Source organism: Nocardioides pyridinolyticus, assembly GCF_054653575.1.
In genome coordinates this window covers 1-56,657 of record NZ_BAAIFY010000022.1, presented here as the reverse complement: position 1 = coordinate 56,657, position 56,657 = coordinate 1, and the positions used below count along the sequence as shown (strand labels likewise).

Genomic DNA, 56,657 nt, shown 5'->3' with positions numbered 1-56,657 from the left:
CCTTCTTCCTGCTGAGCGCCGTGATGATCGGCGCGGTCCTGGCCCGGCTGGGCGCCGACGGCTCCGAGGTCGAGGGCACCGTCGTCGGGTTCGCCGCGCCGACCGTCTATGTGATCGCGCTGTGGACCGTGTTCAACCTGGTCCTGCTGCTGAGCCCGTTCTCGTGGATCACCCGCAGCAGCGACGCGGCGGCCTCCGGCGGCCTCGACCAGTTCTCCGCGGTCGAGCTGATGGAGGCGACCGGCAAGCTGGTCCTCTACGGCGCGCCGCTGGCGATCGTCGTCCTGCCCGCGCTGATCTTCGCCGGGCTCGCGCGGGGCAACCCGTTCGCGCTCTGGCTCGGCGTGCTCCTCGGCGCCTCGATCCTCATGCCGGCGCTCGCGGTCGCGCTGCGGCTTACCGACTCCCCCATGCTCATGCGCAACGCGTTGCCGATCCTGCTGCTCTCGGTCGTCGGGGCGATCTGGCTGGCCCGGTCCGCGGAGGAGGGCGGCACGCTGGTCGCCGCCCTGGTGATCGTCGGGCTGGTGCTGAGCATCCCGTGGACGCTCACCGCGATGAAGACCTACCGCTACCAGAACCTCGAGGCGCCGTTCGCCGCCGCGCTCACCACCGGCGAGTCGCAGGAGGGTGCCGAGACGGTCAACGGGGAGACCGTCGGCATCGTCTCGGAGCAGGCGATGGCCGAGTTCGTCCGCAACAACGTGTCGCGGGACAACTCCATCCTGACCGACAACGCCCAGACGTACGCCGTCATGATGCTGACCGGCAGGCCGGAGCTCTTCTTCGACCGCGTCGACGACAGCGACGGCCCCTGGAAGGAGGCGGCGCGCGACCCGGCCCAGCGCGTGGACTACCTGCTGATGTCGACCTCCGACAACGGCGACCTGCTCACCAAGCTCTACCCGGACGCCGCCGCCGGCAACGACGCGCAGCTCCAGGTCGTCTACCGGACCCCTCGCTACGTGCTCGTCGACGTCCCGGCCGGCTTCAACCCGGGCGCGCAGGCCGAGGACCAGGTCGAGGTGGTCTCATGACCGACGAGACCAGGCCGCACATCGCCCCGCCGCCGTCGGTCGACGACGTGCTCTCGGCGCTGACCGACCAGTCCCGGATCGGGCAGGTCGACTTCACGGCTGCGCTCGGGCCCGACGCACCGTCGTCGGCCGCCGCTGCGGACGCCGGCGCCCACCGGCCCGCGCCGCCGGCGCCGATCGAGCGCCCGCTGCGCCGGGTGACGCCTCCCCCGCCCCCGGTGCCGCCGACGCCCCCGGTGCCGCCGACGCCGGTCGACGAGGTCGAGGTCGGGGACGAGCCCGAGCCCGTCGAGCCCCACGCCGAGGAGGAGCCCGAGGTCGTCGAGCCGGCGCCGGAGCCGGCACCCGAGCCGGCACCCGAGCCGGCGCCGAGGATGGTCAAGGCGAAGAGGATCCCCCCGGCTGCGCCGGAGCCCGTCGTGGTGGTCGTGCCCGAGCCCGCGCCGGTCGTCGAGCTGCCCCCGGCCGCCGAGGAGCTCGTCGTCGACGTGGCGCGCGCCGTCGAGGACGTCGCCGTCGACGTGATCGCCCGGATGCGCGCCGCCGAACAGGCGACGCTGCGCCACCTCGACGCCATGCAGACCGAGGCGACCCGCCGCTACGAGCTGGTCACCGCCCAGGCCGAGCTCGACGCCGAGCTCATCCGGCTCCAGTCGCGCCGCGAGGCGCACGCCATCGTCAGCGCCGCCCGGCTGCGGGCCGGCGAGATCGAGGACATCTCCGACGACCCCGACGACGAGGGGCACCGCCTGTCGGTGTTCACCGACGCGATCTCCCGCGTCGCGGACGCCACCGACAGCGCCCTGCACCGCGGCCGCCCGGACGGGATGTGAGCACCATGACCACGTTGAACGGGACCGCCATGCCCAGCCGCCGCATCCGGTACGCCACCGCCCTGCTCGCCTGCGCCACCGTGCTGCTCGCCGGGTGCAGCAGCGACGGCCACGACGGCGAGACCGGGAAGTCCGAGGTCATCGTGACCGTCGACCCCGCCGAGGCCGCGGCGCTCAAGGTCCCCGAGCGCCGGTTCTTCAGCGACGACTCGCCGTGGAACCAGCGGATCGACTCCGTCGACCCCGACCCGAACTCGGACACGATGATCGACCTCGCCCAGGAGCGCATCGGCGTCCTCGAGGGCCCGAACGGCACCACCACGCGGACCCGCGACCTGGTCGACGACGGTCTCTACGTCAACACCACCCGCTGGACCGTCCCGGTCGTGGCCGGCGGTCGCCCGACCCAGCTGGTCTGCCGCCAGCTCGTGTGCGGCGACGGCGCGAACACGACCACGCTCAACATCCCGGACGACGTCGACCCGGACCCCCGCTACGACGGCTGGTACACCGTGTTCGACACCTCGGCGTCGGTCGCCTACGACCTGTGGCGCGCGCGCCGCGAGGACGAGAACACGATCTCCTACAACTACATGCGCAAGTGGGACCTCAACGGCCCGGGCTTCAGCCCGCCGTGGACCGAGGGCGCCCGGGGCTCCGGCCTGCCGCTGTTCGCCGGCCTGATCCGCCCCGGCGAGCTGGAGTCCGGCGAGATCAACCACGCGCTGGCGATCAGCCTGCCCGGCCCGGCGGCGAACATCTTCGTCCAGCCGGCGTCGTCCACCGACGGCAACGGCCGCGCCCGCTCGATCCCCGAGGGCGCCCGGATCCGACTCAAGCGCGACGTGGTGCTGCCGCAGCCGGTGGACCCCATCACCGGCAAGAAGATCAAGCTGACCGCGCAGCAGCAGCGGCTCGCGGACGCGATCGTGGCCTGCCTGCGCACCTACGGCGCGATCGTCGTCGACCGCGCCGCGGTCCCCACGCTCTACGCCCAGCGCGACGTCACCGACGGGCTGATCCGGGGCAACGAGCTGCAGGGCCTGACCCTCCAGGACTTCGAGGTGCTGCCGATCGGCAAGACCTACCACTACCCCCCGGAGGAGGACGAGGTCGAGTCGCTCGAGTCGTCTCCGTCCGTCTCGCCGAGCAGCTCTCCGTCGAGCTCGCCTGACCTGGGGGATCAGTGATGTACCGCCGACGAACCCTGCGCACCATGAGCGCGCTCGCCGTCGCCGGCATGGGCCTGTCGCTGCTCGCGGCGTGCTCGGACCCGTCGCAGGAGGCCACCGACCGGGTCAGCCAGGGCGAGGCCGCGGACTTCCGCGCGGAGCAGAAGCGCCAGGCCGACATCGACAAGGCGTACGCCGCCCTTCCGCAGCGCCCGTCCGGCATCGTCGACCTCGACGGCTCCACCAGCGGGTCCCTCACCCCGGCCGAGGTCGCGCTCTACGAGGCGACCCCGAACGCCGCCGAGGTCCGCTACGCCGACAACGGCGAGGACCAGGCGTTCCAGGAGCTGTGCGCCGGCCGGATCGACCTGGTCGACTCGGCCCGCCCGATCAGCCGCGCCGAGTGGGAGGCATGCCAGGCCGTGGGCCTGGACGTGGTCCGGTTCCAGGTCGCGTCCGAGGGCCTCGTGGTCGCGATCAAGTCCGAGACCGACGTCGGTGCCGACTGCCTGGACCTCGACCAGGTGCGCGACATCTACCGCGCCGGCTCGCCGCTCACGAACTGGAGCCAGGAGCCGCTGGGCTTCGACGACGTCCCGCTCAAGGTGGGCGGCCCGAGCACGGAGAACACCGGGTTCGGGTTCTTCGGGCGCTCCATCCTCGGTGCGCCCGAGCCGTCGCGGGTCGACCTGCGCTCGGACTACTACCTCGCCGAGACCGACGAGGCGGCCCGGCTGTTCGTCGTCGGCGAGCCGTGGATGCAGGTCCGCGCGGCCCAGTACGACGACGCCGCCCGGATCCGCGCCCAGGCCGACCAGGAGCTCCAGAACGCCCGCCAGGAGATGCTGGCCGCCCGCGACGAGCTCCAGATCGCGCTCGCCGAGCGAGCGAAGGGGATCCGCGACGGGCGGCCCCCGGCCGACAAGGCCAAGGACCAGGCGCGCGTCGACAAGGCGTTCGAGCGCCGCTCCAAGGCGCGGAACCGGCTCAACGCCGCGCTTGCCCGCTACAAGACCGTCGACGGGCGCTACTCCGGCATCGCCCGGGCGCGCACGATCTACAACGGCTACCGCGGGCACGTCGCCTACTTCCGGTTCAGCTACTACGAGCTGTTCGAGGACCAGCTGCGGCCCTTCGAGATCACCCGGCCCGACGGCCGGACCAACTGCATCTTCCCGAGCCAGCGGACCATCACCAGCGGCGAGTACCCGCTCTCGCGGCAGCTGCTGATCACCACGACCACCCGGTCGCTGGCTCGCAACGAGGTGCGCGCCTTCCTGAAGCACTACCTGGAGTCCGCGCAGACCCTCGCGGAGGAGCAGCGCCTCGTCGCGCTGCCCGACGAGACCGTGCGGATCGAGCAGGGCTGGCTCGAGGGCCAGGCGCCGCAGCTGTTCGCACCGGACGACGACGCCACCGAGCCGGCCACCCCGGTGCAGAGCGAGAAGCCTGCTCGATGAGCCTCCGGCGCCCACGACGCCTCGTCGCCCTGGCCCTGCCGCTGCTGCTCGTGCCGGCCGCGGTGGGCGTGGCACCGACGTACGCCGGCGCCCAGCGGGCGAAGACGGAGGTGCAGCAGTCCGACCGCCGGGTCGTGAAGTGGCAGGGCTTCCAGAAGCGGCCGAGGTACGTGAAGGCCACCGACGTGCCCGGTATCGGGCACGTCGAGCTGGTCTGCCGGCCGAACGCCACGATGGTCCGGGTCCGCGCCAACGACCGCCGGGCCGAGACCCAGATGTGGCTGGCGAAGTTCGAGACCAAGGACGGCACCGACCGGGTCGCGGTGAAGAACGTCCGGGTCTTCACCTACGCCACCGCCGCGGACAACGGCTCCGGCGGCACCGGACAGCAGGCGCACGAGGGGCTCAACCAGAGGACCCCGATCGAGGACTTCGCGAAGGGCTGGGCCTACGGCGTCATCAGCCAGCGGCCCGGCCGGCACCACGACGGCGGCGGCCCCTTGGCGCTGCCGGCGACGTCGTTCCGGCTCACCTGGTACTGGGAGCGGTTCGCCTACCCCGGGAGCCAGTTCTGCAAGATGGCGCTCGCCCTGCGGACCGACACCACCCAGCAGTTCGGGCTGAGCTGGCACGGGGACACCGAGGCCGCGAGCCGCAGCAGGACCACCGCCGTGCTCCCGGGCGTCGGCGAGGCCATCCTGACGTGCGAGACCGGCCGGTACGGCGAGCAGTCGATCGCGCTGCGCCCCGAGAGCCCCGACGCCTACATGGACTACGAGGTGGTCCGCGGCGAGGGCCAGGTCGCCGACCGCGTGGACAAGTACACCAACCTGCCCTACGACCCCGTCACCGGGCTGCTCGGGCCGGTCGACCTGCCCACCAACGGCATGATGCGCATCTGGTGGTCGGTCAACGGCGCCAAGTCGGCGTGGGCGCTCTCGTCGTACATGGTCACCAACAACGAGAAGAAGCCCGAGCTCAACCTCTGTGAGGTCGCGGCGACCCGGATGCCGTGAGCGCCTCGGTCACCACGCCGAGGACGGGCACCGCGCCGGACTCGACGTCGGCGACCGGGACCCAGGCCACGGCGTCGGTCGTGCCGTCCTCCTCGGCCAGGACCGGCTCCGCGCCCTCGGGCAGCGTCACGTCGAAGACCAGCGCGACCGAGTGGAAGTCCTCGTAGCGTCCGTTCGGGGCGGTGCCGCTGAAGTGCTCGTCGTGCACCGCGACCAGCTCGCCGACCGCGCCCTCGACGCCGCACTCCTCGCGGACCTCGCGCAGCAGCGCGGCCCGCGGCGGCTCGCCGTGGTCGACGCCGCCACCCGGCAGCGTCCAGGAGCCGGTGTGGAAGCCGCGCCGGGAGATCCGGACCAGCAGCACGCTGGCACCCTCCGGGTCCTCGCGGCGCACGAGCGCGTAGGCGCCCAGCCGCTGGTGGCGGAACGGCTTGTGGTCGGCCAGCGCCTCCAGCACCATCGGCGCCACGGGCACGCTCCCGTCGAGCACGGCCGCGACCGGGTGCCAGGCGGCCGCCATCGTCGAGCCGCCCACCTCCACGACGCGCGGCTCCGGAGCGTCGAGCGGCACCCACCCGTCGTACACGATCCGCAGGGCGTGGGCGTCCACCCGCCGGCCGTCGCGCCAGACGCCGGGCAGGTGCGCCGAGTACACCCGGGCGGTCTCCCCCACGACGGCGTCGAGCCCGGTCTCCTCGTGCACCTCGCGGACCACGGCGTCGCGTGGGTCCTCGCCGTGGTCGAGGCCGCCGCCGGGCAGGGTCCACAGCTCGCCGGGCGTGATCCGCTCCGCGAGGCGGGTGAGCAGGATCGCGCCGTCGCGCAGGATGACGGCGTACGCCGCCACCCGCTGCCGCTTCGGCAGGCCCGCCATCAGGAGAAGGGCGGTCGATGGTCGCGGGCGATCGAGCGTCGGCCGGCCCAGCGCCACACCCGAGCGGCACGGTCGCGGTCCTCGTCGGTCACCAGGTTGCCCATCCAGCGCAGCGCCAGCGTCATCAGCCAGTCCGAGCGCATGCCCGCGGGCCCGAGCGTCGGCAACAGGCGCGGGATCGTCACGAGCCCGGCCAGCCGGCGCGCGATCGAGAACGACTCGCCGTAGTGCTCGCGCAGCAGCGCGGGCCACGCCGAGGCGAGGTCGGCGCCGTCGACCAGCATCTCGGCGACCAGCCGGCCGGTCTCGAGGCCGTAGTCGATGCCCTCGCCGTTAAGCGGGTTCACGCACGCGGCGGCGTCGCCGATCAGCGCCCAGTTCGGGCCGGCGACGTTCGACACCGCGCCGCCCATCGGCAGCAGCGCCGAGGTCGGCATCCGAAGGTCGCCGCTGAGCTGGAAGTCCTCGCGGCGCTGCTCGGCGTAGAACGACATCAGCGGCTTGATCGCGACGTCGGCGGGTCGCTTGGCGGTCGCGAGCGTGCCGACGCCGAGGTTCACCTCGCCGGTCCCGAGAGGGAAGATCCAGCCGTAGCCCGACAGCACCGCGCCGTCCTGCCCGCGCAGCTCCAGGTGCGAGCTGATCCACGGGTCGTCGGCCATCCCCGAGGCGACGTACGACCGTCCGGCGACGCCGTAGACCGTGTCGCGGTGCCACTCCCGGCCGAGCACCTTGCCGAGCGGCGAGCGGACGCCGTCCGCCACGACCACCCGCTGACAGGCGATCTCGACCGGCCCGTCGGCCGTCCGGAAGGCCACCGCGGCGACCCGGTCGCCCTCGCGGCGGACGTCGAAGGCGCGGGCGCCGTCCACCGCGACCGCCCCCGCCTTGATGGCGGTGGTGCGCAGGTGGTCGTCGAGCTCGGTGCGCGCGACCGCCGAGCCCCAGTCCGGGAGGTTGCCGCCGGGCCAGGGCAGCAGGAGCGTCTGGCCGAACCCGTGGGCCCGCAGGCCCTGGTTGACCGTGTGCGCCCGCAGCCAGTCCTCGAGACCCAGCCGCTGGAGCTCACCGATGGCGCGCGGCGTCAGCCCGTCACCACAGGTCTTGTCGCGCGGGAAGGTCGCCGCGTCGGCGATCACCACGTCCAGCCCGGCGCGCGCCGCCCAGGCCGCGGCGGCCGACCCCGCGGGGCCGGCGCCGACGACCAGCACGTCGGTCTGCGCGGGGATGCTGCTCACGGGTTCATTCTCGCAGGCAGCCGCCCACGTCCCGAAGTGGGCCGAGTCGGCGCAGTCTCAGCTGAGACTGCGCCGACTCGGCGGAGGTGGTGCGTGGGCGCGGACGAGGTACCGCCCGGGGTGGTGCCGGTGACGCTGTAGGTTCCCGCGTCCAGCGCGGTCCCAAGGGTGAAGGTGATCTGCGTTCCACCCGCGTTGACGGTGAGACCGGTCGTGACGGGCGCCGGAGCACCGGTCCCGGTGATCGTGACCGTGGTCGCTCCGGTCAGGTTCGAGCCCGCGACACCGTCGGGGTTGCGGGCGCCGGGGTACCGACCGTGAAGTTGAAGGCGGTGGAGCCGGTCGCCGAGATCGCGAAGACCCGGATCGAGTAGTCGCCGGCCGGCAGCGCCGGCAGGGTCACCTTCGCGGAGGTCGCGCTGGTCACCGAGATCTTCGAGCCGTTCAAGACCTTGCCGGCGGCGTTCTTGACCACGAACTTCTTCAGGCCCGTCAGGCCGGTACCGGTCAGGGTGACCCCACCGGTGGTCGGGGTCGGGGCCGCGACGCGGTCCACCTCGACGGTGGCGCTCGCCTCCTACTTGGTGGTGACCACCAGCTCGCCGTCGGTGACGGCCGCACCCTTCGGGATCGTGACGGTCAGCTTGTCGGAGACGCCCTTGGCGGGCTTCTTGAACGACGCCTTCGCACCGGCGAAGGTCACGCTCGCGACCAGGTCGAGGTTGGTGCCCGTCAGCTCGACGGCCGAGGCCTGCTCGACGTACGAGGTGCCGGAGACGGCGGTGACCGTGACCGGCTTGCCCGCGTAGGTCACGTTGCCGACGTAGGTGGTGGCCGCGCCGTCCGCGACGACGACGTCCTGGATGCCGACCAGGCCGGCAGGGAACGCGACGGTCAGCTTGGTCGCGGTGACGCCGTCCTTGTTCGTCTTCGCGGCGCTCCTGGCCCGACCAGGGGCCCGCCCAGGAGCGGCGAAGGCCCCACCACCCACGCGGGGCGATGGGGCCTTCGACGAGCGTCAGCTCAGTTCTGGTACGACCCGAAGTCGAAGTCGTCCAGGGCGACAGCCTGACCCGAGCCGTTGCCGAACTCGTAGTCGTAGGAGTCGTAACCGGTCACGGAGTACGCCGCGGCGCGGGCCTCCTCGGTGGGCTCGACCCGGATGTTGCGGTACCGCTCGAGGCCGGTACCCGCCGGGATCAGCTTGCCGATGATCACGTTCTCCTTCAGACCGCGCAGCGAGTCCGAGCGGCCGTGGATCGCCGCGTCGGTGAGGACGCGGGTGGTCTCCTGGAAGGAGGCCGCCGAGAGCCACGACTCGGTCGCCAGCGAGGCCTTGGTGATGCCCATGAGGACCGGGCGACCCGAGGCCGGCTTGCCGCCCTCGGAGACCACGCGCCGGTTCTCCTCCTCGAACCGCACCCGGTCGACCAGGTCGGACGGGAGCAGGTTGGTGTCACCGGACTCGATCACCGTGATCCGGCGCAGCATCTGCCGCACGATGATCTCGATGTGCTTGTCGTGGATCGACACACCCTGCGAGCGGTACACGGCCTGGACCTCGTCCACCAGGTGCTCCTGGGCCCGGCGGACACCGAGGATCCGCAGGACGTCCTGCGGGTCCGGCGTACCGAGCGTGAGCATCTGGCCGACCTCGATGTGGTCGCCGTCGGCGACCAGCAGGCGCGAGCGCTTCGAGACCGGGTACTCCTGGACCTCGGAGCCGTCGTCCGGCGTGAGCAGGATCTTGCGAGCCTTGTCGGTCTCGTCGATCTCCACGCGGCCGGAGGCCTCGGCGATCGGCGAGCGCCCCTTCGGGGACCGCGCCTCGAAGAGCTCGACCACACGCGGCAGACCCTGCGTGATGTCGTCGGCCGACGCCACACCACCGGTGTGGAAGGTACGCATCGTCAGCTGCGTGCCGGGCTCACCGATCGACTGGGCCGCGATGATGCCGACGGCCTCGCCGATGTCGACGAGCTTGCCGGTGGCCAGCGAGCGGCCGTAGCACTTCGCGCAGGTGCCGGTGCGGGCGTCGCAGGTCAGCACTGAGCGGACCTTGACCTCCTCGATGCCGGCCGCGACGAGCTCGCCGATCTTGACGTCGCCCAGGTCCTCACCGGCGGCGGCGAGGACCTCGCCGGTCTCCGGGTGGGTGACCTCGGTGGCCGCCGAGCGGGCGTACGCCGCGGTCTCGGCGTTCTCCGCCTTCACCACGGAGCCGTCCTCACGACGCTCGCCGATCCGCTTGGGCAGACCACGCTCGGTGCCGCAGTCGTCCTCACGGATGATGACGTCCTGCGAGACGTCCACCAGACGACGGGTCAGGTAGCCCGAGTCGGCGGTACGCAGCGCGGTGTCGGCCAGACCCTTGCGGGCACCGTGGGTCGCGATGAAGTACTCGAGAACGGTCAGGCCCTCGCGGAAGTTCGACTTGATCGGCCGCGGGATGATCTCGCCCTTCGGGTTCGCCACGAGACCACGCATGGCGGCGACCTGCCGGATCTGGTTCATGTTTCCGGAGGCACCCGACTCGACCATCATGTAGATCGGGTTGGCGCGGTCGAACGTCGTCTCCATCGCCTTCCCGACCTCGTTGGCCGCCTGGGTCCAGATCTCGATGAGCTCCTGGCGGCGCTCCTCGTCGGTGACCAGACCACGCTCGAACTGCTTCTGGACCTTGGCCGCCTGGGACTCGTAGCCCGAGAGGATCTCGCCCTTCTGGCCCGGGGTGGTGACGTCGTCGATGGAGACGGTGACGCCCGACCGGGTGGCCCAGTGGAAGCCGGTGTCCTTGAGCGCGTCCAGGGACGCCGCGACCTCGACCTTGGTGTAGCGCTCGGCGAGGTCGTTGACGATCGCGCCGAGGGCCTTCTTGCCGACCTCGTAGTTCACGTACGGGTAGTCGGCCGGCAGGGTCTCGTTGAACAGCGCGCGACCCAGGGTGGTCTCGAGGGTCATCGTCTGCGGGCCCTCGAGCTCGCCGGCGAGCTCGAGCGGCGGGACGACGTCCTCGAACCGGATCTTGACCGGCGTCTGGAGCGAGATCTCCTCGTGGTCGAACGCCATGATCGCCTCGCCGACCGACGCGAAGGCACGGCCCTCGCCCGGCTGGTCCGGACGGTCGGTCGTCAGGAAGAACAGACCGATGATCATGTCCTGGGTCGGCATGGTCACCGGGCGACCGTCCGACGGCTTCAGGATGTTGTTCGTCGACAGCATGAGGATCCGGGCCTCGGCCTGGGCCTCCGCCGACAGCGGCAGGTGCACGGCCATCTGGTCGCCGTCGAAGTCGGCGTTGAACGCCGAGCAGACGAGCGGGTGGATCTGGATGGCCTTGCCCTCGATCAGCTGGGGCTCGAACGCCTGGATGCCGAGACGGTGCAGCGTGGGCGCACGGTTCAGCAGCACCGGGTGCTCGGTGATCACCTCTTCGAGGACGTCCCACACGACCGGGCGGGCGCGCTCGACCATCCGCTTGGCGGACTTGATGTTCTGCGCGTGCGACAGGTCGACGAGGCGCTTCATCACGAACGGCTTGAACAGCTCCAGCGCCATCTGCTTGGGCAGACCGCACTGGTGCAGCTTCAGCTGCGGACCCGACACGATGACCGAACGGCCCGAGTAGTCCACGCGCTTGCCGAGCAGGTTCTGGCGGAAGCGACCCTGCTTGCCCTTGAGCATGTCGGACAGCGACTTCAGCGGCCGGTTGCCCGGGCCGGTGACGGGACGACCGCGGCGGCCGTTGTCGAACAGCGAGTCGACGGCCTCCTGGAGCATCCGCTTCTCGTTGTTGACGATGATCTCGGGCGCACCGAGGTCCAGCAGCCGCTTGAGGCGGTTGTTCCGGTTGATGACGCGGCGGTACAGGTCGTTGAGGTCGGAGGTCGCGAAGCGGCCACCGTCGAGCTGCACCATCGGACGCAGGTCAGGCGGGATGACCGGGACGGCGTCGAGCACCATGCCCTGCGGCTTGTTGCCGGTCTTGCGGAAGGCGTCGACGACCTTGAGCCGCTTGAGGGCCCGGACCTTGCGCTGGCCCTTGCCGTTGGCGATGGTGTCGCGCAGGTTCTCGACCTCGGCCTCGATGTCGAAGGACTGGAGGCGCTTCTGGATCGCCGTGGCGCCCATGTGGCCCTCGAAGTACTTGCCGAACCAGTTCTTCATCTCGCGGTAGAGCATCTCGTCGCCCATGAGGTCCTGGACCTTGAGGGACTTGAAGGTGTTCCACACCTCGTCGAGACGGTCGATCTCGCGCTGCGAGCGGTCGCGGAGCTGCTTCATCTCGCGCTCGGCGCCGTCCTTGACCTTGCGGCGCTGGTCGGCCTTGGCACCCTCCGCCTCCAGGGCGGCGAGGTCCTCCTCGAGCTTCTTGGAGCGGTCCTCGATGGCACCGTCGCGGCGCTTCTCGAGGCGCTCGCGCTCGAGCTGCACCTTGCCCTCGAGCGAGGACAGGTCGCGGTGACGGGCGTCCTCGTCGACGGCGGTGATCATGTACGCCGCGAAGTAGATGACCTTCTCGAGGTCCTTCGGCGCCAGGTCGAGCAGGTAGCCCAGGCGGCTCGGCACACCCTTGAAGTACCAGATGTGCGTGACCGGGGCGGCCAGCTCGATGTGGCCCATGCGCTCACGGCGCACCTTGGACCGGGTCACCTCGACGCCGCAGCGCTCACAGATGATGCCCTTGAAGCGCACGCGCTTGTACTTGCCGCAGTAGCACTCCCAGTCCCGGGTGGGACCGAAGATCTTCTCGCAGAAGAGGCCGTCACGCTCGGGCTTGAGCGTGCGGTAGTTGATGGTCTCCGGCTTCTTGACCTCGCCGTGGCTCCACGTGCGGATGTCGTCCGCGGTGGCCAGGCCGATCCGAAGCTGGTCGAAGAAGTTCACGTCGAGCACGGTGGCTGCAACCCTTCGGTAGTTCTAGAAAAGTGAAGTAGGGGGCGGAGGCGGGGCCGGCCGGAGCCGGCCCCGCGGCTCACACCTCTTCGACCGAGCTGGGCTCGCGACGGGACAGGTCGATGCCGAGCTCCTCGGCGGCGCGGAAGACGTCCTCCTCCGCGTCCCGGAGCTCGATCTGCGAGCCGTCCTGGCTGAGCACCTCGACGTTCAGGCAGAGCGACTGCATCTCCTTGACGAGCACCTTGAACGACTCGGGGATGCCCGAGTCGGGGATGTTCTCGCCCTTCACGATGGCCTCGTAGACCTTGACGCGACCGGGCACGTCGTCGGACTTGATCGTGAGCAGCTCCTGGAGGGCGTAGGCGGCGCCGTACGCCTCCATCGCCCAGACCTCCATCTCGCCGAACCGCTGGCCACCGAACTGGGCCTTACCGCCCAGCGGCTGCTGCGTGATCATGGAGTACGGGCCGGTGCTGCGCGCGTGGATCTTGTCGTCCACGAGGTGGTGCAGCTTCAGGATGTACATGTAGCCCACGGAGACCGGCGCCGGGAACGGCTCGCCGGAGCGGCCGTCGAACAGGTTCGCCTTGCCGTTCTCACCGATCAGGCGGACACCGTCACGGGTCGGGTACGTCGAGCCGAGCAGGCCGGTGATCTCGTCCTCGCGGGCGCCGTCGAACACCGGGGTCGCGACCTTGGTGTTCGGCTCGGCCTTGTCCGCGTGGATCTTGATCAGGCGCTGCTTCCAGTCCGCGCTGTCGGGGTCCTCGGACAGGCTGAGGTCCCAGCCCTGCTTGGCCAGCCAGCCCAGGTGGAGCTCGAGGATCTGGCCGATGTTCATCCGTCGCGGGACACCCAGAGGGTTGAGGATCACGTCGACCGGGCTGCCGTCCTCCATGAACGGCATGTCCTCGACCGGCAGGATCTTCGCGATGACGCCCTTGTTGCCGTGGCGGCCGGCGAGCTTGTCACCGACGGAGATCTTGCGCTTCTGCGCCACGTAGACGCGGACCAGCTGGTTCACGCCCGGGGGCAGCTCGTCGCCGTCCTCGCGGTCGAAGACCCGGACGCCGATGACCGTGCCGGACTCACCGTGCGGCACCTTCATCGAGGTGTCGCGGACCTCGCGCGCCTTCTCACCGAAGATCGCGCGGAGCAGCCGCTCCTCGGGGGTCAGCTCGGTCTCGCCCTTCGGGGTCACCTTGCCGACGAGGACGTCACCGGTGGTCACCTCGGCGCCGATGCGGATGATGCCGCGCTCGTCGAGGTCGGCGAGCATCTCCTCGGAGACGTTCGGGATGTCCCGGGTGATCTCCTCCGGACCCAGCTTGGTGTCGCGGGCGTCGACCTCGTGCTCCTCGATGTGGATCGAGGTGAGGATGTCCTCCTGCACCAGGCGCTGGCTGAGGATGATCGCGTCCTCGTAGTTGTGGCCCTGCCACGGCATGAACGCCACGAGCAGGTTGGTGCCCAGCGCCATCTCGGCGTCGTCGGTGCACGGACCGTCGGCGATCGGCGAGCCGACCTCGACCCGGTCGCCCTCGGCGACCAGCGGGCGCTGGTTGATGCAGGTGCCCTGGTTCGAGCGGCGGAACTTCGCCAGCTTGTAGGTCGAGTAGGTGCCGTCGTCGTTCATCGTCTCGATGACGTCGGCGGAGACCTCCTTGACGACACCGGCGGCGCTGGCGGTGACGACGTCACCGGCGTCGACGGCGGCGCGGTACTCGATGCCGGTGCCGACCAGCGGCGCGTCGCTCTTGATGAGCGGCACGGCCTGGCGCTGCATGTTGGCACCCATGAGCGCGCGGTTGGCGTCGTCGTGCTCGAGGAACGGGATCAGGGCCGTCGCGACCGACACCATCTGGCGCGGCGAGACGTCCATGTAGTCCACCTCGTCGGCCAGGACCTCGGAGACCTCTCCGTCGCGCTGACGGACCAGCACCCGCTCCTCGACGAAGCGCATCTTGTCGTCGAGCGGGGCGTTGGCCTGCGCGATGACGAAGCGGTCCTCGTCGTCGGCGGTCAGGTAGTCGACCTTCTCGGTGACCCGGCCCTTCTCGACCCGGCGGTACGGCGTCTCGACGAAGCCGAACGGGTTGATCCGGCCGAACGACGCGAGCGAGCCGATCAGACCGATGTTCGGGCCTTCCGGCGTCTCGATCGGGCACATGCGGCCGTAGTGCGACGGGTGGACGTCGCGGACCTCCATGCCGGCGCGGTCGCGGGACAGACCACCGGGGCCGAGCGCCGAGAGGCGACGCTTGTGCGTCAGGCCGGCGATCGGGTTGGTCTGGTCCATGAACTGCGACAGCTGCGAGGTGCCGAAGAACTCCTTCAGCGCCGCGACGACCGGGCGGATGTTGATGAGGGACTGCGGCGTGATGGCCTCGACGTCCTGGGTCGTCATCCGCTCGCGGACCACGCGCTCCATGCGGGCCAGGCCGGTGCGGAGCTGGTTCTGGATCAGCTCGCCGACGGTCCGCATGCGGCGGTTGCCGAAGTGGTCGATGTCGTCCGCGGTGATGTCGAGGGTGCCCTGCGGCGCCTCGACCTGCTCGCGGCCGTCGTGCAGGGCGACGATGTACTTGATCGCCGCGACGACGTCGTCGATGGTCAGCGTCTGCTGGTCGAAGGCCTCGACCAGGCCGAGCTTCTTGTTGATCTTGTAGCGGCCGACCTTCGCGAGGTCGTAGCGCTTGGGGTTGAAGTAGTAGTTGTTCAGCAGCGTCTGCGCGGCCTCACGCGTCGGCGGCTCGCCCGGACGGAGCTTGCGGTAGATGTCGAGCAGCGCGTCGTCCTGGTTCTGGGTGTGGTCCTTCTCCAGGGTGAGCATCATCGACTCGTACTCGCCGAACTCCTCGCGGATCTGCTCGTTGGTCCAGCCGAGGGCCTTGAGCAGCACCGTGACGTTCTGCTTGCGCTTGCGGTCGAGGCGGACGCCGACCAGGTCACGCTTGTCGATCTCGAACTCGAGCCAGGCGCCCCGGCTCGGGATCAGCTTCGCGGTGTAGATGTCCTTGTCGGAGGTCTTGTCCGCGGTGCGCTCGAAGTAGACGCCCGGGGACCGGACCAGCTGGGACACCACGACCCGCTCGGTGCCGTTGATGATGAAGGTGCCCTTGTCGGTCATGAGCGGGAAGTCGCCCATGAACACGGTCTGGCCCTTGATCTCACCGGTGTCGTTGTTGGTGAACTCCGCGGAGACGTAGAGCGGAGCGGAGTAGGTGAAGTCCTTCTCCTTGCACTCGTCCACGGTGTACTTGGGGTCGTAGAAGACCGGGTTCTCGAACGACAGCGACATCGTCTCGGAGAAGTCCTCGATCGGGGAGATCTCCTCGAAGATCTCCTGGAGACCGGACTTGGAGGAGACGTCCTCGCCCTCGGCGCGGCGGCGCTCGACGGCGGCCTGCCACTTCTCGTTGCCGATCAGCCAGTCGAAGCTGTCGGTCTGGAGGGAGAGGAGCTGGGGGAGCTCGAGGGGCTCGGTGATCTTTGCGAAAGAAATGCGGCGGGAGTTACCGGAGGTGCTGCGCGCGGCCAAGAGGTGTCCTTCGACGGTTCGCTCTTCGAATCGCGTCCGGCCCACCACAAAGTCGGCCACCGGGCAGGCCGACGAGCATTTGAGGGCAGACGCAACGATGAAGCGTACCCCAAAGCGCAGGGCAAGACAAACGCCCACGTGGTTCGCTGCCGACGATCATGAACGCCGAACCCGCCGAGGTCAAGCAGCGCGGCCGGATCGGTGGAGGACCGACGTGATCAGGTGTCCATCCCGGCCACCAGCCAGTCCCCGTCGACCCGCTGCATCGTGATCGTCACCCAGTTCTTGAAGACCTGGGGCTCCTGGGACTGCTTGTTGGTCCGCGACTGGTTGACCAGCACGAACACCTCGACCCGGTCCTCGCCGGCCCGGGTGATGCTCGAGGACACCAGCTCGGCCTGGACGACCGTCCCGGTCGAGGGGGCGTTCTGCTCGATGATGCCGTCGAAGAGCTTGTCGTACTCCTTGCGGTAGTCGCCGGTGAGGTACTGCTGGGCGGCCGCCTTGGACTCGTCGAGGCGGTTGGCGTCGTAGGACAGGATCGGCACGACGGCCCGCTCGGCCGCCGACTGCGCCGCGGCGGTCGCGTCCTCGACCGCGGCGTCCGACGGCTCGGAGACGAAGCGCCACCCGGCGACCACGGCCACGACCAGGACGGCCGCGGCCAGCGCGAGGAGCAGCCAGCCCGGCACGCCCCGGCGCTCCGGGGCCGGCGCGTCCGGGACCGGTGCGTGCGTCTCGACGCGCGTCTCGGGGTAGCGGGCCGGCTCGGGCTGGGGCGCCAGCTGCGCGTCGTACGCCGCCCGGCGGGCGGGGTCGAGCAGCACCTCGGCGGCCTGGTTGAGCGTCGCGAAGCGCCGGTCGGTGGGGTCGAGGTCGGCGATCGCCGTGCGCCAGGCCGCGCGGATCTCCCCGGCGGACGCGTCGGGCGCGACGCCGAGCAGGTCGTACCAGCTCGGGCTGGCCGGCGGGGTGCTCACGAGCCCTCCCCCGTCACCGGTGCGTAGTCGTCGACGAGCCACTCGCCGTCGGTCTTCACCAGGTCGACCTCCCAGCGCAGCACGTCCTCGCCGGCGGCGATCCGCTTCGACTCGTCGTTCGGGTGCTTGGGGTCGGGGTAGCTGCCGGTCAGCCCCGCCGCCACCAGCACGACCGCGGAGTCCTCGTCGAGGTGCTGCACGCCGACGCCGAAGACCTCGGCCGAGCGGGAGTAGCCGGCCTGGGCGACGGTCTGCTCGGCGATCGGCAGGCCGGAGGACTCGAAGTCCGTGGCGAACTTGGGGGTGATCACCTCGTCGACCTGCTCCTGGTAGGCGGTGAGGTGCTTCTGCTCGTCGAGGTCGTCCGGGCCGTAGGTGTTCAGCCGCAGCACGAACTGCCGCGTCTGGGACATCACGGCGTCGCGCTCCTGCTGGAGGTCGGCCGCCTCGTCGGAGCGGGTGCTGAGCACCCAGACCAGGCCGCACGAGGACGCGATGAGCAGCACGACCAGGACGACGAGCAGCACCAGGCGGAACGTGGTGGAACGCGGCGTGTCGTCAGTCCCTGCGGTGGTCACCGCGCCAGGGGCTGGAGGAACAGCCACTTCCACGACTCCTCTCCGAAGGCAAGAGGTGCCAAGGTACCGGGTTGGTCCAGCGCCGGGTCCACCCGTGCGCCCCAGCGCAGCTCGCCGGAGTCCGGGTCGTACGCCGCCACCGGGGCCCGGTAGGCCGCGCCGGTCCTGGGGAGGTTCTGCGGACCACGGGCGTTGCTCTGCGCGATCGGCTCCCGGCAGCCGGCGTCGGTGTTCATCGGCCGGTTCGAGCCGTCCGACGGCGGCCGGGTGTCGGTGCCCTCGTAGCCGTGGTGGCAGACCGGGTTGTCGGTCATGATCAGGCCGAAGTGCGCGTCGTAGAGGCCGGTGTCCGGCGACTTGGAGACGACGGTGAAGCCGCCCTCGACGACGTAGGGGTAGATGACCAGGATCTGCTCGATGCCGGGCAGGTGGTCGACGATGACCTCGCCGGAGGTGACGGCGTTGTTGATCAACGCGCCGAGGTCGACCCCGTTGTCCTCCAGGAAGGTGCGCAGCTGGGTCGCGGTCCCCGACCCCTCGTCGATCACCTCACGCAGCGCCTTGTCCGACCCGGCCAGCGAACCGCTGAACAGACTCAGGTCGCGGGCGAAGGTGCGGATCGCGCTCGCCTTGGCGACCTGACCCCGGAGCACGATGTTGCTGTCGCGGATGAGCGCGGTCGTGACGTCGAAGTTGGCGTCGGCCGTCTCCAGGAACGAGTTGCCGGTGTCGATGATCCGCTGGAGGTCCTCGCCGGTGCCGCCGAACGCCTGGCCGAGCTCGTCGACGGTGGTGCTCAGGGCCTCCTGATCGACCGAGGAGACCGTATTGGAGATGTCGGTGAGCAGCTTCTGGGTCGGGATCGGCGTCCGGGTGTCGTCCATCGCGATCTCCGAGCCGTCGGAGAGGTACGGCCCGTCGTCGGTCTTCGGCTGGAGCTCGACGTACTGCTCGCCGACGGCCGACCGGTTGCCGACCACGGCGAGGGTGTCGGCCGGGATGGCGTCGTACCCCTTCTCGACGTCGAGGTAGACGTCGACGCCCTCGTCGGTCAGCTCGAGCTTCTCGACCTGGCCGACCTGCACGCCGCGGTAGGACACCTCGCCGCCGGCGAAGATGCCACCGGAGTCGGCGAAGTGCGCGACCACGGTGTAGCTGTCGTCGACGATGAGCCGGTCGAGCCGGGCGTAGCGGGCCCCGACGTAGCTGACGCCGAGCAGCGTGATCGCGACGAACACGAGCAGCTGGATCTTGGTGCGGCGGGTGATCATCGGGTCGACACCATCCCGGGGACGAGGAGCTGGACGAGCGCGGGGTCGAAGGCGCGGCTCAGCTGACCCATGGTCGGGCCGCGGGGCGACGACGAGATCGTCGAGCCGACGCCGGCGCGGTTGAGGCCGAACACGTCGCCGAGGCCGCCGATCCCACCCTCGGTGGGCAGCGGGTGGTGCGGAAGGCCCGGCACCTGGTTCAGCGCCTTGCAGACCTCGGTGTCCTCGTGCTTCTTGCGCAGGCACGCCTCGCGGAGCTTGGCGATCCCCTCCGGTGTCGCGAGCAGCTTCTGGCAGGGCTTGCTGGCGAGGTCGCCGCTGCGCAGGCAGCGGGTGAGCCGGTTGACGATCACCGTCGGGTCGAGGTTACTGGGGAGCAGCGTGGGCGGCTCCGACGGGATACCCGTCGGCGGGCCGGTCACACCGCCGGAGACGTCGATGTCGTCGAGCTGGATCGACAGGTTGGTGTAGTCGCCCATGTGCAGGTTGCGAGCGACCTGGGGGTCGCGGCCGACGACCTCGTCCACGAACGGGTAGGTCAAGAAGACGTGGAAGGACTTCACGAACGCGTCGCCCGCGTTGCCGAGCTCGGTCAGCACCGGATTGAGCTGCTTCAGCGTGTCGATGGTGCCCTGCTTCGAGGCCTCGATGACCCGGACGCCGACGTCGCCGAGCTCGCTGAGCTTCTCGAGCATCGTGACCAGGTCGTCGCGCTGCTGGTCGAGCGACTCGAGCGCGCTCGGCAGCTCGTCGAGCGCGGAGTCGATCGAGTCCTGCTGCTGGCGCACCGAGACCGCGAGGTCGTTGACCGACTCGATCGCGTCGACGATGTCCTGCTTGTTCTCGTCGAGCTGGCGCATGAAGATGCGGATCTGCTCGAGCACCGAGCGGGCGGTGCCCTCACGGCCCTCGAGCGCCTTGTTCAGCTCGGAGGAGATCGTCTTGAGCTGGGCCACGCCACCGCCGTTCAGCAGCAGGCTCATCGCGCCGAGGACCTCCTCGACCTCGGGGTTGCGGCCGGTGCTCTCGAGCTCGATCACGTCGCCGTCGGCGAGCGGCTCGCTCGAGGCGCCCGACTCCGGCGCCTGGAGCGACACGAACTTCTCGCCGAGGAGGCTGGTCTGCCGGATCTCCGCGATCGTGTTCGCCGGCAGGCCGCTGTCATCGGGGATCTGCATCGTGACGACGGCGTGCTCGCCCTCGAGGTCGACGTCGGTGATCTGTCCGACGCTGACGTCGTTGATCTTGACCGTCGACTTCGGGACCAGGTCCAGGACGTCGACGAACTCGGCCTTGACCGTGATCGGGTCGTCGACGGACGTGCCGCCGGGCAGCGGCAGCTGGTAGACGTCGAAGTCGCAGCCGGTCAGCAGCACCGAGCCCGCCACCGTGGCGACGAGGGCGCTGAGCAGCCGCTTCGTCCGGGTCATCGGCCCTCCCCCACGAGGCCGCCGAGCGTGCGGTCGTAGACGTCGCCGCGGGCACCGACGCCGTTGGTGCCGGTGCGGCCGAGCGCGCCCTGGACCAGGTCGCAGAGGGCCCCGGTGTCGTCGGCCGGCTCGAGGAAGCTGCACAGCAGCAGCTCCGGGTCGGACTCGATCTGGTGGATGACGTTGCCCATGTTGGAGTTGGTGTCGAGCGTGCCGGCCTGCGGGTTGTAGGTCAGCGCCAGGTTGTTCAGCGCCAGCGGTGCGGCGTCGAGGATCTCGTCGAGCTCCGCCCGGCGCTTGACCAGCACCTCGGAGACCCGCTTGAGGCCGGTGATGTTGCGGCCGAGCACGTCGCGGTTCTCCTTCACGAACGTCGAGACCTGGCCGAGCGCGGTGGCGAGGTGCTCCAGCGACGCGGACAGCTCCTGGCGCTCACCGGCGAGCATCGTGGACACCTCGGCGAGGGAGTCGTTGAAGCGGCGTACGGTCTGGTCGTTCCGCGCGAGCGTGCTGATGAAGCCCTCGAGCTCCTCGGCGGAGCCGAACAGCTCCTCCTTGTTGTTGTCGAGGGTCTCGCTCAGCCGGCTGAAGTCCTCGATCGTCTGGTGGAAGCGGGCGCCCTGGCCGCCGAAGTTCTCGGCGGTCACCTCGAGGAGGTCGCTCAGCGCGCCGTTCTTGTTCGCCCCGGTCGGGCCGAGCGCGACGGTGAGGTCGTCGAGGCTGGAGTAGATCTGGTCCAGCTCCAGCGGTACGGCGGTCCGGTCGGTGTCCAGGGTCGCGTCGTCGACCAGCACGTCGCCGCCGGTGTAGACGGGGGTGAGCTGGACGAACCGGTCGCCGACGATCGACGGCGCGATGATCGCGGCCTTGGCGTCGGCGGGGATCTTCACGTCGGCGTCGTAGGACATCGTGACGACGACGTCGGTGCCGGACGGCGTGACGGTGTCGACCTGGCCGATCGACACGCCCAGCACCCGCACGTCGCTGCCCTCGTACACCGAGACGGTGCGCGGGAAGTGCGCGGTGAGCGTCTTGCGCTCGTCGCCGCCGAACATCACGACCGCCGCCGCGACCAGCAGCGTCACGATGATCGCGGGGACGATGGCGCGCTTGAGGAGGTTCATCCGATGCCACCGCCGTTCTGGGCGTCGGGGACCGGCGGCATGTTCTGGATGTAGGTGTCGAACCACGGGCCGTTGCCGAGCGTGCTCGCGAAGACCCGGTAGAACGGCGCCATCAGCCGCAGGCTGTTGTCGAGGTTGTCCTGGTTCTTGTTGAGGACGTCGAGGACGTTGTCGAGGTGCTCGAGCGCCGGCTTGAGGTCGGCCCGGCTCTGGCGGACCAGCAGGGTGAGCTCCTTGGACAGCTGGGAGGTGGACGTCAGCAGGTTGTGCACGGCGTCGCGGCGGGCGACCAGCGCCCGGAACAGCACGTCGGAGTCCCGCATCAGCGCGACGATGTCGTCGTCGCGCTCGCCGAGCACGCCGGAGACGCGCTCGAGGTTCTTGAGCAGCGTGTTGATCTGCTCGTCGCGGGCGGCGAGGTTCGACGACAGGTCCGAGACACCGGCGAGCGCCGACCGGAACTCGTCCGGGGTGTTGCGGCTCAGGTCCGCCAGCGTCGTCAGGGACTCGGCGAGACGGTCGGTGTCGATCCGCTCGGCCGTCTCGGCGAAGCCGGAGAACGCCTCCACCACGTCGTACGGCGAGCTGGTCCGCTCGACCGGGATCTCCGACCCCTCCTCGAGCTGGCCCTCGCCGGCGGGCTCGAGCGAGAGGTACATCGCGCCGAGCAGCGTCTTGACCTTGATGGCCGCGCGGGTGTCGTCGCCGAAGCCGGAGTCGGTGTCGATCCGGAAGGTGACCTTCACGTGGTCGCCCTCGAGCTCGACCGTCTCGACCTTGCCGACGCGGACGCCGGCGATGCGGACCTCGTCGTTGGGCTTGAGACCACCGGACTCGGAGAAGGCGGCGTAGTAGGTGTCGCCGCCACCGATCACCGGGAGGTCCTGGGCGCGGAAGGCGGCCAGGATCAGCAGCGCGATCACTGCGAGGCTGGCCGCCCCGACGACCACGGGGTTGCGTTCGCGGAAGGGGGTCATCCGAGATCACACCTCGCCGTGCCCGTGGTGTAGGCGACCGGGACCGACTGGCCACCGGGCAGCTTGATCCGTCCCTCGAAGTGGCACAGGTAGAAGTTGAACCACGAGCCGTACGTCGCCGTGCGGCCGATCTTGTTGAGCTTGATCGGCAGCACCTGGAGCGCGCGGTCGAGCTCGGCCTTGCCCTCGTCGAGGGAGCCGGCGACCCGGCGCAGCTGCTTGACGTCGGACACGAACGGCGCCCGGATGCCGGAGACGAGGTCGGCGGTCTGCACCGACAGCGCCGAGATCTGGTCGAGCGAGCCGAGGATCGCGTCGCGGTCCTTCTTCAGCCCTCCGACGAAGGTGCGGAAGGTCGTGATGAGCCGGCTGAGCTGCTCGTCACGGTCGCCGATGTGGTCGAGGACCTGGTTGAGGTTGTCGACCAGGTCGCCGATCACCTGGTCGCGCGCGGCCAGCGTGGTCGTGACCGACGCGGTGTGGCCGAGCAGGCTCTCGAGCGTGCCGCCCTCGCCCTGGAAGACCTGGACGATCTCGTAGGAGAGCTGGTTGACGTCCGTCGGCGAGAGGGCCTGGAAGAGCGGCTTGAAGCCGTTGAAGAGCACGGTCAGGTCGAGGGCCGGGGTCGTCTGGCCGACCGGGATCGTCGAGCCCGCCTCCAGCGGGTCGGTGTCGCCGATGCCCTCGGAGAGGGCGATGTAGCGCTGGCCGACCAGGTTGCGGTAGCGGATCGCCGCGCGGGTCGCCTCGCTGAGCGTGGTGTCCTCCTCGACGGTGAAGGTGACCAGCGCCCGGTTGCGGTCGACGATCTCGATGCCCTTGACGGTGCCGACCTTGACGCCGGCGACCCGGATGTCGTCGCCCTTCACGACGCCGGTGGCGTCGACGAACTCGGCCTTGTACTCGTGCTGGGGTGCGAACGACACGTTGCCGATCATGATGACGAGCAGCGCGGTCGCCAGCGTGGTGACGACCATGAAGACCACCAGCTTGGTGAGGTCGACGGCAGTGCGGGGGTCCAGAACCTTCATCGCAGCGACACCTCCGCCCCGCGGGCCATCGGGCCGACCAGCAGCAGGCCCAGGTCGGGTACGTCGGAGGAGCTCACGCCGAGCGCCGGGCCGAGCAGCGACCGCAGCAGGTCGCTCTCGGCGGCGGTACCGACCGTGGTCCGGAAGTACTGGTTCGGCGCGACGCGCGAGGTGCCCTTGCCGGTCGGCTCGTCCACACCGTCGTCGAAGTCGGGCTGGTGGCGCACCGGGTTCGACTGCGACCACGGCGGGTTCGGCAGGTGGAGGCAGCTGGCCGGGCCGCGGTCCTCGCCGAAGTGCGGCCGGTCCTGCGGGCCGTAGGGGCGGGGCTGGTTGGGCAGCGTCTCGAGCACGATGTGCAGCATGAAGCCGCGGAACGCCTCGGCCTGGAGGGCGCCGGCGTTCACGATGCCCTTGGTCAGGCACTCGTACTCGGGGGCGTACTTGGCGAAGACGCCGAACTGCTCGTCGCCGATCTCGCTGAGGCGGATCATGTTGTCACCGTTCGCATCGAGGAAGCCGCGGGCGGTGTCGGAGAACGAGGAGACGTCCTGGAACAGGGCGTTGAGCCTGTCCTCCCGCTCCTCGAGCGTCCCGGTCGTCGTGACGGTGTCGTCGAGGATCTGCGCGATCTGCGGCATCACCTCGGCGTAGGTGTCGGACACCTGCGCGGTCAGGCGGAGGTCGTCGATCAGCTGCGGGAGCTGCGGGTTGAACCGCTTGAGGTAGCTGTCGACGGTCTCGAGGTTGCCGCCGAGCTGGTCGCCGCGGCCCTCGAGCGCGGTGGCCATCGCGTTGAGCGTCATGTTCAGGTCGGCGGGCTGGACCGTGCGCAGCAGCGGGTAGAGGTCGGAGAGGACCTTCTCGACCTCGATCGCGACCTTGGTGCGCTCGATGGTCTGCCCGACCTGGATCGGCTCGGGCGCCGGGTCCTCGGGGATCTCCAGCGCGACGTACTTCTCGCCGAAGAGGGTCTTGGGGACGATCGAGCCGGTGACGTTCGCCGGGATCGTCTCGGTCTCGTCGGGGTAGATGCCGAGCGTCAACTCCGCGCCGTCGGCGTTCGTGTCGAAGTCGAGGACCTCGCCGACGATGACGCCGCGGACCTTCACGTCGGCGCGGGCCGGCAGCTGGAGGCCGATCTTGGACGTCTGGAGCTTCACCTCGTCGTACTCGGAGAACTTCTTGGTGAAGATCGCGTAGGTGAACCAGATCCCGGCGAGCAGCATCAGGATGAAGGCCACACCGAGGACCTTGTGGGTGGATTTCAGGCGCACGCGTCGATCACCCCGCCAGCCTGACAGTGGTCGACGCGCCCCAGATCGCCATCGAGAGGAACAGGTCGATCACGTTGATCGCGACGATGCTCGTGCGCACGGCCTTGCCCACGGCGACGCCCACGCCGGCCGGGCCGCCGGACGCGGTGTAGCCGTAGTAGCAGTGGATGAGGATCACGGTGACGGCGAAGACCAGCACCTTGCCGAAGGACCACAGCACGTCGCCGGGTGGCAGGAACGTGTTGAAGTAGTGGTCGTAGGTGCCCGTGCTCTGCCCGAAGAACTGGGTGACCGTGAGTCTCGTGGCGAAGTACGACGCCAGCAGGCCGACGACGTAGAGCGGGATGATCGCGATCAGGCCGCCGATGATGCGGGTGGTCACGAGGAACGGCAGCGACGGGATCGCCATCACCTCGAGCGCGTCGATCTCCTCGGAGATCCGCATCGCGCCGAGCTGGGCGGTGAAGCCGCACCCGACGGTCGCGGCGAGCGCGATGCCGGCGACCAGCGGCGCGATCTCACGGGTGTTGAAGTACGCCGAGACGAAGCCGGAGAACGCCGCGGTGCCGAGCTGGTTCAGCGCGGCGTACCCCTGGAGGCCGACCTCGGTGCCGGTGAAGAAGCACATCGCGGTGATGACGCCGACGGTGCCGCCGATGACCGCGAGCGCGCCCGAGCCGAGGGTCACCTCGGCGAGGATGCGGAGGATCTCCTTCTTGTAGCGCCGCAGCGTGCGCGGGGTCCATGCGAGCGCCTTGATGAAGAACGCGAGCTCTTCGCCGAGACTGTCGAGGGTCTTGAGGGGCCGGTCGTAGACGGCACGGAGGCTGGCCATGGGCGTCAACCTGTCTTCGGCGGCACGAGCTGGAAGTAGATCGCGCTCATGACGAAGTTGGCGACGAACAGGAGCATGAAGGTGATGACGACGGACTCGTTGACCGCGTCGCCGACGCCCTTCGGACCGCCGGCGGCGTTCATGCCCTTGTAGCAGGCGACGATCGAGGCGATCAGGCCGAACACCAGCGCCTTGAGCATGCCCTGCCAGATGTCGGGCAGCTGGGCGAGGGCGGTGAAGCTGGCGATGTAGGCGCCTGGTGTGCCGTCTTGGAGGACGACGTTGAAGACGTAGCCGCCGGCCACGCCGACGACGCTCACCAGGCCGTTGAGGAAGAGCGCGACGAGCATGCAGGCCAGCACGCGCGGGACGACGAGGCGCTGGATCGGGTCGATGCCCAGCACCATCATCGCGTCGAGCTCCTCGCGGATCTTGCGGGCGCCGAGGTCCGCGGCGATCGCGGATCCGGCCGCGCCGGCGATGAGCAGCGAGGTGGCGATCGGGCCCGCCTCCCGGACCACCGCGAGGACGGCGGCGGAGCCGGTGAAGGACTGGGCGCCGAACTGCTTGATCAGGCCGCCGACCTGGAGGGCGATCACCGCGCCGAACGGGATCGCGACGAGCGCGGTGGGGATGATCGTCACCGAGGCGATGAACCACGCCTGCTGCAGGAACTCCCGGAGCTGGAAGGGTCGCCGGAAGACGCCGCGCATCACGTCGAGGGCGAACGCGAAGAGGTTCCCCGCGGTCCCGACGGGCGCGAGCATCCGGCTCGCGGTCACGTTGGACATGGCTGGACCTCAGACCCCCGTCGCCATCGACATGTTCTGGTCGAACGAGCCGGGGGGCGGAGTGACGCCGTTCTGGCGGCACCAGTCACCCGGCGGGCGCTGGCTGCGGCGAGGGATGCCGTTGGAGGGCTCGAGCTGGAGCGGGATCGGCGGGAGCGGAGGGAGCTCCTGGTCGCGCTCGGCCTCGAGCTCGTCGGCGTCCTTCTCCTCGGACATGCCGATGGGGCCGACGCGTTGGGCGTTGAGGAACTGGCGGACGACCGGCTCCTCGGAGGAGAGCAGCATCTCGCGCGGGCCGAACATGGCCAGGTGCCGGTGGTAGAGCAGGCCGATGTTGTCCGGGACGGTCCGGGCGGTGTTGATGTCGTGGGTGACGATGAGGAAGGTGGCGTCGATCTGGGCGTTCAGGTCGACGATCAGCTGGTTGAGGAACGCGGTGCGCACCGGGTCCAGCCCGGAGTCCGGCTCGTCGAAGAGCACGATCTCGGGATCGAGCACGAGCGCGCGCGCTAGGCCGGCGCGCTTGCGCATGCCGCCGGAGATCTCGCCGGGCAGCTTGTCCTCGGCGCCGATGAGACCGACGAGGTCCATCTTCTCCATGACGATGTCGCGGATCTCGGACTCGGACTTCCTGGTGTGCTCGCGCAGCGGGAAGGCGACGTTGTCGTAGAGGTTCATCGAGCCGAACATCGCGCCGTCCTGGAACAGCACGCCGAAGAGCTTGCGGATCTCGTAGAGGTCCTTCTCCGAGCAGGTGGCGATGTCGGTGCCCTCGATGACGATCGAGCCCTGGTCGGGCTTCAGGAGGCCGATCAGGGTCTTGAGGAACACGGACTTGCCGGTACCGGACGGGCCGAGCATCACGCAGATCTCGCCGGCCGGGACGGTCAGGGTCACGTCACCCCAGATCAACTGCTTCCCGAACGACTTGCTGAGGTGCTCGACCTCGATCTCGACACCCATCGATCCCCTGTCCCCTCCGTCGTCCTGCGTGCACCCGGCTCGGCACTGGACACAGCTGTCACGCTCCCTGCCCACTGACCGGTAACAACGCGACCGTCACCGCGAAGTTACGCGCGAGTTTCCTTCCCCGCTCCCTGCCTGCGTACACCTCCGCGGGGAGCGGTCTGGACCGTCGTCCGGCAATGCCACGAGGGGCGGCCCACCCGACCGGGTGGACCGCCCCTCGTGAGGGTTCAGCTGGGTTCAGCTGGCAGACGTCACTTGAGGGTGACGGTGGCGCCGGCGCCCTCGAGGGCCTCCTTCGCCTTCTCGGCCACGTCCTTCGCGACGTGCTCGAGGATCGCCTTGGGGGCGGACTCGACCAGCTCCTTGGCCTCCTTCAGGCCGAGGGAGGTGAGTGCGCGCACCTCCTTGATGACGTTGATCTTCTTGTCGCCGGCCGACTCCAGGATGACGTCGAACTCGTCCTGGTCGGCACCGCCGGCGGCGTCGCCGCCGGCCGCCGCGCCGCCCGCGGCCGGAGCCGCGGCAACGGCAACCGGAGCGGCGGCGGTGACGCCGAAGGTGTCCTCGAACTGCTTCACGAACTCGCTGAGCTCGATCAGCGTCATCTCCTTGAACGCGTCGAGGAGCTCGTCGGTGCTGAGCTTCGCCATGGTGGCGCTTCCTTCCATTCGGTTGGTCCGGCAGCTGCTGCGTCCGGACCGGGTTTCAGGTGGTGGTTCGCCGAGGCTCAGGCCTCGGCGGTCTCCTCGTCAGAGGCGGCCTCGGCGGCGGGCTCCTCAGCGGGAGCCTCCTCCTCGGCGGGAGCCTCGTCAGCGGCGACCGGCTCGGCCGAAGCCGCACCAGCACCACCTGCGAGGATCGAGGGGTCCTGCTCGGCCTTCGCCTGGAGCGCACCCGCGAGGCGGGCGGCCTGGGCGATCGGCGCGTTGAGCAGGTAGACGGCCTGGCTGAGCGACGCGAGCATCGCGCCGGCCAGCTTGCCCAGGAGCACCTCGCGCGACTCGAGGTCGGCCAGCTTGGCCACCTCCGACGCGTCGAGGGGCTTGCCGTCCAGGACGCCGCCCTTGATGACGAGGGCGGGGTTCGCCTTGGCAAAGTCACGCAGACCCTTCGCGGCCTCGACGACGTCGCCGTTGATGAAGGCGATGGCGGTCGGGCCGTTCAGGAGGTCGTCGAAGCCCGAGATGCCCGCCTCGGTGGCGGCGATCTTGGCCAGCGTGTTCTTGACCACGGCGTAGTTGGCGTTCTCGCCGAGGGAGCGCCGCAGGTCCTGCAGCTGCTTCACGGTGAGACCGCGGTACTCGGTCAGCACGGCGCCAGCGCTGTCGTTGAAGGACTCAACGATCTCCGCGACGGCCGCCTGCTTGTCTGCCCGCGCCATGGGTCTCCTTCCGGTGGTGACCACCGGATCGAGGGCCCGGAGAAAGACGAACGCCCCGAGCGCAGGCCCAGGGCGTATGGATCCGAAGGATCCGCTCTGTCACCTGCGCGGGCCGTCCGTGTCTCCACGGAGCCTTCGGTCCGACTGCTGGCGCAGCCGGACAACCGGCGGTCTCTGGTTTCGTCGGGAACAGTACGCGCCCGTCCGGACCACTGCCAAATCGCCGAGCTGATCCGTCCGAGCCTGCGAGGAGGGATCGATGCTGCGTGGAGGTTGAAAAGGCTCGCGCAGAGCCGAGCGCCAGCGAGGGACTGCGCAAGCCGTCTCGAAACCAAGGCTCCGAAATGGCGAGTCGGCGCAGTCTCAGCTGAGACTGCGCCGACTCGGCGTCGAACAGGGGTCAGGCCGGGGCGTTCTCGTCCTCGACCGCGACGTTGCGCGTGCGGTTCGGGTCGACCTGGATGCCGGGGCCCATCGTGGTGGAGACGGTGACCTTCTTGATGTAGCGGCCCTTCGAGCTGGCCGGCTTCAGACGGAGCACCTCCTCCAGCGCCGCGGCGTAGTTCTCGGCGAGCTGGACCTCGGAGAACGAGGCCTTGCCGATGATGAAGTGCAGGTTGGCGTGCCGGTCGACGCGGAACTCGATCTTGCCGCCCTTGATGTCGGACACGGCCTTGGCCACGTCCGGCGTCACGGTGCCGGTCTTCGGGTTCGGCATGAGACCACGGGGGCCGAGCACGCGGCCGAGGCGACCGACCTTGCCCATCATGTCGGGGGTCGCGACGACGGCGTCGAAGTCGAGCCAGCCACCGGAGACCTTCTCGATGAGCTCGTCGCCACCGACGACGTCGGCGCCGGCCTCGCGGGCGGCCTCGGCCTTGTCCGCGTTCGCGAACACGAGGACGCGGGCGGTCTTGCCGGTGCCGTGCGGCAGGTTCACCGTGCCGCGGACCATCTGGTCCGCCTTGCGCGGGTCCACGCCGAGGCGCATGACGACGTCGACGGTCTCGTCGAACTTCTTCTTGCTGGTGGTCTTCGCGATCTTGATCGCGGCCAGCGGGGCGTGGAGCTCGTCCTTGTCGAACGTCTCCGCCGCCGCGCGGTAGGTCTTGCTGCGCTGCATGAGCTTCTCGTTTCTCTTGGAAAAGATGTGGTTAGCGGGCCAGCGCGGCCCTCCCACGGCTTCAGTCGGTCGTGACGCCCATCGAGCGGGCGGTGCCCTCGACGATCTTCATCGCGGCGTCGATGTCGTTGGCGTTGAGGTCCGGCAGCTTGGTCTGGGCGATCTCGCGCACCTGGTCCTTGGTCAGCTTGCCGACCTTCTCCTTGTGCGGGACGCCGGAGCCCTTCTGCAGGCCCGCGGCCTTCTTGATCAGCTCAGCGGCCGGCGGGGTCTTCGTGATGAAGGTGAAGGACCGGTCCTCGTAGATCGTGATCTCGACCGGGATGACGTTGCCGCGCATGGACTCGGTCTGGGCGTTGTACGCCTTGCAGAACTCCATGATGTTCACGCCGTGCGGACCGAGGGCGGTACCGACCGGCGGAGCCGGCGTCGCGGCACCGGCCTGGAGCTGCACCTTGACCAGTGCGGCGATCTTCTTCTTCGGAGGCATGCTGCTTCTCTTTCTGTCTCGTGGTCATGACGAGGAGTACGTCGTACGCCTCTGCCACCTGCTGCGCCCGGTGTCACGCGGGCAACCGGACAATTGTGCTCCGCGCGCGGCGGAGCGCGAAATCGTCAGACCTTCTGGATCTGGCTGAAGCTCAGCTCGACCGGGGTCTCGCGGCCGAAGATCTCGACCAGCGCCTTGACCCGCTGGGACTCCGCGTTGATCTCGGTGATCGTGGCGTGGAGCGTGGCGAACGGGCCGTCGACCACCATGACGGAGTCGGAGACGTCGAAGTCGGCGACCTCGACCGGCTTCTTCGCGGCACCGCCACCGGACGCGGCCGGGGTGCCGGCGGCGACCGCCTCGGCCTCGGCGCGGGCGACGACGGCCGGAGCGAGCATGCTCTCGACCTCGGACATCGACAGCGGCACCGGCTGGTGGCTGTGGCCGACGAAGCCGGTGACCGACGGGGTGTGCCGCACGGCGGCCCACGACTCGTCGGTGAGGTCCATGCGGACCAGGACGTAGCCGGGGAGGACGGTCCGGCGCACCATCTTGCGCTGGCCGTTCTTGATCTCCGCGACCTCCTCGGTGGGGACCACGATCTCGTGGATGTAGTCCTCCATGTTGAGGGAGATGATGCGGTTCTCCAGGTTCGACTTCACCCGGTTCTCCATGCCGGAGTAGGTGTGCACGACGAACCAGTCACCCGGCTTGGCCCACAGCTCGCGGCGGAACGCCTCGAGCGGGTCGTTGTCGTCGGCCTCGGACTCGGCGGACTCGTCCGGGTCGTCGGAGTCCTCCGAGTCGTCCGAGTCCACCGAGCCCTCGGAGTCCTCGAAGACCGGGTCCTCGTCGCCCTCGGCCTCGGAGAGCTCGCGGCTGGTGCCCACGGCCTCGTGGTCGTCGAGGCCCATGGCCTCGTCGCTGTCCTCGTCGGTGACCTCGGCGTCCAGGCGGGGGTCGTCCTCCACCTCGGGACCGTCGTTCGGCTCGCCGTACTGGTCCTCGAGGGACGTCTCGACCTCGGGGGTCGTCTCGTCGGTCTCGACCGAGTCGTACTCCTGCTCAGACACGTACTGCTCCATCGATGTTCGGGTGCTGCTGGGTGGACCGGGGGCCTCGATCAGGTGCTGGACCCGCCGGTGAAGATCGCGAACACGAGCTTGCCGAAGCCCAGGTCGAGCAGCGACACGATCGTCATCAGGACGACGACGAACACCATGACCACGATGAAGTAGGTGACCAACTGCTCCTGGGTCGGGTAGACGACCTTGCGGAGCTCTGCCACCACCTGCCGGTAGAACGTGGGGAGGCTCGTGCGCTTGTGGGTGTCCCCGCCGCGCGGTCCGCGGACTGCCTTGCTGTCCGGCACGTCCTCACCTCTCCTCGTCTACTGGTTCCTTGCAGGGCACGAGGGACTTGAACCCCCAACCTTCGGTTTTGGAGACCGATGCTCTGCCAGTTGAGCTAGTGCCCTTCGCCAGTGGCTCCGGGACAGCCTGCCTGTGGGCATGGCTGAGCCTGTGGGAATCCACTGATCCTGAAGTCTACGGGGTGAGGTGATCCCGAGTCCAAACCGCCTGTCGGGGCCCCCGCGCGACCGCCCTACGATGGTGCCATGACCTCCCCCGAGACCTCTCCCCGCTCCCGTCGCGTCTCCCGCCGGATCGGCGCGATCGCCGAGTCCGCGACGCTGAAGGTGGATGCGAAGGCGAAGGCGCTCAGGGCCGAGGGCCGTCCCGTGATCGGCTTCGGCGCGGGCGAGCCGGACTTCCCGACGCCGAGCTACATCGTCGACGCCGCCGTCGACGCGGCGCGCGACCCGAAGAACCACCGGTACACCCCGGCCGGCGGCCTGCCCGAGCTGAAGAACGCGATCGCGGAGAAGACCCGCCGCGACAGCGGCCTGGAGATCGAGCCCGGTCAGGTGCTGGTCACCAACGGCGGCAAGCAGGCCATCTACGCGGCGTTCGCCACCATGCTCGACCCGGGCGACGAGGTGATCGTGCCGGCGCCGTACTGGACGACCTACCCGGAGGCGATCCAGCTCGCCGGAGGTACGCCGGTCGAGGTGCTCGCCGACGAGACCCAGGACTACAAGGTGACCGTCGAGCAGCTCGAGGCGGCGCGCACGGAACGCACCAAGGTGCTGCTGTTCGTGTCCCCGTCGAACCCGACCGGCGCCGTCTACACCGCCGACGAGATCCGGGCGATCGGCGCGTGGGTGGAGCAGCACGAGCTGTGGGTGCTCACCGACGAGATCTACGAGCACCTGGTCTACGACGGCATCGAGACCGGCTCGCTGCCGGTGCTGTGCCCCGACGTCGCCGACCACACCGTGGTCGTCAACGGCGTGGCGAAGACCTACGCGATGACCGGCTGGCGGGTGGGCTGGATGATCGGCCCGGCCGACCTGGTCAAGGCCGCCACCAACCTCCAGTCACACGCCACCTCGAACGTCGCCAACGTCTCGCAGCGCGCCGCGCTCGCCGCCCTCGAGGGCGACCTGTCCGCGGTCGAGGAGATGAAGACCGCCTTCGACCGGCGTCGCCGGACGATCGTCGCGATGCTCAACGAGATCGACGGCGTCGAGTGCCCGACCCCGGGCGGCGCGTTCTACGCCTACCCGTCGGTCAGGGGCCTGCTCGGCAAGGAGTACGACGGCCGCACGATCACCACGTCCGCGGAGCTGAGCGAGTACATCCTCGACCAGGCCGAGGTCGCGGTCGTGCCCGGCGAGGCGTTCGGCTCGCCCGGCTACCTCCGGCTGTCCTATGCGCTCGGGGACGACGACCTCGCCGAGGGCATCACCCGGCTGCAGAAGCTCTTCGCCTGACTTGAGGGATCTCCACGCCCTCCCCAAGGCGCATCTGCACCTGCACTTCACGGGGTCGATGCGGCACTCGACGCTGCTCGAGCTCGCGGCCCGCGACGGGATCGCGCTGCCCGACCAGCTCGCCCTGGACTGGCCGCCGAAGCTGTCGGCGGCCGACGAGAAGGGCTGGTTCCGGTTCCAGCGGCTCTACGACGTCGCGCGGTCGGTGCTGCGCACCGAGGGCGACGTGCGGCGGCTGGTCCGCGAGGCCGCGGAGGACGACCTCCGCGACGGCGGCCGCTGGCTGGAGATCCAGGTCGACCCGAGCGGCTACGGCGCGCGCTTCGGCGGCATCACCGCGTTCACCGACCTGGTGCTCGACGCGGTCCGGGAGGCCTCCCGGGAGACCGGGTTGGGCATGGCGGTCGTGATCGCCGCCAACCGCACCCGGCACCCGATGGACGCCCGCACGCTGGCCCGCCTGGCCGGACAGTACGCCGGCCGCGGCGTCGTGGGCTTCGGGCTCTCCAACGACGAGCGGCGCGGGCGCACCGGCGAGTTCGCGCCGGCGTTCCGGATCGCCGAGCGGGCGGGCCTGCTGCTGGCGCCGCACGGCGGCGAGCTCCGGGGGCCCGAGCACATCCGGGTCTGCCTCGACGAGCTGCACGCGCAGCGCCTCGGCCACGGCGTCCGCGCGGCCGAGGACCCGGCGCTCCTCGACCGGATCGCCGAGGCGGGCGTGGTCCTCGAGGTGTGCCCGACCTCCAACGTGGCGCTCGGCGTCTACTCCGACCTGACGTCGGTGCCGCTGCCGACACTGCTGGCCGCCGGGGCCACCGTCGCACTCGGCGCCGACGACCCGCTGCTCTTCGGGTCGCGGCTGGCCGGCCAGTACGCCACGATGCGCGCCGCCCACGAGCTCTCCGACGAGCAGCTGGCGGAGCTGGCCCGGATGTCGGTCCGCGCCTCCCGGGCGCCGGAGGACGCGAAGGCCGCCATCCTCGGCGACATCGACGGCTGGCTCGCGAGCGATGACAGGATGGCCCCATGACGACGGGCCCCGAGAACCCCTACGGCGAGCAGCAGCCCCCGCAGAACCCGTACTACCCCCAGCAACAGCCGGGCTACCAGCAGCCCGCGCAGCAGCCGCCGTACGGCTACCCGCAGCAGCCCTACGGCTACCAGGCTCCGAAGCAGAACCACCCCTCGGCCACGACCGCGCTGGTGCTGGGCATCATCGGCCTGGCCGGCCTCGTGACGTGTGGCGGCATCACGCTGGTCCTGTCGCCGTTCGCGTGGATGATCGGAGCCAAGGCGGTCCGCGAGATCCGCGCCAACCCCGAGGCCTACGCCGGGGAGGGCACCGCCTCGGCCGGCAGGATCATGGGCATCATCGGCACCATCCTGCTCATTCTCGGGGTCCTGGTCCTCGCCGCGATCATCGGCCTCGCGATGGTGAACGTCGCCAACGACCCGACGTACAGCTACTAGAGCTCGCAGCCGACCAGCACCGGCTCGTTGACGAGCCGGATGCCGAAGCGCGCCTCGACGCCGTCGCGCACCTCGCGTGCGAGCGCGAGCAGCTCGGCGGTGCTCGCGCCGCCGCGGTTGGTGATGGCGAGCGTGTGCTTGGAGGAGAGCGCCACCCGGTCGGTGCCGTGGCCCTTGGCGAAGCCGGCGTGCTCGATCAGCCAGGCGGCGCTGGTCTTCACGGTGCCGTCCGGCTGAGGCCAGGCCGGGGCACCCTCGGGCACCGCGTCGGCGGCGACCACCGGGTTGGTGAAGAACGAGCCGGCGCTCCACGTGTCGTGGTCCCCGGCGTCGAGCACCATGCCCTTGCCGCCGCGCAGCGCCAGCACCGCCCGGCGTACGTCGGCGAGCGGGGCCCGCTCCCCCGGCTCGACGCCGAGCGTCCGGGCCAGCTCGGCGTAGGCGACCGGTCCCCCCAGCGAGCCCTGGCGGAGCTGGAAGGTCACCGACAGCACGACGTGTCGGCCGGGGTCGGCCTTGAAGCGCGAGGTGCGGTAGCCGAAGCCGCAGTCGGCGTTGGCGAACGTCCGGACGCCGCGCAGCGTGCGGTCCCAGACCCGCACCGAGGCGATGGTCTGGCTGACCTCCTGGCCGTAGGCGCCGACGTTCTGGATCGGCGTCGCGCCGACGGAGCCGGGGATGCCGGAGAGCGCCTCGACGCCCACCCACTCGCGCTCGACGGCGCGCGCGACGAAGTCGTCCCACGGCTCGCCCGCCGCCACGGTGACCATCACACCGCCGCAGGAGACGCCGTCCTCGACGTCCGGGGCGACGCCGCGGGTGGCGATCTCGACGACCCGGCCGCGGAAGCCCTCGTCGGCGACCACGAGGTTGCTGCCGCCGCCCAGGACCAGCACCGGGAGATCGGTGTCGAGGGCACTCGCGAGGTCGGCCTCGGTGGCCACCGTGACCCACTCGTCGGCCGGGCCACCGAGCCGGAGCGTGGTGTGGTCCCTCAGCTCAGGCACGCACGACTGCCTTCGGCATGCCGAGCACCTTCTGGCCCCCGCAGGTGACGGTGAGCGCGACGGTCGTCAGGCCGCCTTCGGCCGACTTCACCTCACCGGCGACCTCGACGCCGACGCCGCCCTCCCCCGGGACGACGACCGGGTTCGTGAACTTGCAGCCGAAGCTGACCACCTCGGCCCCGGGGAACCACGCCTCGACCGCGCGGGCGGCCAGCGCCATCGTGTACATGCCGTGCGCGATCACCCCGGGCAGGCCGACGCTGCGGGCGACGTCCTCGTCCTGGTGGATCGGGTTCTGGTCGCCGCTCGCGGCGGCGTACCGGACCAGGTCGGCCCGGGTCACGGTGTAGGTCTGGGTCGCCAGGCTCATGCCTCACCGCCCCGGTGCACGAGGGTCGCGGAGGTCGAGCAGACCAGGGCGCCGGAGGCGTCGGTGATCTCGCTGGTGGTGCCGATGATGTCGTTGCCGGCGATCTGCCGCAGGCTCGCGACGGTGAGCGTCGCGGTGAGCTCGTCGCCGGGCACGACCGGCCGCTCGTAGGCGAACTCCTGCTGCCCGTGCACGATCCGGTACAGGTCGATCGACTCGGACTCGAGGAAGGCGTTCATCGCGTCGAACGCGAGCACGATGGGGTACGTCGCCGGGGCCGGCCCGCCGGCGTACTCGCCGCCGGTGGAGGCGACGAAGTCGCCGATGCTCTCGGCGGTCACGACATAGGGTCGGGTGGGTGGGAAGACCCGGCCGACGAGCGACTGGTCGACAGGCATGCCGTCAACCTAGCCTGCTGCTCCTGGCCCTCGTGCTGCTGGTCGCCGGGTGCACCGCGGCCGGTCCGCAACCGCCGCCGGAGGACCGCGCGGCGTCGACGTCGTGCGGGCCGCTCGACTACCGCGACGTCCGGGGCACGCCGCCGCGCTGGCTCGAGAAGTTGGCCCTGGACCGTTGGCCCAACGACGAGCACGTGTGCGCGGGCGTGTGGCTCCGCACCGGCAACGGGTTCGTCCCCCAGGGCCTGGTCGTGGAGGGCCGCACCGCGTGGGTGAGCGGGCTGGCGGCGTCGGCACGGGTGAGCAGGCGCTACTGCGCCGTCGAGCGGTACGACGTGCGGACCGGTGATCAGGAGGCGCGGCTCGCGCCCGTGACCGGCCAGGTGGGCCAGCGTCCGTCGGTCTCCTGCCGGCACGGCGGCGGTCTCGTCGCCGACGAGCACGGGCTGTGGCTCGTGGAGACCGAGCGCCTGTGGCTGCTCGACCCCGACACGCTCGACGTCGAACGGGCGTGGGCGCTCCTCCCGCCGCTGCGCGGGTCCTTCGCCGTGCACGACGACGAGGGGCGGCTGGGCATCGGGCGCTGGCACCCGTGGCGCAAGGCGCAGGTCGACTGGTTCGACGTCGACGAGCTGGTGGGGTCCGGGACGCTCGACCTGAGCGAGGACCTGGCCGACCGGCACTCGGTCGCGCCGCGGGCGACCCAGGGCGCGGCGTTCGACCGGCAGCCCTGGTTCGCGAAGTCGGTGACCCGGTGCGGCGTGCTCGTGGGCCCGTTCGGGCGGCGCGGCTTCGTGCCGGGCGCGGAGGGGATGGACCTCGACGGCGACACCCTGTGGGTGGTCAGCGAGTCCGGGACGCCCCACTACCAGGAGCAGGGCGGTCGTCCGGTGGTGCCGCAGCTGCTGAAGATCGAGGTGCGCGGCGTACGCGCCTGGGACCGGCCGCAGTGCCGGGTCTGAAATGCGAAGCGGCCCGCCAGCAACTGGCGGGCCGTCTCGGAAGACGCGATCAGCGGGTCTCGCGGTGCAGCGTGTGCTTGCGGTCGCGCGGGCAGAACTTCTTCATCTCCAACCGGTCGGGGTCGTTGCGCCGGTTCTTCTTGGTGATGTAGTTCCGCTCCTTGCACTCGACGCAGGCGAGCGTGATCTTGGGGCGAACGTCAGAGCTCTTGCTGGCCACGGGAAGTCCTTGTTTGTCGGTACAGGGTGTCGCTGGTGGTGAGTAGCGGGGGCGGGACTCGAACCCGCGACACCACGATTATGAGCCGTGTGCTCTAACCACCTGAGCTACCCCGCCACGGGCACGGCTGCACCCACCAGACTAATGGTGGGTCCAACGTCCTGCCCAGAGCCCCTTTACGGAATCGAACCGTAGACCTTCTCCTTACCATGGAGACGCTCTGCCGACTGAGCTAAAGGGGCAACGACGGAGAACAATACACACGCTCTCCGGGATCGAAAAATCGGGGACCGGGACCCCGAAAACGGCCCTCGGAACGGCCCGGAAGTCAGTCGGTGATCCGGGCCCACGGAGCCGCTTCCTCGAGCTCGAACGCGAGCTCCAGGAGGGTCGACTCCCGGCCCGCTCCGGCCGCCAGCATCATGCCCTGCGGCAGCCCCTCGGACGTCGTCGCGAGGGGCAGCGAGATCGCCGGGTCCCCGGTGGCGTTCTGCCACGGGGTGAACGCGACCCAGTCCTGGATCCGCCCCATCACGGTGTCGTAGTCGGCGGTCGGGTCGAGGTGACCGACCTGCGGGGTGGGGAGCGCCAGCGTGGGCGTCAGCGACACGTCGTACCGCCGGTGGAACTCCGCGGAGACCCGCGGCAGCCGGCGCAGCCGGGCGATCGCGCCCGGGAGGCGGCGCAGGCGGCTGCGGCAGTGCCGGTCGAGCCCGAGCGTGAGGTTGTCGAGGCGGGCCCGGTCGAAGTCGGCACCGAGCTGGCGGCGGCCGGTACGCACGATCACCATCGCGAGCATCGACCAGTAGAGGAGGAAGTCGTCGGGCACGGTCGCCGGCGCCGGGTGGTCGATCTGGTCGACGCGGTGGCCGAGTTCCTCGAGCAGCCGGGCCGTCTTCAGCGTCAGCTCGACGACCTCGGGCGCGGCGTCCCGGCCGATCCCGGAGGTGTGCACGGCGATCCGCAGGCGAGCCCGGCCGGGCCGGGTGACGTCGCCGATCGGCGGGAGCCTGAGCTGGCGGTAGACGTACTCCGCCTCGCGCATGAAGGCCGCCGTGTCGCGCACGGAGCGGGTCACCACCCCGTCGGAGACGATGCGGACCGGCAGCTGCCGCGCGAACCTGTCCTGGGCGAGCCGATCGCGCGTCGGCTTGAGCCCGACGAGCCCGTTGATCGCGGCGGGGATGCGGATCGAGCCGCCTCCGTCGTTCGCGTGCGCGATCGGCACCGCGCCTGCGGCGACCAGCGCCGCGGAGCCGGCCGACGAGGCGCCGGCCGTGTGCGTGGTGTCCCAGGGCGACCGGACCGCGCCCAACCGGGGGTGCTCGGCCGACGGGCTGAAGCCGAACTCCGAGAGCCGGGTCTTGCCGAGCGGCACCAGCCCGGTGGCGAGGAACATCCGGGCGAAGTCGCCGTCGACCGGCGCGACCCGCGCCCGATAGGCGTCGCAGCCCTGCTGGGTCGGCATGCCCGCGACGTCGCAGTTGTCCTTGACGAAGGTCGGTACGCCGGCGAAGAAGCCGCCGCGCGGGTCCCGGGCCTCCGCCCGCGCCCGGTCGTAGGCGACGTGGGCGACCGCGTTGAGCTCGGGCGCGACCTTCTCGGTGCGGGCGATCGCGGCCTCGGTCACCTCGGGGATCGAGACCTGCCCCTCCTGGATCGCGGTGACCAGCCCGACCGCGTCGAGGTCCCCGAGGGCGTCCGGACCGAAGGCGTGCACGCGGCTCACGGCAGGGACACTAGACCGGAAGGCCGCCACCAGCACGCACATCGTGATCGCGGCTGCGGGTCACCCCTGGGAGAGGGCAGCCAACCTCGCGTCCACGGCCACCGGCGCGAGGACGTGGTCGAGCGCGAGCGCGCCGCAGCCGACGACACCGGCGCGGTCGCCGTGGGTGGCCGGCACGAACTGGAGGTCGCGGGTCGCGAGCGGGGCGGATCGGCGGTAGACGCTCTCGCGCACGCCGGCGACGTAGAAGTCGAACGCCGCCGCCATGTCGCCGCCGATGACGACCGCCACGGGGTTGAGCAGGTTGATCGCGACGGCGAGCACCTCCCCGAGCTCGCGGCCGCTGTCGCGCAGCAGGCCGCGGGCGAAGGAGTCGCCCTGGAGCGCGAGCGCCACCAGGTCGCGCACGTGGTCGACCGGCTGCCCCTCCTGCGCCATCCGCGCGACGAGCGCCCAGCCGGCGGCGATGGTCTCGAGGCAGCCGGTGGCACCGCATCGGCAGGGCAGGTCGCCCGCCGCGTCGACGGTGGTGTGGCCGATCTCGCCGGCCGCGCCGAGGTGGCCGCTGAGCACCCGGCCGTCGGCCACGATGCCGAGTCCGAGGCCGGTGGACGCCTTGACCACGAGGGCGTGCTCGAGCTGGCCGGACCCGGCGAGCAGCTCGGAGCGCGCGAGCACGTCGGCGTCGTTCGCGACGAAGAGCGGGGCCTCGGCGACCTCGGCGAAGTAGGGCGCCAGCTCGACGCCGTCCCAGCCGGACATCACCGGCGAGCCGATGGAGAGGCCGCGGACCGGGTCGAGCGTGCCCGGCAGGCTGAGGCCGATGCCCAGCACCGGCGGCTCGACGCCGTCGAGCATGCCCTTGAGCCGGTCGGCGATCGAGGGCAGCAGCTCGTCGGGGCCGGCGCCGACCTCGTGGTCGCGGGAGTCCGAGGACCGCTCCTGGCCGTCGAGGTCGAGGACCGCGAGCTGGCTGCGGGAGCGACCGATCGCGACCGCGAGCACGACGCCGGCGTCCTTGTTGAAGACCAGGGCGCCCGGCGGCCGGCCGCCGGTGGAGGCGAGCTCCTCGCCGATGAGCAGCAGCCCGCCCGCGGTGAGCGAGCTGACCCGCGCCGTCACCGCGGTGCGGGAGAGACCGGTGAGGGCGCGCAGCTGTGAGCGCGTCACGGCACGGCCGGTGCGGACGAGCTCGAGCAGCTCGCCCGCGGTCGCCGGAGCGGCACTCTCGCGGAGTTCGGCCAGCTGGGTCACGGGGCGAGCATAAACCTCCCTACTTAGATCGTCTAAAAACCTTAGTTGCGCTTGCATCATGCCAAAGACCTTCCTACGGTGGACGCCATGGACCACCATCCGGCCCCTCACGTGCTCCCGGACACGTGCGACTTCACGGTGTTCGGCGGGACCGGCGACCTCGCGCTCCGCAAGCTGCTTCCTGCGCTCTACCACCGCGACGTCGAGGGCCAGCTGGCCGCCGACTACCGGGTACTCGGGGTCTCGACGTCCGAGCTCGACGACGACGGCTGGCGCGGCGTGGTCCGCGAGGCACTCACGACGTACGTCGAGCCGAGCGACCTCTACGACGGCGCGGTCGACCGGTTCCTCGCCCGACTGCACCACCTCAGGCTCGACGCCGAGGACCCCGACGACTGGCACCGCTTCCATGCGCTGCTCAAGGACCGCCCGCACCCCGAGCAGACGGTCCGCGTCTTCTACCTCGCGGTCGCACCGTTGCTCTTCGGCTCGATCTGCCAGCGACTCGACGAGATCGGCGTCGTCGACGAGCGCGCCCGCGTGGTGCTGGAGAAGCCGATCGGCCACGACCTCGCCTCGGCCCGCGAGGTCAACGAGTCCGTCGGACGGGTCTTCGAGGAGTCGCAGATCTTCCGCATCGACCACTACCTCGGCAAGGAGAGCGTCCAGAACCTCCTCGTCACCCGCTTCGCCAACGCCTTCCTCGAGCCGCTGTGGAACTCCCGGTGGGTCGACCACGTGCAGATCACGGTGTCCGAGACCGTCGGCGTCGGCGGCCGCGGCGCCTACTACGACGCCGCCGGCGCGCTGCGCGACATGGTGCAGAACCACCTGCTCCAGCTGCTCTGCCTGGTCGCGATGGAGCCGCCGACCTACGTCGGCCGCGAGACCGTCCGCGACGAGAAGCTCAAGGTCCTCCAGGCCCTCAAGCCGATGACGCCGGCCGCCGTCGACGCCGACACCGTCCGGGGCCGCTACGGCGCGGGGCTGGTCGAGGGCGTCCCGGTCCCGTCCTACTCCGACGACCTCGGTCACGCCGGCTCGCGCACCGAGACCTTCGTCGCGCTCAAGACCGAGGTGCAGAACTGGCGCTGGGCCGGCGTCCCGTTCTACCTGCGCACCGGCAAGCGGATGGACCGCCGCGCGTCCGAGATCGTGGTGGTGTTCAAGGAGCCACCGCACTCGATGTTCCCGAACGCCGAGGGTGTGACCCAGCCGAACCGCCTGCACATCCTGGTCCAGCCCGACGAGGGCATGCGGCTCCACCTGACCGCCAAGGAGCCCGGCCCGGGCGGCTACCGGCTGCGCCCGGTGTCGCTCGACCTCAGCTACGCCAACGCCTTCGACGTGCGGCTGCCCGACGCCTACGAGCGGCTGCTCATGGACGTCATCAAGGGCAACCCGACCCTGTTCATGCGCCGCGACGAGGTCGAGGCCGCGTGGACGTGGACCGAGCCGATCCTGCAGCGCTGGGCGAGCTCGCCCGACCGGCCCAAGCGGTACGCCGCCGGCACCGACGGACCGACCGCCGCCGCCACGCTCCTCGAGCGCGACGGCCGAACCTGGCAGGAGCCCGACCAATGAGCACCCTCCACCCCACCGTCGCCGAGGTGACGGTCCGCATCGTCGAGCGCAGCGCGCCCGGCCGGGCCGAGTACCTCGCCCGGACCCGGGCCGCCGCGGACGCCGGACCGGCGCGCGGCCGGCTCGCGTGCGCCAACCTCGCGCACGGCTTCGCGGCCGCGGAGCCCGAGGGCAAGCTCGCTCTCCGCGGCCACGCGTTGCCCAACGTCGCGATCGTGTCGTCCTACAACGACATGCTCTCGGCGCACCAGCCGTTCCGCGACTACCCGGAGACGCTGAAGCAGGCGATCGTGCGGGCCGGCGGCATCGCGCAGTTCGCCGGCGGCGTCCCCGCCATGTGCGACGGCATCACCCAGGGCCGCGACGGGATGCAGCTCTCGCTCTACAGCCGCGACGTGATCGCGATGTCGACGGCCATCGCCCTGTCGCACGACATGTTCGACGGCGCGCTCATGCTCGGCGTCTGCGACAAGATCGTGCCGGGCCTGCTGATCGGCGCGCTGTCCTTCGGCCACCTGCCGACGATGTTCGTGCCGGCCGGGCCGATGGCCTCGGGCCTGGCGAACGCCGAGAAGGCCAAGGTCCGCCAGCTGTACGCCGAGGGCAAGGTCGGCCGCGACGAGCTGCTCGAGGCCGAGGCGGCGTCGTACCACTCCGCCGGCACGTGCACGTTCTACGGCACCGCGAACTCCAACCAGATGCTGATGGAGGTGCTCGGCCTGCACCTGCCGGGCTCGTCGTTCGTGAACCCGGGCACTCCCCTGCGCGACGCGCTCACCCGGGCCGCCGGGCGCCGCGTCACCGAGCTGACCCGCCAGGGTGGGGAGCCCACGCCGATCGGCGAGATCGTCGACGAGAAGGCGATCGTCAACGCCTGCGTCGCGCTGCTGGCGAGCGGCGGCTCGACCAACCACACCATCCACCTGGTCGCGATCGCCCGCGCCGCGGGCATCTCGCTGACCTGGGAGGACCTCGACGACCTCTCGGCCGCCGTCCCACTGCTCACCCGGATGTACCCGAACGGCGAGGCGGACGTGAACCACTTCCACGCCGCCGGAGGGGTCGCGTTCCTCGTGCGCACGCTGCTGGGCGCGGGCCTGCTGCACGAGGACGTGCGGACCGTGGCCGGCCCCGGACTGGCGCACTACACGCGCGAGCCCGTGCTGCGCGGCTCCGCCGTGGACGGGGACCTGACGTGGGAGGAGGGCCCGGAGCGGTCGCTCGACACGTCCGTGCTCCGCCCGGTCGCGGAGCCCTTCGACGCCGACGGCGGCGTGCGGATGCTGCGCGGCCCGCTCGGCCGTGCGGTCATCAAGACCTCAGCGGTGAAGCCGCAGCACCGGCTGGTCACCGCCCCCGCGGTGGTCTTCGACGACCAGCACGACTTCCTGGCGGCGTTCGGCGCGGGCGAGCTCGACGGGCGCGACTTCGTCGCGGTGGTCCGCTACCAGGGCCCCGCCGCCAACGGCATGCCGGAGCTCCACAAGCTCACCCCCGCGCTGGGCGTGCTCCAGGACCGCGGGCAGAAGGTCGCGATCGTCACCGACGGCCGGATGTCCGGCGCGTCGGGCAAGGTCCCGGCGGCGATCCACGTGACGCCCGAGGCCGCGCTCGGCGGTCCGCTGGCGCGGGTGCGTGACGGCGACCTGATCACCGTCGACGCCGACGGCCGGCTGCTCGACCTGCACGTCGACCACGACGACCTCCAGCGACGCCCGGTCACCGGACGCGCGCCGCAGGGCGCGGAGTGGGCGGGCACCGGGCGCGAGCTGTTCGCGGCCTTCCGTTCCACCGTCGGCTCGGCCGACACCGGCGCCAGCGTCTTCCCCGGCGTCACCGCCCCGCCCCAGGAGGTCCGCGTTGTCCAGCCTGCTTGAGACCGTGCCGGTGATGCCGGTCGTCGTCGCCCACTCCGCGGCCGAGGGCGTCGGCATCGCCCGCGCGCTCGTCGCCGGCGGGCTGCCCGCCATCGAGCTGACCCTGCGCACCGAGGCCGCGCTCGACGCGATCCGGGCCATCGCCGCCGAGGTGCCCGAGATCCTCGTCGGCGCCGGCACCATCACCCGCCCGGGCCACGCGAAGCTCGCGGCCGACGCGGGCGCGCAGTTCCTCGTCTCCCCCGGCACGACGGGCGCGCTGCTGCACGCCATGCGGGACACCGGCCTGCCGTTCCTGCCCGGGGTCGCCACGGTGTCCGAGGTGCTCGCCGCGACCGAGGCGGGCTGCACCGAGCTGAAGTGCTTCCCGGCCGAGGCGTCCGGGGGCGTCGCGTTCCTCAAGGCGGTCGGCGGCCCGGTCCCGTCGGCCCGCTTCTGCCCGACCGGGGGGATCACCGCAGCGAGCGCCCCGGCGTACCTCGCCCTCCCGAACGTGGGCTGCGTCGGCGGTTCCTGGCTGACGCCGGCCGACGCCGTCGCGGCCGGGGACTGGGACCGGATCAGCACGCTCGCCGCGGAGGCCGCCGCCCTGGCGCGCTGAGGGTGCTCAGCGTCCTCGCCTGAAGCAGCCGTCGAGGTGCGGGTCGAAGATCCCGATGGCCTGCATCAGCGCGTACATCGTGGTCGGCCCGACGAACGCGAAGCCGCGCTTCTTCAGGCCCTTGGACAGCGCGATCGACTCGGCGGAGGTCGTCGCGAGCTCGTCGTGGTCGCCCTCCGGGGCGAAGGAGAGCACGAACGCCTCCAGCCCCTCCGCCTCGCGCAGCGCGACGCTCGCCCGGGCGTTGGTGACCGCGGCCTCGATCTTGAGCCGGTTGCGCACGATCCGCGGGTCCTGCATCAGCCGCTCGACGTCGCCGGGACCGAACGCCGCGATCGCGTCGGCGTCGAAGCCGTGGAAGACCTCGCGGAACGCGGGGCGCTTGTTGAGGATCGTCGACCAGGACAGGCCGGACTGGAACGCCTCCAGCGTCAGTCGCTCCAGGTACGCCGCCTCGCCGCTGACCCGCCGGCCCCACTCCTCGTCGTGGTAGTCGCGCATCACGCCCGGGCCGCCGGCCCACGGGCAGCGCGCGACCCCGTCCTCCCCGATCACCGCCTGCATCACCGCCGGCATCAGCGGCGCTCGCGCAGCCGCGCGTTGGGCAGGGGCGGCGCGGGGATCGGGGGCAGGTGGTCGCCGACGACGCGGCCGAACCGGCCGTCGCGGACCAGCTGGCCGTCGGGGACGACGCGCTGGGCCGCACCGTCCTCGCGCAGGCCGCCCGCCTGGTCGGGCGACTCGGGCGGCCCGGTCTGGTCGAGGACCTGCGCCTGCCACTCCTCCCGGAAGCGGACGATCTCGTCGTGGTCCCGGCCGACGAAGTTCCACCACATCACGATGCTCTCGCCGAACGGCGGGCCGCCCAGCACCAGGACGCGGGCCGGCTGGTCGCCGGCGACCAGCGCGACCGCCGTACGACCGGGCGGGACGTAGGCCAGGTCGCTCGGCTTGGCCTCGACACCGTCCACCGCGACCACGCCGGTGTCGACGAGCACACCGTGCTCGAAGGTCGCGTCGACGTCCAGGTCGAGGCGGGTGCCGGGCTCGAGCAGCAGCTCGGCGCCGAGCAGCGGCGTGTGGGTCGCGACCGGGGAGCTCGAGCCGAGCAGCGAGCCGAGGAAGACGCGCGCCTCCCAGCCCTCGCCGGAGACCGGCTCGGGCGCGTGGTGCTCGAACGTCGGGTCCGCGTGGCGGGCGGCGTCGGGCAGGGCGACCCAGAGCTGGGCGCCGTGCAGCGTCTCGGTCGACGCCGGCGACACCTCGGAGTGGCTGATGCCGCGGCCGGCGGTCATCAGGTTCACCTCGCCGGGTCGCACCATCGCGTGGTGGCCGGCGCTGTCTCGGTGCTCGACCTCGCCCTCGAACAGCCAGCTCACGGTCTGGAGCCCGGTGTGCGGGTGCGGCGGCACCACCATGCCGCCGGTGTCGGCGACCCGGTCGGGCCCGTAGTGGTCGACGAAGCACCAGGCGCCGATGAGCGGCCGCTCCCGCTGCGGGAGAGTGCGCCGCACGCGCATGGCCCGCGGACCGCCCAGCGGCACGTCGCGGGGCGTCATGATCTCGATGCCGCCGCCCGCGGCGGTCACGCACTCGAGCTCGTCGGGCCTGTCCTCGAGGTTGCTCACCCTTCCATTGTGGCGCGGGTCAGCTCAGCTGGGTCGGCTCGACGTACCTCTTGGTCTCGTCGCCGCGCCCCGGGGGCGTCACCTTGTTGGCGTCGCTGGCGTGGACGACGCCGGTGCGTCCCCCGTCCGAGCGCTCCAGCCGGACGATGACCGACTTGTACGCCGGCTGGTTGCTGCCCTCGGCGGTGTGCTCCAGCGGCACCAGCGGGTTGGTCTCGGGGTAGTAGGCGGCGGCACAGCCCCGCGGCTGGTCGTAGGCCACGACCCGGAAGGTGGGCACCTGTCGCTCGGTGCCGTCCTCCCACTCGCTGACGATGTCGACCAGGTCGCCCTCGGCGAACCCGAGGGCCGCGATGTCGTCGCGGTGCACGAACACCACGCGACGCCCGCCCTCGATGCCGCGGTAGCGGTCGCTGAGGCCGTAGATGGTGGTGTTGAACTGGTCGTGCGACCGGATCGTCTGGAGCACCAGCCGGCCCGGCGGCACCTGGAGCACCTCGAGGGGGCTGACCGTGAAGATCGCCTTGTCCGCCTTCGTGGGGAAGGTCCGGGAGTCCCGCGGCGGGTGCGGCAGCGTGAAGCCCCCCGGCTTCTCGACCTTCTCGCCGTACGCCGCGCACCCGGGCACCACCCGGGCGATCCGGCGCCGGATCTGGGAGTAGTCGGCACGGAACTCCGACCAGGGGATGCCGCGCCCGCCCGGCAGCGTCGCCTCGGCGAGCGTGCAGACGATGTCGACCTCGGAGCGCAGGTGGGGCGAGGCGGGGGTCACCGGGCCGTGGGAGGAGTGCACCGCGGACATGGAGTCCTCGACGGTGATCCGCTGGAGGCGGCCACCGGTCATGTCCTTCTCGCTGCGGCCGAGCACGGGCAGGATCAAGGCCTCCTTGCCGTGCACGACGTGGGAGCGGTTGAGCTTGGTCGAGACCTGCACCGTCAGGTCCGCGGAGCGGAGCGCCTCCTCGGTGACCGACGTGTCGGGCGCCGCCGACACGAAGTTGCCGCCGAGGCCCATGAAGAACTTGGCGTCGCCGTCGCGCAGCGCCTTGATGGCCGCGACGCTGTCGAGACCGTGCTCCCGGGGCGGGTCGAAGCCGAACTCCTGCTGGAGCGCGTCGAGGAAGTGCTCCGGCGCGCGCTCCCAGATGCCCATCGTCCGGTCGCCCTGGACGTTGGAGTGGCCGCGCACCGGGCACAGGCCGGCGCCCGGCTTGCCGATGTTGCCCTGGAGGAACGCGAGGTTCGCGATCTCCTTCACGGTGGCCACCGCGTTGCGGTGCTGGGTGATGCCCATGGCCCAGCAGTAGATGGTCTTGTCCGACTCCTGGAGCATCCGCGCGGCCTGCTCGATCTCCGCCCGGTCGAGCCCGGTCGACCGGAGGACGGCGTCCCAGTCGAGGACGCCGAGCGCGGCGGCGTACTCCTCGAAGCCGGTGGTGTGCCGCTCGATGAAGTCGCGGTCGACGGCGCCGGCCTCCAGCAGGAGGTGCCCGAGGGCCTGGAGGAGCGCGAGGTCGCCGTTGGTCCGCACCTGGAGGTAGAGGTCGGCGAGGTCCGTGCCGGGACCGACCACCCCGCGGGCCTTCTGCGGGTTCTTGAAGCGGACCAGCCCGGTCTCCTTGAGCGGGTTGACCGCGATGATCTTCGCGCCGTTGCGCTTGGCCTCCTCGAGCGCCGAGAGCATGCGGGGGTGGTTGGTGCCCGGGTTCTGGCCCATGATCACGATGAGCTCGGCGTGGTGGACGTCGTCGAGCGTGACCGAGCCCTTGCCGATGCCGATCGTCTCGGCCAGGGCGACCGACGTGGACTCGTGGCACATGTTCGAGCAGTCGGGCAGGTTGTTCGTGCCGTAGGCACGGACGAAGAGCTGGTAGAGGAACGCCGCCTCGTTGGAGACCTTGCCCGAGGTGTAGAAGATCGCCTGGTCCGGGGCGATCGCGTTCAGGTGCCGCGCCATCATCGCGAACGCGTCGTCCCACGAGATCGGCTCGTAGTGGGTGCTGCCCTCGCGCACGACGTAGGGCTCGGTGATGCGCCCCTGCTGGTTGAGCCAGTAGTCGGTGTGCTCGGCGAGGTCGGCCAGGCTGTGGCGCGCGAAGAAGTCCCGGTCGAGGTGGTCGCGCGTCGCCTCGTCGGCGACGGCCTTGACGCCGTTCTCGCAGAACTCGGCCGTGTGGCGGTGCCCCGCGTCGGGGTCGGGCCACGCGCAGCCCTGGCAGTCGAACCCGTCGACCTGGTTGAGCCGCAGGAGCGTCTGCGCCGACCGGCGTACCCCCATGTGGTCCACGGCCCGCTTCATCGCCACCGCGACGGCCGGTATGCCGGCCGCGGAGTGCTTGGGTTCCCCGACCTTGACGTCGGCCTCGTCGATCTCGTGCTCACGTGCGCGTCGACCCATGTGGTCCTCCGATCCGTTCTCGCATCGCACCGTACCCGGCGGACCCGACCCCGATGCGCCTGGCTCGCAATGGCCCGTTCTGGCTCTGTCCGTACCCGGGCCGCAGCGGCTACGTTGCCGACCACCCGCCGCTCCGAGGAGGACCCATGTCCAGCAACGTGCCCCCGCCGCCGTCCGACCAGCCCTACCCGCCCCCGTCGGCCCCGCCCGGCGTACCGCGACCGGGCGGGCTCCTCGACCGGTTCCTCGCCCGCCTCATCGACGGCCTGATCCTCGGCGTCAGCGTCGGCGTGGTCAGCGGCGTGATCCGGACGATCTCCGATGGCTACCTGTCCTGGTTCATCACCACGGTGCTCGCCGCGGTGGCCTACCTGGCCTACTTCACCCTCCTGGAGTTCGGCCGCGGCCAGACGCTCGGCAAGCAGGTCCTCAAGCTCAAGGTGGTCGGGCCGGACGGTGTCTCGCTGCCCACCCAGGAGCAGGCCCTGCGCCGCAACATCTGGAACGCCTTCAGCATCGCCGGCGTGGTTCCCGTCATCGGCTCCCTCGTCGGCGGGGTCGCGAGCCTCGTCGCGGTCATCATGATCGCCGTCGGCATCAACGGCGACCCGGTCAACCGGCAGGGGTGGCACGACCGGTTCGCCGGCGGCACCCGCGTGCTCAAGATCGGCTGACCGTCAGCTGTTGCTGAACACGGCCGGGTCGTCCGGGCCGCGCCCCGCCCACGTCCAGGCGTAGGCCGGGTCGTCGACCGCGAGCCCGCCCTCCCCCAGGTCGAGCGGGGCGAACGTGTCGACCATGACCGCCGACTCCTCGAAGTACTCGACGCCCAGCGAGGCCTCGATCGCCGCCGGCTGCGGCCCGTGAGCGTGGCCGCCCGGGTGCAGCGAGATCGAGCCGATCCCGATGCCGGAGCCCTTGCGCGCCTCGTAGTCGCCGCCGACGTAGAACATGACCTCGTCGCTGTCGACGTTGGAGTGGTAGTACGGCACCGGGATCGCGAGCTCGTGGTAGTCGACCTTGCGCGGCAGGAAGTTGCAGACCACGAAGTTGTGGCCCTCGAAGACCTGGTGCACCGGCGGCGGCTGGTGGATCTTGCCGGTGATCGGCATGTAGTCGTCGATGTTGAACGTGTACGGGTAGAGGCAGCCGTCCCACCCGACCACGTCGAACGGGTGCGTCGCGTAGGTCAGCCGGGTGCCGACGACGCCGGCGCTGGTGCGGTGCTTGACCAGCACCTCGACGTCACGCCGCTGTTCGCCGGCCTCGACCGTGAACGGCTGCTCGGGGCCGTACAGGTCGCGCTCGCAGTACGGCGCGTGCTCGAGCAGCTGGCCGTAGCGGGAGAGGTACCGCTTCGGCGGCGCGACGTGGCTGTTGGCCTCGATCGCGTAGAGCCGGCTCGGCTCGGCGGGCACCCAGCGGTGGGTGGTCGCGCGGGGGATGACGACGTAGTCGCCGGTGCGGTAGCCGACCACGCCGAACACGGTCTCGACCACGCCGGTGCCGCTCTCGACGTACACGCACTCGTCACCGATCGCGTTGCGGTAGTACGGCGAGGGGTCGGTGCCCGTGACGACGTAGCCGATGCGGACGTCGTTGTTGCCGAGCACCGGGCGGCGGTCGGTGACGGCGTCGGTGCCGGTCTGGAGGTCGTGCAGCCTCAGGTGCCGCGGCTTGAGCGGGTGGTTGGGCGTCCGGGTCTGGTCGGGCAGCTCCCAGACCTCGCTCGCGACGATCGCCGACGGCACGCCGCGGTGGTAGAGCAGCGAGGAGTCGGACGAGAAGCCCTCCTCGCCCATCAGCTCCTCGCGGTAGAGGTGGCCGTCGCCGTCCCGGAACTGGGTGTGCCGCTTCGGGGGCACCTCCCCGATGCGTCGGTAATGGGCCATCGCGCTGCCTCTCCGTCCGCTTATCGGATGCGCTCGTCCGTTATGCGCATCATGGTTAGAGTAGCCACCGTGTCAACGGAAGCGCTTCCCGCCGGCCTCCGGGGCCTCGTCGACGACGCCGCGGTCTTCCCGCCGGGCGACGCCCCGCTCGCGCAGGCCGCCGCTGACCACCAGGCCCGCCGGTCGGAGCCGTACGGCGACCTCGTCGCCACGTTCGTGGCGCGGGACACCGACCTCCCCGAGCTCAAGGCCACGCCGCTCGCCCTGTCGGTGGTGGTGACCGGCGGCGCCGGCAACATCGGCGGGCTCGCCTCGTTCTCGCGCAAGCTGCACATCGGCGTCGAGGGGATCGAGATCGCGCTGCGCGACCTCGACGACCTGGCCGGCAACGCCCGCCGAGTGGGGGCCGCGGTCGACGCCGCCCGGGACGAGGGCCAGCTCGACGACCACGTCCCGGTCTATGTCGAGCTCCCGGCCCACGGGTCGGAGCCGGTCCCGGGGGCGGCCTGGCTGGCAGCGGCGGACGAGGTGGCGGCACGGGGGTTCCGGCTGAAGTTCCGGACGGGCGGCCTCGATGCGGCGGCGTACCCCTCCTCGGCGACGCTGGCCGGCTGGATCGACGCGGCGCTGGACCGGGAGACGCCGTTCAAGTGCACCGCCGGGCTGCACCGCGCGGTGCGGCACACCGGCGACGACGGCTTGGAGCACCACGGGTTCCTCAACCTGCTCGTGGCGACGCGGCTGGCCTGGGACGGCGCCGCGCGGGACGAGGTCGTGGCCACGCTGGAGGAGCGCTCCGGCGACGCGCTGGACACCGTCGAGCTCGACCGCGCACGGCGCTGGTTCACCTCGTTCGGCTCCTGCTCGGTGAGCGAGCCGCTCGACGACCTGATCGCCCTCGGACTGCTGGAGAAGCCGTGACCACCCCGACACCGAGCTGGGTCCCCGGAGCCGCCGCCTCCCCCTTCGACGTCGACAACCTGCCGTACGGCGTCTTCTCGCGTCCCGGCGAGGAGCCGCGGGTGGGCGTGCGGATCGGCGACTTCGTCGTCGACCTCGCGCCGGTCGCCGCGGCGGAGATGCTCGACGTGCACCACGTGTTCGAGGAGCGCTCCCTCAACGCGCTGATGGCCGAGGGGCGGCAGGTCCGGTCGTCCGTGCGCCAGTGGGTGACCGGCCTGCTCAGCGACGAGACCGAGCGCGACCTGGTCGAGCCGAACCTGGTCCCGCTGGCCGACGTCGAGCTCCACCTGCCCGTCGAGGTCGCCGACTACGTCGACTTCTACGCCTCGATCGACCACGCCACGAACGTCGGCAGGATCTTCCGTCCCGACGGCGAGGCGCTGCTGCCGAACTGGCGGCACCTCCCGGTCGGCTACCACGGACGCGCGGGCACCGTCGTCGCGTCCGGCACTCCCGTGGTTCGGCCGACCGGGCAGAAGCCCGGCGGCGGATTCGGACCGTCCACGCGGCTGGACGTCGAGGCCGAGCTCGGCTTCGTGGTCGGCACCGGCTCGACGCTCGGGTCGCCCGTGCCCTACACGGCCTTCGCCGACCACGTCTTCGGGGTCGTCGGCCTCAACGACTGGTCGGCCCGCGACATCCAGGCCTGGGAGTACGTCCCGCTCGGCCCGTTCCTCGGCAAGTCGTTCGCGACCTCGATCTCCCACTGGGTCACCCCGCTCGAGGCGCTCGACGCGGCCTGGGTCGACCTGCCGGGGCAGGACCCGGAGCCGCTCCCCTACCTCGGACCCGGCGCGACGCAGGGCCTCGACATCACCGTGGAGGTCGTCGTGAACGGCGACGTCATCAGCCGACCGCCGTACTCCTCGATGTACTGGTCGCCCGCCCAGATGCTCGCCCACCTCACCGTCAACGGCGCCTCGCTGCGCACCGGCGACCTCTACGCCTCCGGCACGATCAGCGGCCCCTCGCCCGACCAGCGCGGCTCGCTGCTGGAGATCGGCTGGGGCGACGAGTCCGCCTTCCTCGCCGACGGCGACACCGTCACGCTGCGCTACACCGCTCCGTCGGTCTCGGGCGGACGCCTGGCGCTGGGCGAGGTCGTGGGCACCGTGGAGCCCACGCGGGGCTGACGGCGCTCCGCTGGTCCCCGGTACGGTCGATGGCGCCGTCGTCGCGGTCTCATCCGGCCGCGGGCTCCCGACGCACGCGACGACTGGGCCGGTCCTCGTCGCCGCGAGAACCGGCCCACTCCTTCAGGGTCTGCGACTCACCCCACTCGCTTCATGGGCGGGATGTAGGCGTACGGCAGCACCCGCCGGAGATAGGTGTTCGCGCCGTGGATGGCCAACTCGAGCGTCGGCGCCAGCGTGCCGCCGAACACAGGTCCGTTCTCGCCCGGGATCGTGTCGATGAAACTCTGGACGAGCAGGTTGGGCATCACTTCGTGGCTGTAGTTCTGGACCGGTGCCTCCGGGGGGTTGCCGAGCACCAGCGCACTGCCGTTGAGCGGCTTGTAGGCGCTGCGCAACGAAGGTCCGACGAACCCGTAGACCCCGTCCGGCCCGGTCAGCCCTGGGGCGTAGGTGAACTGATGGCTGATCGTGAACAGGTAGTAGACGCCGTTGCGGACTACCAGGTGGGGACGTTCGGTCTGCTGGTTCACACAGTTCGCCGAGAGCACCGGCGGCAGCAGCTTCCACTTCGTCAGAGCCTTGTTCGTGGCGCGCATCAGTCCGATGTTGCCGGTGTAGAGGTTGGAGTCTTCAGGAACCTCGTGCCCCGGGGGCAGGGTCCCGAGGTCGCGGCGCTTGCACTCGTAGGTTCCGCCGAGCCCGCCGGTGTTGCCCTCGAAGAGTGCGTAGACCTTCCTGTCGGCCGGATCGCGGAACACGAAGGGGTCGCGGAAGGCGTAGATGATGGGAGATCCTTCGCTCTGCTCGAGCGTCTGGTACATCTCTCCGTCGGGCTCAGCGATGATGCGGTGTCGGTCGAACCCGGTGAACCAGACCCGCTCGTCATCAGCGTGGATCCTGCCCTTCGACATGGCGAGCCGCTGCAGCGGGTCGTCGGGATTGATGCCGCCGTTGTCGTGACCGGAGGCGGTGTAGAACGCGTTGACCTGCCGGGCGCCGGTGAGGATCGCCGTGCCCGCCCACTCCCGTGATCCGAGGGATGCGCCTTCGGGGAAGAGGTGGCCGCCGTACGTCCAGGACTGACCCGACCGCGAGTAGAAGTAGCCGATGCGTGCCTGCCAGTGTCGGTCGCCGAACCCGATGTCGCGCGGCGCAACCAGCGAGAAGATCACGGACCATCCCTTGTAGGCCAATGGCTTGGTGTCGAGGCCGGTCAGTGGCCAGGTGTCCCAGACCCAGACCTGGTCGGTCATGATCGGGAAGCTCTCGGGGATTCGGGGTGCCGTTGTCGTGAGGTCGGGATGCACCTTGAGCGCGTCCGACCGCCGCCAGGTCGCGGTGAAGTCCGCGCCGGGCGGATAGGTCGCCGCCCTGCGGATCTTGTGCATGGAGACGCCGTACGTCTGCTTGTGCTTGGCGACGCTGTGGGACGGCCGCAAGCGCGGTCCCTCAGGATCGGAGGACGGCATTGCGGCTGTGGCCGCTGCCGGGAGGGCGAGCGCAACCGTTGTCGTGAGAACGAGGAGCAGTTTGAAGCGGGGTCGACTCATGAGCGGACTCCCTTCCGTGGAGTCAACCAAAGGCGTGGAGAGACCAGGTGCGTGGAAGACGCGGACCCACCGCCCACGACGCCCACGACACCCTGGGCGTATCGAGAAACCGCCGTCTGCTCAACAGGATCCCGAGAACCGAACAAGCGCTTCTTTTGCATTAGATGCCCGTCCGCACATCGGCGCAAGGGGCGACCGAGTTCGCCTCGAGGGTGCTGCACCATGGAGCGCACGTGCACGACGCGTAGGTGGCGGTCGCCACAGGACCTTCGTTGCCGCGCCCTGCCGCGGGCGGCCCATGGGTCGGCTCCAGCAGGACGACCGCCAGTCGAAGGACTCAAGCGCCTTTGTCCACGACCTGGACGAACCGGAAACCCCCTCGCGGGCACCGACATGGGCCGAGCCAGGTCGATGCCCGATCCACGGCGCATTGGCCGGTCGAGGGTCGGGCCTGCCTTCCGGCGTGCCAGCCTTCCTCACCGACCGAGCACACAGAGCCCCTACCCTGAGGCCATGTACGACGGGCCTGCCCGTGGTGGTCGTCGGGAACGGGCCGGTGGGTCAGACGACCGCCCTGCTGCTGGCCCGGTGGGAGATCCCAACCGTGGTCCTCGACGCGCACCGATGCCGGGAGGCGGTCGGGTCGCGCTCGATCTGCCAGCAGCGCGATCGCCGAGGAGTACGACGTCGAGCGCCGGGCCGCCATCCAGGAGAACCTCGCGATCACCACGCGCACGATGGACTTCCTGGTCCCGCAGACCGAGGCCGGGTGGGCGCACCGCCTCGATGTCCTCGAGCGCGGAGTCAGCGACCCCGCGGCCCGCGCTCAGACCGACTCGGGCAAGCTCTACGCCCCGTTCCGGTTACGGCGACGCCCCGGATCCGCTCGCCGGCGCGCTGCACCCCGGTCACCGCGTCTGCCGCCAGGCCCGGCTGGCGCGCGGCAAGTTCCTCACCCACGACAATCTGGTTGTCCGGCCCGACGGTCACGTTGTTGGCTGGCGTCGTGAGTGACATCGAGGTGGGCGTGGCCACCGACGCCGAGCGCTTCGTGCGCACCGACACCGTCGTGTGGTTCCAGGAGGTGCTGCCGGCCCCGGCCGAGGAGCATCTGCTCGGGCTGCCGGCCGACCTGCGGTTCGCGGCCGAGACCGACGGGCCGAGCGACCCATCGACGTACCCGGGCATCTACGGCGCCTACCCGCTCGAGCTGGCCGTCCCCGGTGGCGACCTCGTACCGTGCGCCGGGCTCACATGGGTGGGCGTGCACCCGGACCACCGCCGCCGCGGCGTGCTGTCCGCGATGCTGCGCCATCATCTCGAGCAGGTCCACGACACCCCGGGCACGCACGTGTCCGCGCTGCACGCGAGCGAGCCCGCGATCTACGGGCGGTACGGCTACGGTCTCGCGTCGCTGGAGCTGCCGATCACCCTCGGTCGCGGGGCGTCGCTGACGGCGCCCGGCCTCGACGAGGCCGCGGCCACGATCACGACGCGGATGGCCGACGCCTCCGACCCCGACACTCCACATCGCATGCACGTGGTCCACCGCACGCACGCCGACACCGGTGCGATCGTCGGCGCCCCCGCGTACTACGAGCGCGTGTGCCAGTCCTTCCCGTAGCAGCTGCGCGACAAGGAGCCGTGGCGGCTCCTGTTCGCCCAGCGCGATGGTGAGGACGTCGGCTTCGCGATGTTCCGGCGCACTGCCAAGTGGGAGGCCGCCCGCCCCAGCGGCGCTCGACGTCTTCGTCGTCGTGGGCGAGCCGGCGACGCGGCTCGCCCTGCTGCGCCGGCTCGTCGACTTCGACCTGATCGGCAGCGTCATGCTGCGCACCGGCAGTGCCGACGACCCGGTCCTCGCCTGGGTGGGCGGGCCGCGGTCGGCGGCTGCGGTCGAGACCTACGACAGCCTCTGGCTCCGCCTCGTCGACCTGCCGGAGGCACTCGCCGCTCGCGCGTGGAGCGCGCCGTGCGACGTGGTCGTCGAGGTCGCCGACGCCTACGCCCCCTGAAACGCGGGCACCTGGCGGATCGTCGCCGACGCCACCGGTACGGCGGTGGCCGATGGCACCGCGGCCGACGCCGACCTGCGGCTGCCGGTGGACGCCCTCGGCTCGGCGTACCTCGGCGGCGGCAACCTGGTCGCCCTCGCCCGCGCCGGCCGCATCGCCGAGGCGCGGCCGGGCGCGGCCGCCGAGCTCTGGCGGGCGATGCGCACCGATGTCGCGCCCGCGGCGTCGATCATGTTCTAGTATCCTGAGTCAAAAGTTCACCTACAGCGGACGGGGTGCCCGACCACCTCGAGGTGCACCTGGTGATGGACAACGCCTCCACCCACAAGACCCCCGCAATCCAACGCTGGCTAGCGGCACACCCCCGGTTCACGATCCACTTCACCCCGACCTCGAGCTCCTGGCTCAACCTGGTCGAACGCTGGTTCAGCGAGCTGACC

51 protein-coding genes, 3 tRNA genes and 2 pseudogenes (1 of these 56 running past the window's edge) are annotated in these 56,657 nt (G+C 70.8%); 19 read left to right on the top strand and 37 right to left on the bottom strand.

Annotated features, from left to right (window positions below):
* The 5 genes in view from ACYQ0U_RS17420 to ACYQ0U_RS17400 are tightly spaced (at most 26 nt apart) and all read left to right on the top strand, a layout consistent with a single transcriptional unit that may run on beyond the window.
* Positions 1-1,037 carry the 3' portion of a hypothetical protein gene (locus tag ACYQ0U_RS17420; protein WP_459975145.1) on the top strand. Its footprint begins 625 nt before the window's first position, so the window shows 1,037 of its 1,662 coding nt (coding positions 626-1,662); the start codon falls outside the window, past its left edge; the stop codon is at positions 1,035-1,037.
* The gene (locus tag ACYQ0U_RS17415; protein WP_459975144.1) at positions 1,034-1,870 is read left to right on the top strand and encodes a hypothetical protein; all 837 of its coding nucleotides are present in this window, start codon (positions 1,034-1,036) and stop codon (positions 1,868-1,870) included. Before ACYQ0U_RS17420 ends, ACYQ0U_RS17415 begins: the two co-directional genes overlap by 4 nt.
* Positions 1,871-1,875: 5 nt before the next feature.
* Positions 1,876-3,060, top strand: a complete 1,185-nt coding sequence (locus ACYQ0U_RS17410; protein ID WP_459975143.1) for a hypothetical protein — start codon at positions 1,876-1,878, stop codon at positions 3,058-3,060.
* A gap of 26 nt (positions 3,061-3,086) precedes the next feature.
* On the top strand, positions 3,087-4,502 hold the full coding sequence (locus ACYQ0U_RS17405) for a substrate-binding domain-containing protein (protein WP_459975142.1): 1,416 nt from the start codon (positions 3,087-3,089) through the stop codon (positions 4,500-4,502).
* On the top strand, positions 4,499-5,518 hold the full coding sequence (locus ACYQ0U_RS17400) for a hypothetical protein (protein ID WP_459975141.1): 1,020 nt from the start codon (positions 4,499-4,501) through the stop codon (positions 5,516-5,518). Before ACYQ0U_RS17405 ends, ACYQ0U_RS17400 begins: the two co-directional genes overlap by 4 nt.
* Here ACYQ0U_RS17400 and ACYQ0U_RS17395 read toward each other — a convergent pair.
* The 24 genes from ACYQ0U_RS17395 to ACYQ0U_RS17280 all read right to left on the bottom strand — a co-directional run bounded on the left by ACYQ0U_RS17395 (position 5,481) and on the right by ACYQ0U_RS17280 (position 31,804).
* Positions 5,481-6,392 carry an NUDIX domain-containing protein gene (locus ACYQ0U_RS17395; RefSeq protein ID WP_459975140.1) on the bottom strand — a complete coding sequence of 304 codons (912 nt, stop codon included), beginning with the start codon at positions 6,390-6,392 and terminating at the stop codon, positions 5,481-5,483. The two genes, ACYQ0U_RS17400 and ACYQ0U_RS17395, sit on opposite strands and share 38 nt — an antisense overlap.
* Entirely contained in the window at positions 6,392-7,630 is a 1,239-nt protein-coding gene (locus ACYQ0U_RS17390; protein ID WP_459975139.1) for a geranylgeranyl reductase family protein, read from the bottom strand. Before ACYQ0U_RS17390 ends, ACYQ0U_RS17395 begins: the two co-directional genes overlap by 1 nt.
* A gap of 265 nt (positions 7,631-7,895) precedes the next feature.
* Entirely contained in the window at positions 7,896-8,186 is a 291-nt protein-coding gene (locus tag ACYQ0U_RS17385) for a hypothetical protein (RefSeq protein WP_459975138.1), read from the bottom strand.
* Positions 8,187-8,207: 21 nt separating this feature from the next.
* Entirely contained in the window at positions 8,208-8,621 is a 414-nt protein-coding gene (locus tag ACYQ0U_RS17380; RefSeq protein ID WP_459975137.1) for a hypothetical protein, read from the bottom strand.
* Between the two features lie 32 nt (positions 8,622-8,653).
* Positions 8,654-12,526, bottom strand: a complete 3,873-nt coding sequence (locus tag ACYQ0U_RS17375) for a DNA-directed RNA polymerase subunit beta' (protein ID WP_459975136.1) — start codon at positions 12,524-12,526, stop codon at positions 8,654-8,656.
* 79 nt (positions 12,527-12,605) lie between these two features.
* Positions 12,606-16,070, bottom strand: coding sequence for a DNA-directed RNA polymerase subunit beta (gene rpoB, locus ACYQ0U_RS17370; protein WP_459975135.1), 3,465 nt, complete (start codon positions 16,068-16,070; stop codon positions 12,606-12,608).
* 218 nt (positions 16,071-16,288) lie between these two features.
* Positions 16,289-17,050 carry a J domain-containing protein gene (locus ACYQ0U_RS17365; protein WP_459975134.1) on the bottom strand — a complete coding sequence of 254 codons (762 nt, stop codon included), beginning with the start codon at positions 17,048-17,050 and terminating at the stop codon, positions 16,289-16,291.
* Positions 17,047-17,577: a hypothetical protein gene (locus tag ACYQ0U_RS17360; RefSeq protein WP_459975133.1), complete on the bottom strand. Its 531-nt coding sequence runs from the start codon at positions 17,575-17,577 to the stop codon at positions 17,047-17,049. Before ACYQ0U_RS17360 ends, ACYQ0U_RS17365 begins: the two co-directional genes overlap by 4 nt.
* Positions 17,578-17,624: 47 nt before the next feature.
* Entirely contained in the window at positions 17,625-18,899 is a 1,275-nt protein-coding gene (locus tag ACYQ0U_RS17355) for an MCE family protein (protein WP_459975132.1), read from the bottom strand.
* Positions 18,896-20,329, bottom strand: a complete 1,434-nt coding sequence (locus tag ACYQ0U_RS17350) for an MCE family protein (protein ID WP_459975131.1) — start codon at positions 20,327-20,329, stop codon at positions 18,896-18,898. Before ACYQ0U_RS17350 ends, ACYQ0U_RS17355 begins: the two co-directional genes overlap by 4 nt.
* Complete coding sequence (locus tag ACYQ0U_RS17345; RefSeq protein ID WP_459975130.1) at positions 20,326-21,453, bottom strand: MCE family protein; 1,128 nt, start codon at positions 21,451-21,453, stop codon at positions 20,326-20,328. The genes ACYQ0U_RS17350 and ACYQ0U_RS17345 overlap by 4 nt, the downstream gene beginning before the upstream one ends.
* A complete protein-coding gene (locus ACYQ0U_RS17340) occupies positions 21,450-22,430 on the bottom strand; it encodes an MCE family protein (protein WP_459975129.1) in 981 nt (326 codons plus the stop codon). The genes ACYQ0U_RS17345 and ACYQ0U_RS17340 overlap by 4 nt, the downstream gene beginning before the upstream one ends.
* A complete protein-coding gene (locus ACYQ0U_RS17335; protein ID WP_459975128.1) occupies positions 22,427-23,461 on the bottom strand; it encodes an MCE family protein in 1,035 nt (344 codons plus the stop codon). Before ACYQ0U_RS17335 ends, ACYQ0U_RS17340 begins: the two co-directional genes overlap by 4 nt.
* A complete protein-coding gene (locus ACYQ0U_RS17330; RefSeq protein ID WP_459975127.1) occupies positions 23,458-24,705 on the bottom strand; it encodes an MCE family protein in 1,248 nt (415 codons plus the stop codon). The genes ACYQ0U_RS17335 and ACYQ0U_RS17330 overlap by 4 nt, the downstream gene beginning before the upstream one ends.
* Positions 24,706-24,745: 40 nt before the next feature.
* Positions 24,746-25,573, bottom strand: a complete 828-nt coding sequence (locus tag ACYQ0U_RS17325) for an MlaE family ABC transporter permease (protein WP_459975126.1) — start codon at positions 25,571-25,573, stop codon at positions 24,746-24,748.
* A 5-nt stretch (positions 25,574-25,578) separates the two neighbouring features.
* Entirely contained in the window at positions 25,579-26,364 is a 786-nt protein-coding gene (locus ACYQ0U_RS17320) for an MlaE family ABC transporter permease (RefSeq protein ID WP_459975125.1), read from the bottom strand.
* Positions 26,365-26,373: 9 nt separating this feature from the next.
* Complete coding sequence (locus tag ACYQ0U_RS17315) at positions 26,374-27,327, bottom strand: ABC transporter ATP-binding protein (RefSeq protein WP_459975124.1); 954 nt, start codon at positions 27,325-27,327, stop codon at positions 26,374-26,376.
* 257 nt (positions 27,328-27,584) lie between these two features.
* Positions 27,585-27,983, bottom strand: coding sequence for a 50S ribosomal protein L7/L12 (gene rplL, locus ACYQ0U_RS17310; protein ID WP_459975123.1), 399 nt, complete (start codon positions 27,981-27,983; stop codon positions 27,585-27,587).
* A 77-nt stretch (positions 27,984-28,060) separates the two neighbouring features.
* Complete coding sequence (gene rplJ, locus ACYQ0U_RS17305; protein ID WP_459975122.1) at positions 28,061-28,714, bottom strand: 50S ribosomal protein L10; 654 nt, start codon at positions 28,712-28,714, stop codon at positions 28,061-28,063.
* A gap of 400 nt (positions 28,715-29,114) precedes the next feature.
* Positions 29,115-29,837 carry a 50S ribosomal protein L1 gene (gene rplA / locus ACYQ0U_RS17300; RefSeq protein WP_459975121.1) on the bottom strand — a complete coding sequence of 241 codons (723 nt, stop codon included), beginning with the start codon at positions 29,835-29,837 and terminating at the stop codon, positions 29,115-29,117.
* Positions 29,838-29,898: 61 nt separating this feature from the next.
* The gene (gene rplK, locus ACYQ0U_RS17295) at positions 29,899-30,327 is read right to left on the bottom strand and encodes a 50S ribosomal protein L11 (RefSeq protein ID WP_028637305.1); all 429 of its coding nucleotides are present in this window, start codon (positions 30,325-30,327) and stop codon (positions 29,899-29,901) included.
* 125 nt (positions 30,328-30,452) lie between these two features.
* Positions 30,453-31,412 carry a transcription termination/antitermination protein NusG gene (nusG, locus tag ACYQ0U_RS17290; RefSeq protein WP_459975120.1) on the bottom strand — a complete coding sequence of 320 codons (960 nt, stop codon included), beginning with the start codon at positions 31,410-31,412 and terminating at the stop codon, positions 30,453-30,455.
* A 38-nt stretch (positions 31,413-31,450) separates the two neighbouring features.
* Positions 31,451-31,699: a preprotein translocase subunit SecE gene (gene secE, locus ACYQ0U_RS17285; RefSeq protein WP_459975119.1), complete on the bottom strand. Its 249-nt coding sequence runs from the start codon at positions 31,697-31,699 to the stop codon at positions 31,451-31,453.
* 32 nt (positions 31,700-31,731) lie between these two features.
* Positions 31,732-31,804: transfer RNA gene (locus ACYQ0U_RS17280), tRNA-Trp, on the bottom strand.
* 141 nt (positions 31,805-31,945) lie between these two features.
* On the opposite strand from ACYQ0U_RS17280, the gene ACYQ0U_RS17275 reads away from it, so the two are divergent.
* From ACYQ0U_RS17275 to ACYQ0U_RS17265, 3 genes are read left to right on the top strand one after another with little or no spacing between them, the layout of a single operon-like run.
* Positions 31,946-33,163 (top strand): pyridoxal phosphate-dependent aminotransferase, encoded by a 1,218-nt coding sequence (locus tag ACYQ0U_RS17275; RefSeq protein WP_459975118.1) that lies wholly within the window; start codon positions 31,946-31,948, stop codon positions 33,161-33,163.
* Position 33,164: 1 nt separating this feature from the next.
* Positions 33,165-34,193 (top strand): adenosine deaminase, encoded by a 1,029-nt coding sequence (locus ACYQ0U_RS17270; RefSeq protein WP_459975117.1) that lies wholly within the window; start codon positions 33,165-33,167, stop codon positions 34,191-34,193.
* A complete protein-coding gene (locus ACYQ0U_RS17265) occupies positions 34,190-34,633 on the top strand; it encodes a DUF4190 domain-containing protein (RefSeq protein WP_459975116.1) in 444 nt (147 codons plus the stop codon). The genes ACYQ0U_RS17270 and ACYQ0U_RS17265 overlap by 4 nt, the downstream gene beginning before the upstream one ends.
* On the opposite strand, the gene ACYQ0U_RS17260 is transcribed toward ACYQ0U_RS17265, so the two are convergent.
* The 3 genes from ACYQ0U_RS17260 to ACYQ0U_RS17250 are packed head-to-tail and all read right to left on the bottom strand — an operon-like array spanning position 34,630 to position 36,408.
* On the bottom strand, positions 34,630-35,640 hold the full coding sequence (locus tag ACYQ0U_RS17260; protein ID WP_459975115.1) for a UDP-N-acetylmuramate dehydrogenase: 1,011 nt from the start codon (positions 35,638-35,640) through the stop codon (positions 34,630-34,632). The two genes, ACYQ0U_RS17265 and ACYQ0U_RS17260, sit on opposite strands and share 4 nt — an antisense overlap.
* Positions 35,633-36,010, bottom strand: coding sequence for a MaoC/PaaZ C-terminal domain-containing protein (locus ACYQ0U_RS17255; RefSeq protein ID WP_459975114.1), 378 nt, complete (start codon positions 36,008-36,010; stop codon positions 35,633-35,635). The genes ACYQ0U_RS17260 and ACYQ0U_RS17255 overlap by 8 nt, the downstream gene beginning before the upstream one ends.
* Positions 36,007-36,408, bottom strand: a complete 402-nt coding sequence (locus ACYQ0U_RS17250) for an FAS1-like dehydratase domain-containing protein (RefSeq protein ID WP_459975113.1) — start codon at positions 36,406-36,408, stop codon at positions 36,007-36,009. The genes ACYQ0U_RS17255 and ACYQ0U_RS17250 overlap by 4 nt, the downstream gene beginning before the upstream one ends.
* Positions 36,409-36,440: 32 nt before the next feature.
* On the opposite strand from ACYQ0U_RS17250, the gene ACYQ0U_RS17245 reads away from it, so the two are divergent.
* Positions 36,441-37,370, top strand: a complete 930-nt coding sequence (locus ACYQ0U_RS17245) for an olfactomedin-like domain-containing protein (protein ID WP_459975112.1) — start codon at positions 36,441-36,443, stop codon at positions 37,368-37,370.
* Positions 37,371-37,419: 49 nt separating this feature from the next.
* Here ACYQ0U_RS17245 and rpmG read toward each other — a convergent pair whose 3' ends face one another.
* From rpmG to ACYQ0U_RS17220, 5 genes are all read right to left on the bottom strand, one after another.
* Positions 37,420-37,590: a 50S ribosomal protein L33 gene (gene rpmG / locus ACYQ0U_RS17240; RefSeq protein WP_343906984.1), complete on the bottom strand. Its 171-nt coding sequence runs from the start codon at positions 37,588-37,590 to the stop codon at positions 37,420-37,422.
* Positions 37,591-37,633: 43 nt separating this feature from the next.
* Positions 37,634-37,707, bottom strand: a tRNA-Met gene (locus tag ACYQ0U_RS17235).
* 52 nt (positions 37,708-37,759) lie between these two features.
* Positions 37,760-37,832: transfer RNA gene (locus ACYQ0U_RS17230), tRNA-Thr, on the bottom strand.
* A gap of 86 nt (positions 37,833-37,918) precedes the next feature.
* A complete protein-coding gene (locus ACYQ0U_RS17225; protein ID WP_459975111.1) occupies positions 37,919-39,319 on the bottom strand; it encodes an amidase in 1,401 nt (466 codons plus the stop codon).
* A 60-nt stretch (positions 39,320-39,379) separates the two neighbouring features.
* Positions 39,380-40,573, bottom strand: coding sequence for an ROK family protein (locus ACYQ0U_RS17220; protein WP_459975110.1), 1,194 nt, complete (start codon positions 40,571-40,573; stop codon positions 39,380-39,382).
* Positions 40,574-40,660: 87 nt separating this feature from the next.
* Between ACYQ0U_RS17220 and zwf the strand changes: the two genes are divergently transcribed.
* From zwf to eda, 3 genes are read left to right on the top strand one after another with little or no spacing between them, the layout of a single operon-like run.
* Complete coding sequence (zwf, locus tag ACYQ0U_RS17215) at positions 40,661-42,157, top strand: glucose-6-phosphate dehydrogenase (protein ID WP_459975109.1); 1,497 nt, start codon at positions 40,661-40,663, stop codon at positions 42,155-42,157.
* Positions 42,154-44,034 (top strand): phosphogluconate dehydratase, encoded by a 1,881-nt coding sequence (gene edd, locus ACYQ0U_RS17210; RefSeq protein ID WP_459975107.1) that lies wholly within the window; start codon positions 42,154-42,156, stop codon positions 44,032-44,034. The genes zwf and edd overlap by 4 nt, the downstream gene beginning before the upstream one ends.
* The gene (gene eda, locus ACYQ0U_RS17205) at positions 44,018-44,635 is read left to right on the top strand and encodes a bifunctional 4-hydroxy-2-oxoglutarate aldolase/2-dehydro-3-deoxy-phosphogluconate aldolase (RefSeq protein WP_459975105.1); all 618 of its coding nucleotides are present in this window, start codon (positions 44,018-44,020) and stop codon (positions 44,633-44,635) included. Before edd ends, eda begins: the two co-directional genes overlap by 17 nt.
* A gap of 6 nt (positions 44,636-44,641) precedes the next feature.
* Here eda and ACYQ0U_RS17200 read toward each other — a convergent pair whose 3' ends face one another.
* From ACYQ0U_RS17200 to ACYQ0U_RS17190, 3 genes are read right to left on the bottom strand one after another with little or no spacing between them, the layout of a single operon-like run.
* The gene (locus ACYQ0U_RS17200) at positions 44,642-45,211 is read right to left on the bottom strand and encodes a DNA-3-methyladenine glycosylase I (RefSeq protein ID WP_459975103.1); all 570 of its coding nucleotides are present in this window, start codon (positions 45,209-45,211) and stop codon (positions 44,642-44,644) included.
* Positions 45,211-46,263 carry a pirin family protein gene (locus ACYQ0U_RS17195; RefSeq protein ID WP_459975101.1) on the bottom strand — a complete coding sequence of 351 codons (1,053 nt, stop codon included), beginning with the start codon at positions 46,261-46,263 and terminating at the stop codon, positions 45,211-45,213. The genes ACYQ0U_RS17200 and ACYQ0U_RS17195 overlap by 1 nt, the downstream gene beginning before the upstream one ends.
* Positions 46,264-46,282: 19 nt before the next feature.
* Entirely contained in the window at positions 46,283-48,661 is a 2,379-nt protein-coding gene (locus ACYQ0U_RS17190) for an FdhF/YdeP family oxidoreductase (RefSeq protein ID WP_459975099.1), read from the bottom strand.
* A gap of 146 nt (positions 48,662-48,807) precedes the next feature.
* On the opposite strand from ACYQ0U_RS17190, the gene ACYQ0U_RS17185 reads away from it, so the two are divergent.
* Positions 48,808-49,335, top strand: a complete 528-nt coding sequence (locus ACYQ0U_RS17185; RefSeq protein WP_459975097.1) for an RDD family protein — start codon at positions 48,808-48,810, stop codon at positions 49,333-49,335.
* A gap of 3 nt (positions 49,336-49,338) precedes the next feature.
* Here the strand turns inward: ACYQ0U_RS17185 and ACYQ0U_RS17180 are convergent, their stop codons facing one another.
* On the bottom strand, positions 49,339-50,553 hold the full coding sequence (locus ACYQ0U_RS17180) for a homogentisate 1,2-dioxygenase (RefSeq protein ID WP_459975095.1): 1,215 nt from the start codon (positions 50,551-50,553) through the stop codon (positions 49,339-49,341).
* 69 nt (positions 50,554-50,622) lie between these two features.
* Between ACYQ0U_RS17180 and ACYQ0U_RS17175 the strand changes: the two genes are divergently transcribed.
* Positions 50,623-51,474, top strand: a complete 852-nt coding sequence (locus ACYQ0U_RS17175; RefSeq protein WP_459975093.1) for a hypothetical protein — start codon at positions 50,623-50,625, stop codon at positions 51,472-51,474.
* A complete protein-coding gene (fahA, locus tag ACYQ0U_RS17170) occupies positions 51,471-52,649 on the top strand; it encodes a fumarylacetoacetase (RefSeq protein WP_459975091.1) in 1,179 nt (392 codons plus the stop codon). The genes ACYQ0U_RS17175 and fahA overlap by 4 nt, the downstream gene beginning before the upstream one ends.
* A gap of 137 nt (positions 52,650-52,786) precedes the next feature.
* Here the strand turns inward: fahA and ACYQ0U_RS17165 are convergent, their stop codons facing one another.
* Positions 52,787-54,091, bottom strand: a complete 1,305-nt coding sequence (locus tag ACYQ0U_RS17165; protein WP_459975089.1) for a glycoside hydrolase family 68 protein — start codon at positions 54,089-54,091, stop codon at positions 52,787-52,789.
* Positions 54,092-55,208: 1,117 nt separating this feature from the next.
* Between ACYQ0U_RS17165 and ACYQ0U_RS17160 the strand changes: the two genes are divergently transcribed.
* The 4 genes and pseudogenes from ACYQ0U_RS17160 to ACYQ0U_RS17145 form a co-directional block, all read left to right on the top strand.
* Positions 55,209-55,826 (top strand): GNAT family N-acetyltransferase, encoded by a 618-nt coding sequence (locus ACYQ0U_RS17160; RefSeq protein WP_459975087.1) that lies wholly within the window; start codon positions 55,209-55,211, stop codon positions 55,824-55,826.
* 133 nt (positions 55,827-55,959) lie between these two features.
* Positions 55,960-56,217 carry a hypothetical protein gene (locus tag ACYQ0U_RS17155; protein ID WP_459975085.1) on the top strand — a complete coding sequence of 86 codons (258 nt, stop codon included), beginning with the start codon at positions 55,960-55,962 and terminating at the stop codon, positions 56,215-56,217.
* 12 nt (positions 56,218-56,229) lie between these two features.
* Positions 56,230-56,457 (top strand): annotated as a pseudogene (locus ACYQ0U_RS17150) (sterol carrier protein domain-containing protein); the annotation flags it as partial.
* Positions 56,458-56,492: 35 nt separating this feature from the next.
* A pseudogene (locus ACYQ0U_RS17145) lies at positions 56,493-56,657 on the top strand (transposase); the annotation flags it as partial.

Excerpts from the sequence above, each read along its gene's own strand:
- ACYQ0U_RS17320 (WP_459975125.1), bottom strand. The coding sequence starts at position 26,364 with ATGTCCAACGTGACCGCGAGCCGGATGCTCGCGCCCGTCGGGACCGCG.
- ACYQ0U_RS17345 (WP_459975130.1), bottom strand. The coding sequence starts at position 21,453 with ATGAACCTCCTCAAGCGCGCCATCGTCCCCGCGATCATCGTGACGCTG.
- ACYQ0U_RS17400 (WP_459975141.1), top strand. The coding sequence starts at position 4,499 with ATGAGCCTCCGGCGCCCACGACGCCTCGTCGCCCTGGCCCTGCCGCTG.
- ACYQ0U_RS17250 (WP_459975113.1), bottom strand. The coding sequence starts at position 36,408 with ATGCCTGTCGACCAGTCGCTCGTCGGCCGGGTCTTCCCACCCACCCGA.
- ACYQ0U_RS17265 (WP_459975116.1), top strand. The coding sequence starts at position 34,190 with ATGACGACGGGCCCCGAGAACCCCTACGGCGAGCAGCAGCCCCCGCAG.
- ACYQ0U_RS17190 (WP_459975099.1), bottom strand. The coding sequence starts at position 48,661 with ATGGGTCGACGCGCACGTGAGCACGAGATCGACGAGGCCGACGTCAAG.
- ACYQ0U_RS17340 (WP_459975129.1), bottom strand. The coding sequence starts at position 22,430 with ATGACCCCCTTCCGCGAACGCAACCCCGTGGTCGTCGGGGCGGCCAGC.
- ACYQ0U_RS17185 (WP_459975097.1), top strand. The coding sequence starts at position 48,808 with ATGTCCAGCAACGTGCCCCCGCCGCCGTCCGACCAGCCCTACCCGCCC.
- ACYQ0U_RS17180 (WP_459975095.1), bottom strand. The coding sequence starts at position 50,553 with ATGGCCCATTACCGACGCATCGGGGAGGTGCCCCCGAAGCGGCACACC.
- ACYQ0U_RS17415 (WP_459975144.1), top strand. The coding sequence starts at position 1,034 with ATGACCGACGAGACCAGGCCGCACATCGCCCCGCCGCCGTCGGTCGAC.
- ACYQ0U_RS17255 (WP_459975114.1), bottom strand. The coding sequence starts at position 36,010 with ATGAGCCTGGCGACCCAGACCTACACCGTGACCCGGGCCGACCTGGTC.
- rplA (WP_459975121.1), bottom strand. The coding sequence starts at position 29,837 with ATGCAGCGCAGCAAGACCTACCGCGCGGCGGCGGAGACGTTCGACAAG.
- ACYQ0U_RS17275 (WP_459975118.1), top strand. The coding sequence starts at position 31,946 with ATGACCTCCCCCGAGACCTCTCCCCGCTCCCGTCGCGTCTCCCGCCGG.
- rplL (WP_459975123.1), bottom strand. The coding sequence starts at position 27,983 with ATGGCGAAGCTCAGCACCGACGAGCTCCTCGACGCGTTCAAGGAGATG.
- ACYQ0U_RS17355 (WP_459975132.1), bottom strand. The coding sequence starts at position 18,899 with ATGATCACCCGCCGCACCAAGATCCAGCTGCTCGTGTTCGTCGCGATC.
- ACYQ0U_RS17335 (WP_459975128.1), bottom strand. The coding sequence starts at position 23,461 with ATGAAGGTTCTGGACCCCCGCACTGCCGTCGACCTCACCAAGCTGGTG.
- rplK (WP_028637305.1), bottom strand. The coding sequence starts at position 30,327 with ATGCCTCCGAAGAAGAAGATCGCCGCACTGGTCAAGGTGCAGCTCCAG.
- ACYQ0U_RS17200 (WP_459975103.1), bottom strand. The coding sequence starts at position 45,211 with ATGCCGGCGGTGATGCAGGCGGTGATCGGGGAGGACGGGGTCGCGCGC.
- zwf (WP_459975109.1), top strand. The coding sequence starts at position 40,661 with ATGGACCACCATCCGGCCCCTCACGTGCTCCCGGACACGTGCGACTTC.
- ACYQ0U_RS17325 (WP_459975126.1), bottom strand. The coding sequence starts at position 25,573 with ATGGCCAGCCTCCGTGCCGTCTACGACCGGCCCCTCAAGACCCTCGAC.
- ACYQ0U_RS17410 (WP_459975143.1), top strand. The coding sequence starts at position 1,876 with ATGACCACGTTGAACGGGACCGCCATGCCCAGCCGCCGCATCCGGTAC.
- ACYQ0U_RS17350 (WP_459975131.1), bottom strand. The coding sequence starts at position 20,329 with ATGACCCGGACGAAGCGGCTGCTCAGCGCCCTCGTCGCCACGGTGGCG.
- ACYQ0U_RS17395 (WP_459975140.1), bottom strand. The coding sequence starts at position 6,392 with ATGGCGGGCCTGCCGAAGCGGCAGCGGGTGGCGGCGTACGCCGTCATC.
- nusG (WP_459975120.1), bottom strand. The coding sequence starts at position 31,412 with ATGGAGCAGTACGTGTCTGAGCAGGAGTACGACTCGGTCGAGACCGAC.
- rplJ (WP_459975122.1), bottom strand. The coding sequence starts at position 28,714 with ATGGCGCGGGCAGACAAGCAGGCGGCCGTCGCGGAGATCGTTGAGTCC.
- edd (WP_459975107.1), top strand. The coding sequence starts at position 42,154 with ATGAGCACCCTCCACCCCACCGTCGCCGAGGTGACGGTCCGCATCGTC.
- ACYQ0U_RS17315 (WP_459975124.1), bottom strand. The coding sequence starts at position 27,327 with ATGGGTGTCGAGATCGAGGTCGAGCACCTCAGCAAGTCGTTCGGGAAG.
- ACYQ0U_RS17405 (WP_459975142.1), top strand. The coding sequence starts at position 3,087 with ATGAGCGCGCTCGCCGTCGCCGGCATGGGCCTGTCGCTGCTCGCGGCG.